The 46,563-nt window shown below is 71.6% G+C and carries 44 protein-coding genes; 32 read left to right on the top strand and 12 right to left on the bottom strand.

The window, feature by feature from the left end; all coding sequences use genetic code 11:
- The 3 genes from mtnA to KDK95_RS18790 form a co-directional block, all read right to left on the bottom strand.
- The coding region (gene mtnA / locus KDK95_RS18800) for an S-methyl-5-thioribose-1-phosphate isomerase (RefSeq protein WP_212519505.1) at positions 1-913 on the bottom strand (913 nt) is incomplete at its 3' end.
- A gap of 13 nt (positions 914-926) precedes the next feature.
- Positions 927-3,485 (bottom strand): ATP-dependent DNA helicase, encoded by a 2,559-nt coding sequence (locus KDK95_RS18795; protein WP_212519504.1) that lies wholly within the window; start codon positions 3,483-3,485, stop codon positions 927-929.
- 6 nt (positions 3,486-3,491) lie between these two features.
- Positions 3,492-4,466, bottom strand: a complete 975-nt coding sequence (locus KDK95_RS18790; protein WP_212519503.1) for an aldo/keto reductase — start codon at positions 4,464-4,466, stop codon at positions 3,492-3,494.
- 145 nt (positions 4,467-4,611) lie between these two features.
- Here KDK95_RS18790 and KDK95_RS18785 point away from each other — a divergent pair, with 145 nt between their 5' ends.
- The 7 genes from KDK95_RS18785 to mshC all read left to right on the top strand — a co-directional run bounded on the left by KDK95_RS18785 (position 4,612) and on the right by mshC (position 10,345).
- The gene (locus KDK95_RS18785; protein ID WP_212519502.1) at positions 4,612-5,652 is read left to right on the top strand and encodes an LLM class F420-dependent oxidoreductase; all 1,041 of its coding nucleotides are present in this window, start codon (positions 4,612-4,614) and stop codon (positions 5,650-5,652) included.
- A 10-nt stretch (positions 5,653-5,662) separates the two neighbouring features.
- Positions 5,663-6,352 carry an MSMEG_4193 family putative phosphomutase gene (locus KDK95_RS18780; RefSeq protein WP_212519501.1) on the top strand — a complete coding sequence of 230 codons (690 nt, stop codon included), beginning with the start codon at positions 5,663-5,665 and terminating at the stop codon, positions 6,350-6,352.
- A gap of 90 nt (positions 6,353-6,442) precedes the next feature.
- Entirely contained in the window at positions 6,443-7,015 is a 573-nt protein-coding gene (locus KDK95_RS18775; protein ID WP_212519500.1) for a DUF3090 family protein, read from the top strand.
- 8 nt (positions 7,016-7,023) lie between these two features.
- A complete protein-coding gene (locus KDK95_RS18770) occupies positions 7,024-7,827 on the top strand; it encodes an SCO1664 family protein (RefSeq protein ID WP_249161505.1) in 804 nt (267 codons plus the stop codon).
- A 128-nt stretch (positions 7,828-7,955) separates the two neighbouring features.
- Positions 7,956-8,408, top strand: coding sequence for a helix-turn-helix domain-containing protein (locus KDK95_RS18765; RefSeq protein WP_212519498.1), 453 nt, complete (start codon positions 7,956-7,958; stop codon positions 8,406-8,408).
- Entirely contained in the window at positions 8,383-9,066 is a 684-nt protein-coding gene (locus KDK95_RS18760; RefSeq protein ID WP_212519497.1) for an RNA-guided endonuclease TnpB family protein, read from the top strand. The genes KDK95_RS18765 and KDK95_RS18760 overlap by 26 nt, the downstream gene beginning before the upstream one ends.
- A gap of 28 nt (positions 9,067-9,094) precedes the next feature.
- Positions 9,095-10,345, top strand: a complete 1,251-nt coding sequence (gene mshC, locus KDK95_RS18755; RefSeq protein ID WP_212519496.1) for a cysteine--1-D-myo-inosityl 2-amino-2-deoxy-alpha-D-glucopyranoside ligase — start codon at positions 9,095-9,097, stop codon at positions 10,343-10,345.
- Between the two features lie 115 nt (positions 10,346-10,460).
- Here the strand turns inward: mshC and KDK95_RS18750 are convergent, their stop codons facing one another.
- The 4 genes from KDK95_RS18750 to KDK95_RS18735 all read right to left on the bottom strand — a co-directional run bounded on the left by KDK95_RS18750 (position 10,461) and on the right by KDK95_RS18735 (position 13,123).
- Entirely contained in the window at positions 10,461-11,225 is a 765-nt protein-coding gene (locus tag KDK95_RS18750; protein ID WP_212519495.1) for a DUF899 domain-containing protein, read from the bottom strand.
- 52 nt (positions 11,226-11,277) lie between these two features.
- A complete protein-coding gene (locus KDK95_RS18745) occupies positions 11,278-11,628 on the bottom strand; it encodes an ArsR/SmtB family transcription factor (RefSeq protein WP_212519494.1) in 351 nt (116 codons plus the stop codon).
- Positions 11,606-12,049, bottom strand: a complete 444-nt coding sequence (locus tag KDK95_RS18740; protein WP_212519493.1) for an SRPBCC family protein — start codon at positions 12,047-12,049, stop codon at positions 11,606-11,608. Before KDK95_RS18740 ends, KDK95_RS18745 begins: the two co-directional genes overlap by 23 nt.
- A gap of 141 nt (positions 12,050-12,190) precedes the next feature.
- Positions 12,191-13,123: a PAC2 family protein gene (locus KDK95_RS18735; protein ID WP_282971457.1), complete on the bottom strand. Its 933-nt coding sequence runs from the start codon at positions 13,121-13,123 to the stop codon at positions 12,191-12,193.
- A 184-nt stretch (positions 13,124-13,307) separates the two neighbouring features.
- Here KDK95_RS18735 and metH point away from each other — a divergent pair, with 184 nt between their 5' ends.
- The 3 genes from metH (at position 13,308) to KDK95_RS18720 (ending at position 18,364) form a co-directional block, all read left to right on the top strand.
- Positions 13,308-16,790 carry a methionine synthase gene (gene metH / locus KDK95_RS18730; protein ID WP_212519492.1) on the top strand — a complete coding sequence of 1,161 codons (3,483 nt, stop codon included), beginning with the start codon at positions 13,308-13,310 and terminating at the stop codon, positions 16,788-16,790.
- Positions 16,783-17,430 carry an HAD family hydrolase gene (locus KDK95_RS18725; protein WP_212519491.1) on the top strand — a complete coding sequence of 216 codons (648 nt, stop codon included), beginning with the start codon at positions 16,783-16,785 and terminating at the stop codon, positions 17,428-17,430. The genes metH and KDK95_RS18725 overlap by 8 nt, the downstream gene beginning before the upstream one ends.
- A gap of 94 nt (positions 17,431-17,524) precedes the next feature.
- On the top strand, positions 17,525-18,364 hold the full coding sequence (locus KDK95_RS18720; RefSeq protein WP_212519490.1) for an EamA family transporter: 840 nt from the start codon (positions 17,525-17,527) through the stop codon (positions 18,362-18,364).
- 65 nt (positions 18,365-18,429) lie between these two features.
- On the opposite strand, the gene KDK95_RS18715 is transcribed toward KDK95_RS18720, so the two are convergent.
- The gene (locus KDK95_RS18715) at positions 18,430-19,320 is read right to left on the bottom strand and encodes a RecB family exonuclease (protein ID WP_372463353.1); all 891 of its coding nucleotides are present in this window, start codon (positions 19,318-19,320) and stop codon (positions 18,430-18,432) included.
- Positions 19,321-19,436: 116 nt separating this feature from the next.
- On the opposite strand from KDK95_RS18715, the gene KDK95_RS18710 reads away from it, so the two are divergent.
- Both KDK95_RS18710 and KDK95_RS18705 read left to right on the top strand, forming a co-directional pair.
- Complete coding sequence (locus KDK95_RS18710; RefSeq protein ID WP_212519488.1) at positions 19,437-20,612, top strand: M50 family metallopeptidase; 1,176 nt, start codon at positions 19,437-19,439, stop codon at positions 20,610-20,612.
- Between the two features lie 89 nt (positions 20,613-20,701).
- The gene (locus tag KDK95_RS18705) at positions 20,702-21,667 is read left to right on the top strand and encodes a tRNA (adenine-N1)-methyltransferase (protein WP_212519487.1); all 966 of its coding nucleotides are present in this window, start codon (positions 20,702-20,704) and stop codon (positions 21,665-21,667) included.
- A gap of 93 nt (positions 21,668-21,760) precedes the next feature.
- On the opposite strand, the gene KDK95_RS18700 is transcribed toward KDK95_RS18705, so the two are convergent.
- Positions 21,761-22,042 carry a ferredoxin gene (locus tag KDK95_RS18700; protein WP_249161504.1) on the bottom strand — a complete coding sequence of 94 codons (282 nt, stop codon included), beginning with the start codon at positions 22,040-22,042 and terminating at the stop codon, positions 21,761-21,763.
- 365 nt (positions 22,043-22,407) lie between these two features.
- Here KDK95_RS18700 and arc point away from each other — a divergent pair, with 365 nt between their 5' ends.
- The 7 genes from arc (at position 22,408) to KDK95_RS18665 (ending at position 30,680) form a co-directional block, all read left to right on the top strand.
- Entirely contained in the window at positions 22,408-24,204 is a 1,797-nt protein-coding gene (arc, locus tag KDK95_RS18695; protein ID WP_212519485.1) for a proteasome ATPase, read from the top strand.
- 111 nt (positions 24,205-24,315) lie between these two features.
- Positions 24,316-25,830, top strand: coding sequence for a depupylase/deamidase Dop (gene dop, locus KDK95_RS18690; protein WP_212519484.1), 1,515 nt, complete (start codon positions 24,316-24,318; stop codon positions 25,828-25,830).
- Positions 25,831-26,053: 223 nt separating this feature from the next.
- Complete coding sequence (locus KDK95_RS18685) at positions 26,054-26,263, top strand: ubiquitin-like protein Pup (protein ID WP_212519483.1); 210 nt, start codon at positions 26,054-26,056, stop codon at positions 26,261-26,263.
- 231 nt (positions 26,264-26,494) lie between these two features.
- Positions 26,495-27,319 (top strand): proteasome subunit beta, encoded by an 825-nt coding sequence (prcB, locus tag KDK95_RS18680; protein WP_212519508.1) that lies wholly within the window; start codon positions 26,495-26,497, stop codon positions 27,317-27,319.
- Positions 27,320-27,367: 48 nt separating this feature from the next.
- Complete coding sequence (gene prcA, locus KDK95_RS18675) at positions 27,368-28,234, top strand: proteasome subunit alpha (protein ID WP_212519482.1); 867 nt, start codon at positions 27,368-27,370, stop codon at positions 28,232-28,234.
- 73 nt (positions 28,235-28,307) lie between these two features.
- A complete protein-coding gene (gene pafA / locus KDK95_RS18670; protein WP_212519481.1) occupies positions 28,308-29,669 on the top strand; it encodes a Pup--protein ligase in 1,362 nt (453 codons plus the stop codon).
- 27 nt (positions 29,670-29,696) lie between these two features.
- Entirely contained in the window at positions 29,697-30,680 is a 984-nt protein-coding gene (locus tag KDK95_RS18665) for an FKBP-type peptidyl-prolyl cis-trans isomerase (RefSeq protein WP_212519480.1), read from the top strand.
- Between the two features lie 114 nt (positions 30,681-30,794).
- Here the strand turns inward: KDK95_RS18665 and KDK95_RS18660 are convergent, their stop codons facing one another.
- Complete coding sequence (locus KDK95_RS18660; RefSeq protein WP_212519479.1) at positions 30,795-31,175, bottom strand: FKBP-type peptidyl-prolyl cis-trans isomerase; 381 nt, start codon at positions 31,173-31,175, stop codon at positions 30,795-30,797.
- Between the two features lie 39 nt (positions 31,176-31,214).
- Entirely contained in the window at positions 31,215-32,297 is a 1,083-nt protein-coding gene (locus tag KDK95_RS18655; RefSeq protein WP_212519478.1) for a DUF3866 family protein, read from the bottom strand.
- Between the two features lie 94 nt (positions 32,298-32,391).
- On the opposite strand from KDK95_RS18655, the gene KDK95_RS18650 reads away from it, so the two are divergent.
- From KDK95_RS18650 to KDK95_RS18600, 11 genes are all read left to right on the top strand, one after another.
- Positions 32,392-33,432, top strand: coding sequence for a helix-turn-helix transcriptional regulator (locus KDK95_RS18650; protein ID WP_212519477.1), 1,041 nt, complete (start codon positions 32,392-32,394; stop codon positions 33,430-33,432).
- Between the two features lie 61 nt (positions 33,433-33,493).
- Positions 33,494-34,459 carry a helix-turn-helix transcriptional regulator gene (locus KDK95_RS18645; protein ID WP_212519476.1) on the top strand — a complete coding sequence of 322 codons (966 nt, stop codon included), beginning with the start codon at positions 33,494-33,496 and terminating at the stop codon, positions 34,457-34,459.
- 160 nt (positions 34,460-34,619) lie between these two features.
- Complete coding sequence (locus KDK95_RS35960) at positions 34,620-35,591, top strand: carbohydrate ABC transporter permease (protein ID WP_212519475.1); 972 nt, start codon at positions 34,620-34,622, stop codon at positions 35,589-35,591.
- A gap of 71 nt (positions 35,592-35,662) precedes the next feature.
- Positions 35,663-36,991 carry an extracellular solute-binding protein gene (locus KDK95_RS18635; protein WP_212519474.1) on the top strand — a complete coding sequence of 443 codons (1,329 nt, stop codon included), beginning with the start codon at positions 35,663-35,665 and terminating at the stop codon, positions 36,989-36,991.
- Entirely contained in the window at positions 36,988-37,896 is a 909-nt protein-coding gene (locus KDK95_RS18630) for a carbohydrate ABC transporter permease (protein ID WP_307844444.1), read from the top strand. The genes KDK95_RS18635 and KDK95_RS18630 overlap by 4 nt, the downstream gene beginning before the upstream one ends.
- Positions 37,897-37,922: 26 nt before the next feature.
- Positions 37,923-38,669: an HAD family hydrolase gene (locus KDK95_RS18625; protein WP_212519473.1), complete on the top strand. Its 747-nt coding sequence runs from the start codon at positions 37,923-37,925 to the stop codon at positions 38,667-38,669.
- Between the two features lie 59 nt (positions 38,670-38,728).
- Positions 38,729-40,009, top strand: a complete 1,281-nt coding sequence (locus KDK95_RS18620) for an MBL fold metallo-hydrolase (protein ID WP_212519472.1) — start codon at positions 38,729-38,731, stop codon at positions 40,007-40,009.
- A gap of 10 nt (positions 40,010-40,019) precedes the next feature.
- Positions 40,020-40,232 carry a hypothetical protein gene (locus KDK95_RS18615; RefSeq protein WP_212519471.1) on the top strand — a complete coding sequence of 71 codons (213 nt, stop codon included), beginning with the start codon at positions 40,020-40,022 and terminating at the stop codon, positions 40,230-40,232.
- A 36-nt stretch (positions 40,233-40,268) separates the two neighbouring features.
- The gene (locus KDK95_RS18610) at positions 40,269-40,535 is read left to right on the top strand and encodes a twin-arginine translocase TatA/TatE family subunit (RefSeq protein WP_212519470.1); all 267 of its coding nucleotides are present in this window, start codon (positions 40,269-40,271) and stop codon (positions 40,533-40,535) included.
- A gap of 34 nt (positions 40,536-40,569) precedes the next feature.
- Positions 40,570-41,460 carry a twin-arginine translocase subunit TatC gene (gene tatC / locus KDK95_RS18605; RefSeq protein ID WP_212519469.1) on the top strand — a complete coding sequence of 297 codons (891 nt, stop codon included), beginning with the start codon at positions 40,570-40,572 and terminating at the stop codon, positions 41,458-41,460.
- Positions 41,461-41,705: 245 nt separating this feature from the next.
- Complete coding sequence (locus KDK95_RS18600) at positions 41,706-44,399, top strand: DEAD/DEAH box helicase (RefSeq protein ID WP_249161503.1); 2,694 nt, start codon at positions 41,706-41,708, stop codon at positions 44,397-44,399.
- 94 nt (positions 44,400-44,493) lie between these two features.
- Here KDK95_RS18600 and KDK95_RS18595 read toward each other — a convergent pair whose 3' ends face one another.
- Positions 44,494-45,258: a VOC family protein gene (locus KDK95_RS18595; RefSeq protein ID WP_212519467.1), complete on the bottom strand. Its 765-nt coding sequence runs from the start codon at positions 45,256-45,258 to the stop codon at positions 44,494-44,496.
- A gap of 117 nt (positions 45,259-45,375) precedes the next feature.
- On the opposite strand from KDK95_RS18595, the gene KDK95_RS37035 reads away from it, so the two are divergent.
- Both KDK95_RS37035 and KDK95_RS18585 read left to right on the top strand, forming a co-directional pair.
- Entirely contained in the window at positions 45,376-45,912 is a 537-nt protein-coding gene (locus KDK95_RS37035) for an NUDIX domain-containing protein (protein ID WP_212519506.1), read from the top strand.
- Positions 45,913-45,924: 12 nt separating this feature from the next.
- Complete coding sequence (locus KDK95_RS18585; protein WP_212519466.1) at positions 45,925-46,440, top strand: hypothetical protein; 516 nt, start codon at positions 45,925-45,927, stop codon at positions 46,438-46,440.
- The last annotated feature ends 123 nt before the right edge of the window (positions 46,441-46,563 follow it).

Here is a 46,563-nt window from a genome sequence, read left to right as displayed (position 1 = left end):
CGTCGAAGGCGGGGTTGTGGGCGCGGGAGGCGGCGGGGGCGCTGTGGCCGAGGATCTCCGCCTCGGCGCGCTGCTCCACCTGGATCTGGGCACCGGAGGGCGTGGCCAGGTCGACGGTGCTGGTCGGGGCGGCGACGAGGAAGGGGGCCTCGGCGTGCGCGCAGGCCAGGGCCACGCCCAGGGTGCCGATCTTGTTCGCGGTGTCGCCGTTGGCGGCGACGCGGTCGGCGCCGACGATCGCGGCGTCTACGAGCCCTGAGACGATGGTGCCGGCGGCGGCGCCGTCGGCCTGGACGAGGTGCGGGATGCCGAGGCGGTCGAGCTCCCACGCGGTCAGCCGCGTGCCCTGGAGCAGCGGGCGGGTCTCGTCGACGTAGACGACCTCGACGAGGCCGCGGTCGTGCAGGTCGCGGACTACGCCGAGCGCGGTGCCCCAGCCGGCGGTGGCGAGGGCGCCGGCGTTGCAGTGGGTGAGCAGGCGAAGGGGCCGTCGGGTGTTCAGCCTGCCGAGCAGCCAGTCGGCGCCGTAGGCGGAGAGGGTCCGATTCGCGGTCACCTCCTGGTCGAGCATCGCGTGCGCTTCCGCGAGCACGGCCTCGAAGCCCTCGTCGATCCGCGCGGACGCCCGGTCGACGCCCGCCATGAGGTTCACGGCGGTCGGCCGGGCGGCACGCAGATCGGCGATCCGGTCGCGCTCGCCGTTCTGCAGCGCGAGCGCGACGCCGTACGCGCCGGCCACGCCGAGGGCCGGGGCCCCGCGCACGGCGAGGCGTTGGATCGCTGCGATCAGCGCGTCGACCTTGTTGAGGTCGAGGTACGTCAGCCTGCCCGGCAGCGCGGTCTGGTCGATGATCCGGATCGCGCCGTCGTGCCACGTGACGGGGCGTATGTCGTCGTCGTTGTCGTCGAACACGGAAAGGGCCGCCTCAGCCGCGCAGCGCTTGGGCGAGCCGGGTGCGGCACGGCGTGTGGGGCCGCTTCTCCACGGCCTCGGCCAGCGCGCCGCCCGCGCCGTGCACCACGGACAGGTGCTGCGTCGCCGGGGCGAACGCGCCGAGCACCGCGGACCTGGTCAGCGCCGAGGCCGAGCCGCCGTCGAGCACGGCGACGACCGCGGGCCAGCGTCCGCCCTGCGCCTCGCGCAGCGTCAGTACCCATGCGTGCCGCAGTGCCCGCGCCTGTGCCGCGTCCAGACGCACCGAACCCTCCGGAACCGATGCGTCCGCGCCGCGCTCCTCGTCGGGGCCGACCCACGGTTCGTCGAAGCGCACGGTCAGCCCCTCGGCATCCGCCTCGGCGACCGTGCCGGTCTCGCCGCCGAGCAGGCCGAACTCGACCAGCCGGCCGCCCTCGCGCACGACCACCCGGTCCCCGGCGTCGAACGGCCCGCAGGCGCCGGAGCCGGGGTTCAGCCGCTCCTTGACCGCCGCGTTCAGCTCCTCGGCGCCCGCCGGGCCCTGCTCGCGCACCGCGACGGCCTGGACCTGGCCGCCGGAAAGGCCCAGCGCGCGCGGGATCGAGTCGGCGACGAGCTGCACGGTGCGCAGCCGGGTCTCCGCCGGATCGCGCACCGGGATGATCTTCACCTCGTTCGACCGGCCGTCGCCGAGGATCTCCATCGGCGGCAGCCCGCCGTAGCGCACCGCGTCGACGAGCGCGGTCAGCGGGCCGCTCGGCCGGCGCTTGAGCTCGACCCGCGGGACGGCTCCGCCGAACTCCGGGTCGTCGATCTCCAGCAGGTCGCGGAAGAGCCGGCCCGGGCCGGCGGCCGGCAGCGCGGCGGGGTCGCCGCAGAGCACGAGGTGCGCGCCGTCGGGCAGCTGCTCGAGCAGGTCCACGCCGAGCTCGAGCGGCACGAGTTGCGCGTCCGCGATCACGACGACCTCGGCCTCGGCATACCGCTCCTCCTCGTCGCTCAGCATCCTGAGGTCGACGGCGTCGAAACCGGCCGCGGCCAGCGTGCGCAGCCCGGCCGGGCTCGGGCTGGCCAGCACCGCGCCGGGGAACGCCGCGGCCAGCCGGCCAGGCAGCGCGGCCGTGGCACCGGTGACCAGCGTCAGGCCGTTGCCGGACGCCGCCTCGACCACCCGGCCGACCCGCTCGGCCTCGGCCGCGTCGGAGCCCACCGCTTCCGCGACGTCGAACGCGGGGTCCTGCTCGATCGGCGTCGCCGTGGCCAGCAGCCGCTGGACCGCCTCGGCCGCGGACTGCTCGAGGAACGCCCACTGGTCGAGTGCCAGCACGGTGTACGGGCTGGTCAGCATGCTCGCCGGATCGTCGTCGTCCGCGCTGTCCAGGGCCTCGAACTCGGCGTCGCCGTCCTGCGACTCCTCGGCGGCGGCAGCGACCGCGAGCCGATCCGCGAACACGAGGGCGGCCCCGGCCTCGACCGCGTCGGCGATCGCGCCCGCCGGATCCGGCACGCCGAGCCCGGCGAGGTCGCGCGCGACGGCATCCGCGGTCATCGCCGTGTGCCCGAGCCGGGCCGCGCGGCGAAGCAGGGCACTGACGAGGGCCCGGCTGCGCCGCGGATCCGCCGTCAGCTTGTCCCGCGCGTCGATCCCGAGAAGCCGCTGCGCCAGCTTGTCCGCCGCGGCCGGCTGCACGCCCGCGATCTCGAGCACCAGCCACGGATCCTCGACGAGCCGGGCGGTCGCCTCCTCGCCCTCGCCGAACTCCGCGCGCAACTGCTGCGCGAAGTCCGGCGGCGCGCCCTCGGCGCTCAGCCAGCCCGCCACGGCCTCGTCGAAGACCGGGGGAGCCGAGTCGACCGGAGCGCTGTACGCGGGCTTCTGCCGCCGCCTGGGCACGCGCGCGACCGGCCCCGGCGGAGCGGGGACGGGAATCTCGGCGGGGGCCGCGTACGCCGGCTCAGCCGCATGCCCGGGCTTTGGTTCGTGCGTGGTTTCAGGCACGCTCGGGGTCACCGGCTCGCCCGCGGCCATCGCCTTCGCCGCGCTCTCCGGCCGGCTCCCGCTCACCGCGTCGTCCGCGGCTTCGGCATCACGCGTTTCGACGTCACCCGTTTCGACGTCGCTTGCTTCGGCGTCACCCGCTTTGACGCCATGGCCTTCGGCGTCACCCGGCTCGCCATTACCCGCCTCGACGTCAGCCGCTCTGACCTCAGCCGCCTCAGCCTCATTTGCCTCGGCGTCACCCGCTTCCGCGTCACCCGGCTCGAGGCCGGCCGCCTCGCCCTGCGTCGCGGCGGTCTCCTCAACCGCTTCGCCCGCCTGCGCCGCGGCCTCCTCGGCCTTGAGCGCCTCACGTTCCGCGACCCGCTTGGTCTCCAGCAGCCTGGCCGACTTCGCCGCCGCGGCCGAGGCCGAGGTCATCGCGGTCAGCGCCTGCCTGCCGCCGGCCACGGCCGCGATCGCCGCGTCGGCCGCCGCGCGCTGGGCCGCGATCTTCGCCGCCCGCGCCCGCGCTGCGGCCTCCGACTCCGCGCCCTCGCCCGGCTCGGCTGCGCCCTCGTCCCGCTCCATGCCTTCTTAACCCCTGTTCCAGCCGTGATCCGGGTAGCCCATCGCGGGCGCCGACACGTCGTCGAGCGCCGACCTGATCTCCCGGGGCAACGTCAATTCCTCCGCGGCCAGCGCGCCGCGCAACTGCGCCGTGGTGCGCGCGCCCACGATCGGCGCCACGACGCCCGGCCGGTCGCGCACCCAGGCCAGCGCGACCTCCAGCGGCGCGACGCCCAGTCCGTCCGACGCGGTCGCCACCGCGTCCACGATCCGCCGCGATTCGTCGTGCAGGTACGGCTCCACGAAGCCCGCGAAGCGGTCCGAGGCCGCGCGCGAGTCCGAGGGCGTGCCCATCCGGTACTTCCCGGTCAGCACGCCGCGGCCGAGCGGCGACCAGGGCAGCAGCCCGACGCCGAGGGCCTCGGCCGCCGGGGCGACCTCGCGCTCCACACCGCGCTGCAGCAGCGAGTACTCCATCTGCACCGAGGCGATCGTCGCGCGGCCCGGCACCGACTTCTGCCAGGACGCGGCGGCGGCCAGCTGCCAGCCCGAGTAGTTCGCCACGCCGACGTACCGGGCCTTGCCCGAATGCACCGCCGTGTCCAGCGCCGCGAGAGTCTCCTCCATCGGCGTCCGGTCGTCGTACGCGTGCAGCTGCCACACGTCCACGTAGTCCGTGCCCAGCCGCTCCAGCGACGCGTCCAGCGCCGCCAGCAGGTGCCGCCGCGAGGCGTCGAAGCGCCGGTCGCTGTGCGGCACCGAGACCGCCTTCGTGGCGATCACGAGCTCGTCCCTGATGCCCTCGATCAGCCGCCCGAGCAGCGCCTCGGCCTCGCCCTCGCCGTACACGTCCGCGGTGTCCACCAGGTTGCCGCCCGCGTCGAGGTACGCCTTGAGCAGGTCGGCCGCGTCGCCCTCGTCCGTGTCCCGGCCCCAGGCCATCGTGCCCAGGCCGAGCCGGGACACGCGCAGCCCGGTGCGCCCCAGATGCCGTTGCTCCATGGGACGCAATCTACCGGGCCGTGCCGACAGGTGAAGGGGCTGTCACTCGTCCGGCGCCGGCGTCGTTCAGCGCACACCCGTTCGGCCTACAGTGGTGGTCGAACGTGCAGGGCGCACGGACCGCTGACGCGAAGGATCCCTGTCGATGAAGCTGGGTGTGAACCTCGGATACTGGGGCGCGGGCAACGATGGCGAGAACCTGGAGCTCGCCCGGGAGGCCGACCGGCTCGGCTACGCCGTCGCCTGGGCCGCCGAGGCCTACGGATCGGACGCGGCCACGGTGCTGGCCTACGTCGCGGCGCAGACCGAGCGCATCGACATCGGCTCCGCCGTCTTCCAGATCCCGGCGCGCACGCCCGCGATGACCGCGATGACGGCCGCCACCCTCGACTCCCTGTCCCACGGCCGGTTCCGGCTCGGGCTCGGCGTGTCCGGCCCGCAGGTATCCGAGGGCTGGCACGGCGTTCGCTTCGCCGCGCCGCTCGGCCGCACCCGCGAGTACGTGGACATCGTCAACCTCGCGTTCACCCGGAAGAAGCTCGAATATCAGGGCAAGCACTTCGTCCTGCCGCTGCCGGACGGACCGGGAAAGCGGATCCAGCTGACGGTGCATCCGGTGCGCCCGCACATCCCGATCTACCTCGCCGCCGTCGGCCCGAAGAACCTCGAGCTGGCCGGCGAGATCGCCGACGGCTGGCTCGCCGTGTTCTTCAGCCCGGAGCACGCCGCCGACCAGCTCGCCTCGATCGCGGCCGGCCGGCGGAAGGCGGGCAAGACGATGGAAGGGTTCGACGTCGTGCCCACCGTCCCGATCGTCGTGGACGAGGACGTCGAGCGCGCCGCCGACCAGGTCCGCTGGTACGCCGCGCTCTACATCGGCGGCATGGGCAGCCGCGAGCAGAACTTCTACAACCAGCTCGCCTGCCGCATGGGCTACGAGAAGGAGGCCGCGAAGGTCCAGGAGCTCTACCTGGCCCGCGAGCACCGCAACGCGGCCGCCGCGGTCCCGCTCGAGTTCATCGACGCGACCTCGCTGCTCGGCCCGCCCGAGCGGATCGCCGAGCGGATGGCCGCCTTCGAGGACGCGGGGGTGACCACCCTCTCGCTCACCGCCTTCGGCGCGACCCAGCAGGAGCGGCTCGCCGCGCTCGGCACGGCGGCGCGGTTGCGCGGGCTGTCGGCGTAGGCTTGATCCGATGACCACAGTTCTGCTCGTCCGACACGGCCGCAGCACGGCCAACACCGCCGGAGTGCTGGCCGGCCGCACCCCCGGGGTGAACCTCGACGAACGCGGCGAGGCGCAGGCCCTGGAGCTTGCCGCCCGGCTGATGCCGGTGCACCTCGACGCCGTCGTCTCCAGCCCCCTCGAGCGCACCAGGCAGACGGCCGAGCGGCTGGCCGCCGGGCGCGAGGGCACGCTGTTCGAGGTCGACGAGCGGTTCACCGAGTGCGACTACGGCACCTGGTCCGGGCGCCCGCTGAAGTCGCTGGCCGAGGAGCCGCTGTGGCGCACCGTGCAGGCGCACCCGGCGGCGGCCGCGTTCCCGGACGGCGAGTCGCTGGCCGCCCTCTCCGCCCGCGCGGTCTCCGCGGTGCGCGCCTGGAACGCCAAGCTGGGCGAGCAGGCCACGTACGCGGTCGTCTCGCACGGCGACGTGATCAAGGCCGTCGCGGCGGACGCGCTCGGCATGCACCTCGACCTCTTCCAGCGCATCAACGTCGACCCCTGCTCGCTCACCGTGATCCGGTACCACGGGACCCGGCCCAGCGTGCTGCGGCTCAACGACCTCGGCGGCGACGTCAGCGCCCTGATTCGTTCGGTGGAGCCCGCGGCCGGCCCCGGCGAGGCGGGGGACGCGCCGGTGGGCGGCGGAGCTGGGTCGTAACCGAAGATCTACGCGGAGATCCGTTGTACGGTAAGCCTACGAAGCCGTCCGCCGGCCTCGTCGCGAGCACCCTTGGGAGGCCCGGTACCTGTGCCTAGGCAGCTACACGTCTACGACCCGCCGGAGCGGTTCGTCGCCGGCACCGTCGGCGAGCCGGGCAACCGGACCTTCTACCTGCAGGCGCGCTCCGGATCCCGGGTCACCTCCGTGGCCATGGAGAAGGAGCAGGTCTCGCTGCTGGCCACGCGCCTCGGCGAACTGCTCGACGAGATCGTGCGGCGCACCGGCGCGGTCTCCGGCATCCCCGAGACGGTGCCGGCCGGGCTCTCCGACACGGCGCCGCTGGAGCAGCCGATCATGGAGGAGTTCCGGGTCGGCTCGCTGGCCCTGGCCTGGGACGAGGCGCACTCCCGGATCGTGATCGAGGCCGGCGCGGTGACCGACGCCGAGGACGCCGCCGAGCCGCTGTCCGACGACCTGTTCGCCGAGGCGCCGGACGCGCTGCGCGTCTACATCACCGGCGGCCAGGCCCGCGCCTTCGCCGCCCGCGCCAGCGCCGTCGTCGCCGCGGGCCGCCCGCCCTGCCCGCTGTGCGGCCTGCCGCTGGACCAGGAGGGCCACGTCTGCCCGCGGCAGAACGGCTACCGCCGCCGGACGGTATGAGCGCCGGAATGGACGGGGGAGCGGGCACGATGGACGAGGTCGGGCGGCTGCTGCTGGAGGGTGAGCTCACGGTCGAGGGCAGGCTCACCGAGGCCTCCAACGCGACGCTCTACTGCCGCGTCGAGCTGGACGGTTCCGGCCTGGCCTGCGTCTACAAGCCGGTCGCCGGAGAGCGGCCGCTGCACGACTTCCCGGACGGCACCCTCGCCGCGCGCGAGCTCGCCGCCTACGCGGTGAGCGAGGCGGCCGGCTGGCACATCGTGCCGGTCACCGTCGAGCGCGAGGGGCCGTTCGGCCGCGGCATGGTCCAGCAGTGGATCGAGGAGTCGGACCTGTCCGGCGCCGTCACCGTTCTCAAGGATCTGCGTTCCCCCGACGCCGAGGGCTGGTGCCCGATCCTGGCCGTGCAGCTGTCCGACGGCTCGGACGCCGTGCTCGCGCATCGGGACGGCCCGGCGCTGCGCCGCATCGCACTCTTCGACGCAGTGGTCAACAACGCCGACCGCAAGGGCGGCCACCTGCTGCCGCTCACCGACGGCACCGTGCTCGGCATCGACCACGGCCTGACCTTCCACACCGAGGACAAGCTGCGTACCCTCCTCTGGGGCTTCGCCGACCGCGAACTCGAGCCCGTCGAGCGCGCCGAACTCGAGAAGCTGCGCGACGACGAGCAGCTGGCCGGGCGCCTGACCGAACTGCTGAGCCCCGAGGAGCTGGACGCCTTCCGCGAGCGCATCGACGCGCTGCTGGCCGCGGGCATACTCCCGGGGCCGGACGGCCGGATGCGCCCGGTGCCCTGGCCCCCGGTATGAGCGCCACGTCACTGCCGTGACGCAATTGGCGCCGATCAGCGCAGGGGGTCGCGACCGCGTCGGCATCGCGCCAGGGTTCGCAAGGTTTGTCGTTCACCTGTTCGAGTGGCTGTGCCTTTCGGTGGCGCTTGCGCGCTGCATACCGTGGCGTTGAGTTCGACATCGGCGATTGGCATCGGGAGGATTCTGTGGTTACGCGGGCTTACCGATTCGCCCTGGATCCGACGCCGCGTCAGGCGCGTGATCTGGCACGGCATGCCGGCGCATCACGGGTCGCGTTCAACTGGGGTCTTGCCGCGGTCAAGGCTAATCTCGGTCAGCGTGAGGCAGAACGCTCCTACGGAATCGATGCCTCCGCCCTGACGCCCGCCTTCGGCTGGTCGTTGTACGCGTTGCGCAAAGCATGGAACCAGGTCAAGGGCGAGGTAGCGCCGTGGTGGCCAGAGTGCTCGAAGGAGGCGTTCAGTTCCGGTCTCGACCAGTTGGCGCGAGCGTTGAAGAACTTCGCGGAGTCGCGGGACGGCAAGCGCGCTGGAAGGCCTTTCGGACGGCACGGTGGTTGCCAATCCACACCGCTTTGATGTTGCTTACCGCAAGTTGGTCCGCACGTCCCGGATGGTCTCGCGCCGTCAGGGACCGGACCGGCGCACCGGTCAGAAGCCGTCGAACAGATGGCTCAAGGCGAACGCGACGCACAGCAAGGCTCACCGCAAGGTGGCGGCACAACGACAGGATGGCATCCACAAGCTGACTACACGGCTGGCACGCGAGCACGGCACATTGGTGGTCGAGGACCTCAACGTCGTCGGGATGGTCCGCAGGCGTCGGTTGGCCCGGCAGATCTTGGATGGCGGGTTCGGCGAGATCAGGCGTCAACTGGCCTACAAGACCGAGTGGAACGGCGGGCGCCTGGTCGTGGCCGACCGTTGGTTCCCGTCGAGCAAGACATGCAGCGGCTGTGGGGCAGTGAAACCCAAGCTCTCCCTCGCCGAGCGCACCTTCACCTGCTCCGCATGCGGTCTGGTCCTGGACCGGGACTTCAATGCCGCGATCAACCTGCGGAACCTCGTGCACCACGTCGCCGGGAGTGGCCCGGAGACGAAAAACGGGCGCGGAGCCGACCGGAAGCCCACGCGATGGGTGGTAGGTGGCCGTGAAACGCTTACCCCGCACCCGGCTGTACCCGGGATGAGACGGGGACCCGTGCCGGGTGACCGGCGCGACCTCGAGATTCACTGAATCAGACAGGGACGGTAAGTTATACGACATGGATGCGTGGCCTACTACCCACCTGCCGAAGCTGCCCGGACTCGGAGCGTCGCCGCGGGTTTTCGACACCTCGACCGGCGGCCTGGTCGCCACCCCGGCGCGTCCCGCCGCGGACGGCCCGGCCCGGATCTACGTCTGCGGGATCACGCCGTACGACGCGACCCACCTCGGCCACGCCGCGACCTATCTGGCCTTCGACCTCGTGCAGCGGGCCTGGCTGGACGCCGGGTACGACGTGCGGTACGTGCAGAACGTCACAGACGTCGACGACCCGCTGCTGGAGCGGGCCGAGCGGGACCAGGACGACTGGCAGGTGCTCGCGATGCGCGAGACCGCGCTGTTCCGCGAGGACATGACGGCGCTGCGGATCCTGCCGCCGTACCGCTACATCGGCGCGGTCGAGTCGATCGACCTGGTGGTCGCGCTGGTGCAGCGGCTGATCGAGCAGGGCGCCGCGTACCGCGTCGATGAGGATGTCTACTTCGACGTGCACGCGGAGCCGGACTTCGGCTCGGTCTCCAACCTGGACCCGGCGCTGCGGGAGAAGATCTTCGGCGAGCGCGGCGGCGACCCGGACCGGCCGGGCAAGCGGCACCCGCTGGACTGCCTGCTCTGGCAGGCCGAGCGCCCCGGCGAGCCGTCCTGGGAGACGCCGCTGGGCAGGGGGCGCCCCGGCTGGCACATCGAGTGCGCCGCGATCGCGCTGGAGTACCTCGGCGCCGGCATCGACGTGCAGGGCGGCGGCAGCGACCTGTCCTTCCCGCACCACGAGATGGGCGCCGCCGAGGCGCAGGTCGTCACCGGCGAGCGCCCCTTCGCGTACACGTACGTGCACGCGGGCATGGTCGGTCTCGACGGCGAGAAGATGTCGAAGTCGCGCGGCAACCTCGTCTTCGTCTCCAAGCTGCGCGCCGAGGGCCACGACCCGATGGCGATCCGGCTGGCGCTGCTCGCCCACCACTACCGCGCCGACTGGGAGTGGCACGCCGAGGACCTGGAGCGCGCCGAGGCGCGGCTCGCCCGCTGGCGCGAGGCCGTCAGCCGCCCGGACGCCCCGTCCGCCGACCCGCTGCTCGCCGAGCTGCGCGAGCGCCTGGCCGACGACCTCGACGCCCCCGGCGCCCTGGCGGCCATGGACAGGTGGGCCGACGCGGTGCTCGCCGGCCCCGCCGCGGACGCGGTCGCCGACCCCGGAGCGCCGGGCCTGGCGTCCCGCGCCCTCGACGCCCTGCTCGGCGTCGCGCTCTGACCCTGTTCTGACGCCGACCCTGTTCTGACGCCGTGGAGGGATCGGACTCGCCACCCCCGTGGGCGAGTCCGATCCCTCCACGTATGAGCCCCACGTATGAGCGGCTACAGACCGGCTACTTCGCGTATTCGTCGTGGCGGCGCCACCACATGCCGTCCTCGTTGCGGCCGAGCGGGGCGCGGTCGAGCCACTGGTACATGCCCCACAGGCCGTCGAGGCCGCGGGAGTACGCCGAGTACGTGTGGTAGACGGTCCCGTCCTGGAGGGCGAACGAGCTCATGCCGGGGCCCTCGCGCCGGTAGGTCTGCCAGTCGGTGTCGACGATGGACTGCGCGAAGCCGTCGAGCGAGCGCTGCTCCTCCTCCGTGCCGGGGCGCAGGTCCTGGTCGGCGAAGTTGTACCGGGCCAGGCCGGATTCCCACTCCTCCTTCGTGACCGCGACGCCGAAGTCGAAGTTGAAGTCGCTGCCGTTCGACGAGGCCCACGGGAAGGTCCAGCCCATCCGCGCCCGGTATTCGGCGAGCTGGGGGTACGGCGCCCGGGACACGGCCCAGAGCGCGACGTCGTGGTTCGCGAGGTGGACCTCGAAGCCGTTGAAGCCGTCGGCGATCGACGAGCAGGACGGGCACCCGGCCGTGTAGTCGGGGCCGAACATGAAGTGATAGATCATGAGCTGCGAGCGGCCGCCGAACAGGTCGGCGAGCGACGCGGGGCCCTCGGCGGTCTCGAAGCGGTAGTCCTTGTCCACCCTGACCCAGGGCAGCTCCTGCCGGCGCCTGGCGAGCTCGTCGGCGCGCCGGGTCAGCTCCTTCTCCGCGTCGAGCAGCTCAAGCCGCGCGGTGAGCCATTCCTCGCGCGTTCCCGTCTGGTGAGCGGTCATCTCCGTGCTCCTTCCTAGGTGTCCATTCCATCCTCGTCCCCAGCGCCGCGCATCAGTCGGCGGAGCCGTCCAGGTGGCGCTTGAGCGCGCCGAGCGGGCCGTCCCAGTCGCGCGCCAGCGCGGCCAGGAACTGCTGCGCCACCTGCATCGGGGCCGAGTGCAGCCGGTAGCGCACCCGCCGCCGCTCGCCGGGCTCCGCGGTCACCAGGCCGGCCTCGGCGAGCAGCGTCAGGTGCTTGGCGATCGCCTGGCGGGTGATCGGCAGCCGGGCGGCGAGCTCCGTCACGGTGGACGGCCCGTCCGCGGCCAGCGCGGCGAGCACCGCGCGCCGGCTCGGGTCGCCCAGCGCGACGAAGACCTGCTCGGCTATCGATTCGGCGTCAGACCGCGGCAACTGCGGCATCGAGGTACTCGACCAGCTCGCCGAGCTCGCTCGCCCAGCCCTGCCTGTTGCCCTGGAACGCCTTGGCGTGCTCGTCGTCGGGCAGCTGCGCGAAGCCCGACTCGACCACGGTGAGCCGGGTTCCGGTCGCGGTCGGTTCGAGCGTGAACTCGACGTAGGTGCGGCGCGGGTCCTCGTCCGGCAGCCCGTAGACGTGCCAGGTGTAGCCGAAGACGGTCTGCGCCTCGACCCGCTCCACCCGCATCCGGGCGGTGAAGTCCTCGCCGAAGGACATCCGCGCCTCGCCGCCCGGGCGCAGGTCGATGGCCGCCTGCTGGCCGAACCAGCCGCTGAGCCCCTCGGCGGTGGTGAGCGCCGCCCAGACCTTGGCCGGCGGGTGCTCGAGATCGATGGTCCGCTCGATGCGGTCGGGGAATCCCATGACTTCCTCCTCCACTATGGCAACCTGACAGTTGCCACACTATGGCAGCCGATCGGTTGCGTCAAGAGAAGCGGAAAGTCCGCCCTCCCGTGCCGGTCGAGCCGGCTCGGAAAAGCGGACTGAAGTGCGCGAAACCGCGGGTCAGAGGGCGGCGGGTCCGTCCTCGCCGCCGCGCCGCCTGCGCTCGTGCCGGCGCAGGTAGCGCTCGAACTCCAGGGCGATGGCCTCGCCGCTGGCCTCCGGCAGATCCGCGGTGTCCTTGGCCTCCTCGAGGCTGCGCACGTACTCCGCCACCTCCGAGTCCTCGCCGGCCAGCTCGTCCACGCCGGACTCCCAGTCCTGCGCCTCCTGCGGCAGGTCGCCGGTCGGGATCGCCAGGTCGAGCACGTCCTCCAGCCGCCGGATCAGGGCCAGGGTGGCCTTCGGGCAGGGCGCCTGGGCCACGTAGTGCGGCACCGCGGCCCAGAAGGAGATCAGCGGGATCTCCTCCTGCCTGGCCAGTTCCTGCAGCACGCCGTTGATCCCGGTCGGGCCCTGGTACGTCGGGGACTCCAGGCCGTGCGCCGAGGCCAGGTCCGGATCGCCGGAGGAGCCGCTGACCGGCACCGGCCGGGTGTGCGGCACGTCCGCGAGCAGCGCGCCGAGCACCACGACGGTGCTCACGCCGAGGTCCCTGGCCAGGTCGAACAGCTCCTCGGAGAAGGACTGCCAGCGCATGTTGGGCTCGATGCCGTGCACCAGGACCACGTCGCGCACCCTCGGCTCGCCGTCCCCGTCCCGCTCCTCGTCCTCGCCCGATCCCTGGTGCGCCGCGACCGGAACGCGGGCCACCGAGAACCGGGTGGTCGGCCACACCAGCTCGCGCTCGCCGTCCTCGGCCAGCGCGAGGGTCGGCCGGTTGACCTGGAAGTCGTAGTAGTCCTCGGCGTCCATCGCGCCGAACAGGTCGGCGTCGAGTACCTCGGCCAGATGACGCACGGCGTTCGAGGCCGCGTCAGCGGCGTCGTTCCAGCCCTCGAAGGCCGCGATCATCACCGGGTCGACCAGCTCGGGCAGTTCCTCGAGCTCGATCAACCGTGCCTCCTCGTCGTCGTCGGTCGTACGCGGGCGGCACCCGTCCGGCCCGCGCCTCTAAGCGCATGCCCAGCCTACGCCCTGTGGACACAAGACCGGCGTGTCGCGGCCGATCGGTACGCTTAGAGCGTAAGCGGGTTTCCCCCGCCTCTCCGTGCCTCCTTGCCTAGCCGAAGGGTCAGTGATGAGCAGCAGCCGCGCCGCATCGCTCCGCCGAGCTCTCTCCGAGCGTGTCGTGATCGCCGACGGAGCCATGGGCTCCATGCTCCAGGGCGTCGATCTGACCCTCGACGACTTCCAGGGACACGAGGGCTGCAACGAGATCCTCAACGTCTCACGGCCCGACGTGATCCGGTCCATCCACGACGCGTACTTCGCGGCCGGGGTGGACTGCGTGGAGACGAACACCTTCGGCACCAACCGGACCGCGCTCGGCGAGTACGGGCTCGAGGACCGCATCTTCGAGCTCGCCGAATCCGCGGTGCGCATCGCCCGCGAGTCCGCCGACTCCTTCGCCACGCCGGAGCGCCCGCGCTGGGTGCTCGGCTCGGCCGGCGGCGGCACGAAGCTGCCCTCGCTGCGGCACATCGGCTTCGGCGCGGTGCGCGACGGCTACCAGACCCAGGTCGAGGGCATGATCTCCGGCGGCGTGGACGCCGTGCTGATCGAGACCAGCCAGGACCTGCTGCAGGCCAAGGCGGCCGTGATCGGCGCCAAGCGCGCGATGGCCGTCGCCGGCACGGACCTGCCGGTGATCGTCTCAGTCACGGTCGAGACCACCGGCGTGATGCTGCTCGGCACCGAGATCGGCGCGGCGCTGACCGCGCTCGAGCCGCTCGGCATCGACGTCATCGGCCTGAACTGCGCGACCGGCCCCGAGGAGTACCCCGAGTACCTGCGGCACCTGGCCAAGTACGCGCAGATCGGCCTGTCCTGCATGCCGAACGCCGGCCTGCCGATCCTCACCAAGGACGGCTCCTACTACCCGCTGACGCCGGAGCAGTTCACCTCCTGGCAGGAGCGGTTCATCGCCGACTACGGCGTCAGCCTCATCGGCGGCTGCTGCGGCACCACGCCCGAGCACCTGCGCCAGCTCGTCGAGCGCGTGCACGGCGCGGTGCCCCCGGCCCGGAACCCGCAGCCGGAGGCCGCCGCGGCCTCGCTCTACCAGGCGGTGCCGTTCCGGCAGGACTCCTCCTACCTGGCGATCGGCGAGCGCACGAACGCGAACGGCTCCAAGGCCTTCCGCGAGGCGATGATCGCCGAGGACTGGGACAAGTGCGTGGAGATCGCGCGCGGCCAGATCCGGGACGGCGCGCACCTGCTCGACCTGTGCGTGGACTACGTCGGCCGGGACGGCGTGGCCGACATGAAGGAGCTCGCGGGCCGCTTCGCCACCGCCTCGACGCTGCCGATCGTGCTCGACTCCACCGAGCCCGCGGTGCTGCAGGCCGGGCTCGAGTGCCTCGGCGGCCGGGCCGTGCTCAACTCGGTGAACTACGAGGACGGCGACGGGCCGGACTCCCGCTTCGCCAAGATCATGCGGCTCGCGGCCGAGCACGGCGCCGGCGTGGTCGCGCTGACCATCGACGAGCAGGGCCAGGCGCGCACCGCCGAGAAGAAGGTGGAGATCGCCGAGCGGCTGATCGCGGACATCACCGGCAACTGGGGCGTGCCCGAGTCGGCGATCCTGGTCGACTGCCTGACCTTCACCATCGGCTCCGGCCTGGAGGAGTCCCGGCGCGACGGGCTGGAGACCATCGAGGGCATCCGCGAGCTCAAGCGCCGTCACCCCGACGTGCAGACCACGCTCGGCCTGTCGAACATCTCCTTCGGCCTCAACCCGGCGGCCCGGCAGGTGCTCAACTCCGTCTTCATGCACGAGTGCAGCGAGGCCGGCCTCGACTCCGCGATCGTGCACGCCTCGAAGATCCTGCCGATCAACCGGATCCCCGAGGAGCAGCGCCAGGTGGCGCTCGATCTCGTCTACGACCGGCGCACCGAGGACTACGACCCGCTCTCCCGGCTGCTCGACCTGTTCCAGGGCGTCTCGGCCGCCTCCTCCAAGGAGACCCGGGCGCAGGAGCTCGCCGCGATGCCGCTGGAGGAGCGGCTGCAGGCGCGCATCGTGGACGGCGAGCGCCAGGGCCTGGAGGCGGACCTGGACGAGGCGCTGCGCGAGCGCCCGGCGCTGGAGATCGTCAACGAGGTGCTGCTCGAGGGCATGAAGACGGTCGGCGAGCTGTTCGGCTCCGGCCAGATGCAGCTGCCTTTCGTGCTCCAGTCCGCCGAGGTGATGAAGGCCGCCGTCGCCTACCTCGAGCCGCACATGGAGAAGACCGACTCCTCGGGCAAGGCCACGATCGTGCTGGCCACGGTCAAGGGCGACGTGCACGACATCGGCAAGAACCTGGTCGACATCATCCTGACGAACAACGGCTTCAACGTCGTCAACATCGGGATCAAGCAGCCGATCGCGGCGATCCTGGAGGCGGCCGAGGAGCACAGGGCCGACGCCATCGGCATGTCGGGGCTGCTGGTGAAGTCCACGGTCGTGATGAAGGAGAACCTCGAGGAGATGAACACCCGCGGCGTGGCCGCGCGGTGGCCGGTCCTGCTCGGCGGCGCGGCGCTGACCAGGGCCTACGTGGAGCAGGACCTCGCTGAGGTGTACGAGGGCGAGGTCCGCTACGCGCGCGACGCCTTCGAGGGCCTGCGGCTGATGGACGCCGTCGCCGCGATCAAGACCGGCGTGCCGGGCGCGGCGCTGCCCGAGCGGCGGGAGCGGCGGGTGCACGCCAACGCCACCCGCCTCGAGGTCACCGAGCCGGACGAGATGCCCGAGCGCTCGGACGTCGCGCTCGACAACCCGATCCCGAGCCCGCCGTTCTGGGGCAGCCGGGTGGTCAAGGGCATCCAGCTGGGCGACTACGCGTCCTGGCTCGACGAGCGGGCCACCTTCCTCGGCCAGTGGGGCCTGCGGGCCGCCCGCGGCGGCGAGGGGCCCTCGTACGACGAACTGGTCGAGACCGAGGGCCGGCCGCGGCTGCGGATGTGGCTGGACCGGCTGCACACCGAGAACCTGCTCGAGGCGGCGGTCGTCTACGGCTTCTTCCCCGCCGTCTCCAAGGGCGACGACCTGATCGTGCTGGACGAGAACGGCGGCGAGCGCACCCGCTTCACCTTCCCGCGCCAGCGTCGCGACCGGCACCTGTGCCTGGCCGACTTCTTCCGGCCCGCCGAGAGCCCGGACGGCCCGGACGTGGTCGCCTTCCAGCTGGTCACGGTCGGCTCGCGGATCGCGGGCGAGACCGCGAAGCTGTTCGAGGCCAACGCGTACCGCGAGTACATGGAGCTGCACGGCCTCTCGGTCCAGCTGACCGAGGCGCTGGCGGAGTACTGGCACGCCCGGGTGCGCGCCGAGCTCGGCTTCGGCGCGCAGGACCCGGCCACGATCGACGGCATGCTCAAGCTGGAGTACCGCGGCGCGCGCTTCTCGCTCGGGTACGGAGCCTGCCCGAACCTCGAGGACCGCACCAAGATCGTCGAGCTTCTCGAACCCCACCGGATCGGCGTCGAGCTGTCCGAGGAGTACCAGCTGCACCCCGAGCAGTCCACCGACGCGATCGTCATCCACCACCCGGAAGCGAAGTACTTCAATGCCTGAGCCGACCGCCGTACTGTTCGACATGGACGGTACCTTGATCGACTCCGAACCCGTCTGGTTCGACACCGAGGTCAGGCTGCTGGCCGAGTTCGGCTTCGAGCTCGGCCCCGAGCACTGGGGCAACGTCCTCGGCCAGCCCAACGAGGTCTCCTGCAAGTACCTGGTCGAGGTCAGCGGCATCCCGCTGACCTGGGAGGAGCTCAACGAGAGGATCGAGGCCGCGATGGTCGAGCAGCTCGCCCAGGGCTTCGAGCTGCTGCCCGGGGCCAAGGAGCTGCTGGCCGAGCTGCAGGCCGCGGGCATGCCCACCGCCCTGGTCTCGGCCTCGTCCCGGCAGATCGTCGACGCGTGCATCGGCGCGATCGGCGCCGACTTCTTCCGGCACACGGTCTCGGGCGACGACGTGGCCCGCAGCAAGCCGCACCCGGAGCCCTACCTGCTCGCGGCCCGGCTGCTCGGCGTGGATCCGGCCGAGTGCGTGGTCATCGAGGACTCGCGGATCGGCATCACGGCCGGCTCGGCGGCGGGCTGCCGGGTGCTGGCCGTGCCGCACCCGACCGTCGAGGTGCCCGACCTGCCGCGGATCACGCAGGCGCCCTCGCTCGACGGCGTGACGCTGGCGCACCTGAGCGCGCTCTGATCCGCGGCGCCCGCCGGTCCGCGGCACCCCGCGTCCACGACTTGTACATACAAGTTGTGGACGCACCGTCAGGCGCGTTGCTAGGTTCTGGGGCATGACGCCGATGGTTGTGGCCGTGGTTCTGGGCTCAGCGCTGCTGCACGCGCTCTGGAACGCCCTCGCGCACACCGCCAAGGACCGGCTCGCCGCCATCACGCTCATCGCGACGGCCGCCGGCCTCACCTGCGCGGCCGCCCTGCCGTTCCTGCCGGCGCCGAACCGGGCCGTCTGGCCGTACATCGCGGCGTCCACGCTGCTCGAGGCGCTGTACTCGTTCGGCCTGGTGCTCGCCTACAAGCTCGGCGAGTTCGGCCGCATGTACCCGATCGCGCGCGGCACCTCGCCGCTGGTCGTCGCGCTCGTGGCCACGTTCGTCGTCGGGCAGCCGATGTCGGGTTTCGAGGCGGTCGGCATCGGCGTCGTCTCGGCCGGGCTGCTCGCCCTGGCGCTGTCCAACGGCCTGCCGACGCGCAAGGACCTGCCGGCGGTGCTCGCCGCGGTCGGCACCGGCCTCGCGATCGCGAGCTACACGGTCGTGGACGGAGTCGCCGTGCGCAGGGCGGGCACGGTGCTCGGCTACTCCTGCTGGATCTTCCTGCTGCAGTCGGTCATCGTGCTCTGCGTCACCGCCGCGATCCGCCGCCGCGCGTTCGTACCTTCGCTGCGCGTCGACACCGCGCGCGGACTCGGCGGCGGCGTCATCTCGCTGACCGCGTACACACTCGTGCTCTGGGCGCAGACCAAGGGAAATCTCGCCGCCGTCGCCACGCTGCGCGAAACCAGCATCCTGATCGGCGCGGCCATCGGCGCGCTGGTTCTGCACGAGGGCTTCGGCCGGATGCGCATCGCCGCCTCGGCGGGCGTCGTCCTCGGCATCCTGCTCATCGCGCACTGAGACAGGGCAAGACGCGCCTGGGCACCGCCGCGTGCGAGGCGCGGGGGAGAGCGCGGTGCCCGGCCTCAGGCCGTCGTCGGCACGATCCGCACCTCGGGCACCGGCGGCACCTCGCCGCCCTGCGCCGGGCACAACTCGCGGAAGCTGCACCAGCCGCACAGCTTCGACGGCTTCGGATCCCACTTCTTCGCCCCGGCCGCCGCGCGGATCGCCGACCAGATCGCGGCGATCTTGCGCTCCGCGGCGAGCAGATCGGCCTCGCTCGGGTCGTAGGTCAGCACCTCGCCGTTGCCCAGGAAAAGCAGTTGCAGCCGCTTGGGCACCACGCCGCGCACCTTCCAGAGCACCAGGGCGTAGAACTTCATCTGGAAGAGGGTCTTCTCCTCGTACCCGGGCGGCGGGGCCTTGCCGGTCTTGTAGTCGACCACGCGCAGCATGCCGTTCGGGGCGATGTCCAGCCGGTCCACGAAACCGCGCAGCAGCAGCCGGTCGTCCCCCTCGCCCATCGGGGCGCGGACGAACAGTTCCCGCTTGGCCGGCTCGAGCCGGGTCGGGTCCTCGAGGGTGAAGTAGGTGCCGAGCAGCTTCTCCGCCTCGGCGAGCCAGGCCGCGCGCTCCTGCTCGCCCGCGAACAGCCCGCCGAGCTCGGGCCGCTCGGCCAGCAGCCGCTCCCACTGCGGGCGCAGCATCTCCACCGCCTCGCCCGGCGTGCGCTGGGGCGCGGGCAGGTCGAAGAGCCGCTCGAGCACGGCGTGCACCAGCGTGCCCTTGGTCGCCGCGGCGTTCGGCGGCTCCGGCACCCTGTCCACCACGCGCAGCCGGAACAGCAGCGGGCACTGCTGGAAATCCCCGGCGCGCGAGGGCGAGAGCGCGGCGGGCAGCTTGACCACGCCGGGCCCGGCGTCGAAGAGCGCGCCGTCCGCGAACTCCAGATCCGGCCGCTCGACGGCCTCCATCTCACCCATGAGCGCCCACCTTAACGCTCCCGTCCGACAGAACCCGGCGACACCGATCCGACACCGTCCCGGGGCAGGTGACACGTGGGAGCTGAGTAACCCGTAGCATCGCCTGTGTGAGCGATGACAACCAGAACAACGGCGGGCGGCCGGACCCGAACCGCTCAGCGGGCTCGGGCGGCGGCATCCGGATGGGCGCGCCGTTCGGCATCCCGATCGTCGTCTCACCGACCTGGTTCCTGATCGCCGCGTTCATCACGTACTACTTCGGCCAGGAGATCAGCGACGCCGACTTCGGCAACTGGCGCTACGCCATCGCCTTCGGCTTCGCGGTGCTGCTCTACCTCTCCGTCCTGCTGCACGAGCTGGCCCACTCCGTCGTCGCCAAGGGCTTCGGCCTGCCGGTCCGGCGCATCGTGATCTACTTCCTCGGCGGCGTCTCGGAGATCGAGAAGGAGCCGGACACCCCGAGCCGCGAGTTCGCCGTCGCGGTGGCCGGCCCCGCGCTCTCCTTCGCGCTCGGCGGGATCTTCTTCGGCGTCTGGAAGCTGATGGACCATCCGACCTCGTCGGTGGCCTTCGCCGCCTGCCAGTACCTGGTCACCGCGCTGTGGGTGTCCAACGTCGTGGTCGGCGTGTTCAACATGCTCCCCGGACTGCCGCTGGACGGCGGACGGGTGCTGCGCTCGGCCGTCTGGGCGGTGACCCGCAAGCCGCTGGCCGGCACCGCGGCCGCCGCGTGGGCGGGCCGGCTGCTGGCGATCGGCGTGCTGATCTACGCGATGCTCACGACCCGCGACGCGACCAGCGGCTCCGGCCTCTACACGCTGGTCTGGGCCGCGTTCATCGCCTCGTTCATCTGGATCGGCGCCAGCCAGTCGCTCACCGTCGCCAGGCTGCGCGAGCGGATCCCGACCCTGCACGCCCGCACCCTCACCCGGCGGGCCATCCCGGTGACCGCGGACGTCCCGCTGTCCGAGGCGCTGCGCCGCGCGGCCGGCGTCGGCGCCCGCAGCCTGCTCATCGTGGACCACGACGGCAACCCGACCGCGATCGTGCACGAGGCCTCCGTCGCCGCCACCCCGCTCGAACGGCACCCCTGGGTGCAGGTCGGCACGCTCTCCCGCGCCCTGCGGCCCGGGATGACGCTCAGCACGACCCTGGACGGCGAGTCGCTGCTGCAGGCCCTGCGCGCCACCCCGGCGCCCGAGTACCTGGTCACCGAGCCCGACGGGGCCATCTTCGGGGTGCTGTCCGCAGCGGACGTCGAGCATGCGTTCCTGGGCCGATAGGCACGGTCCAGGTGAGCGAGACGACGATCTTCGGGGCGCTGTCCGCCGCGCACGTCGAGCTTGCCTTTCCGGGCCGCTAGACTCCCCTGGTGAGCGAAACGTACGAGGAAACCGGCAAGTCACATCGGCAGGGACCGTTCCGGCCGGGTGACCTGGTCCAACTGACGGACACCAAGGGCCGGCACCACACCTTCCCGCTCACGCCCGGCAAGCAGTTCCACACGCACAAGGGCTACTTCGACCACGACGCGCTGATCGGCGAGCCCGAGGGCAGCGTCGTGCGCTCGACCGGCGGCATGGAGTACCTCGCGCTGCGCCCGCTGCTGTCCGACTACGTCCTGTCGATGCCGCGCGGCGCCGCGGTGGTCTACCCGAAGGACGCCGCGCAGATCGTCGCCATGGCGGACCTCTACCCGGGCGCCCGCGTGCTCGAGGCGGGCGTCGGCTCCGGCGCGCTGACCTGCTCGCTGCTGCGCGCGGTGGGCGACGGCGGCCGGGTCGACTCCTACGAGCGGCGCGAGGACTTCGCCGCGATCGCCGCCAGGAACGTGGAGACCTTCTTCGGCGCCAAGCACCCGGCCTGGACGCTGACCGTGGGCGACCTGGTGGCCTCCCTGCGGCCCGACGAGGTCGACCGGGTCGTGCTGGACATGCTCGCGCCCTGGGAGTGCGTGGACGCCGTCTCCAAGGTCCTGGTGCCCGGCGGCGTGCTGATCTGCTACGTGGCCACCACCACCCAGCTCTCCCGCACGGTCGAGACGATCCGCGAGCACGGCCGCTTCGCCGAGCCGGCGCCCTTCGAGACGATGGTGCGCTCCTGGCACGTCGAGGGCCTGGCGGTGCGCCCCGACCACCGGATGGTCGGCCACACCGGCTTCCTGGTCACCGCCCGCCGGATCGCCGACGGCGTCGACCTGCCGGTCCGCCGCCGCCGTCCGGCCAAGGCCGCCGCCGAGCTCGGCGAGGCCTGGGACGGGTCGTCCCCCGACGAGGCGCCGGTGGACGAGTCCGAGGCGCGCCAGGCGCGGATCGCCCGGCGCGGCGATCTCCCGTAAGTATCGTAAGTATTCGGTAAGAGTTCGCTGAGACGCACCTGGGCGTTCGGCGAGCCTGAACCGCTGTCAGATTCGCCACACGCCAGGCGCGTTTCAGTCCTCCGCGAGCGGACCGGCGACCGGCTTGCCGTCCGAGCGCCGGTGCACGTGGATGCACTCGCCCGGGCACTCCTTCGCCGAGTCGATCACGTTCAGCACCAGGTCCGCGGGCACCGGGACGCGCTGGCCGGCCGCCAGCCGCAGCTCGCCGTCCTCGCCCTTGACGTACGCGAGCCCGTCGATGTCGAGTTCGAACACGTCCGCCGCGTACTGCACGCACAGGCCGTCCCCGGTGCACAGGTCCTGGTCGATCCAGACCTCAAGGTCCTCGCTCATTCGGCCCTTCATCCCCAATGCAGTCATCACCAATTAGGCGTCCGATCTACCGTGAACCCTAACAACCCGGCCCGCGAAGGCGACATCCAGGCCGCGACTCGCGCAATGCCCTCGACATCCACGGGGACGGCGAGTAATGATCGTGCCCCGGCACGGAGTCGACAACGGCGTTGATCCGAACGGGTTACCCGAACGTCTACATGAACGAGCGGCGAAGGGGAATCCACATGATGGCAGTGTTGGCGACACCGGAAGCCCGAGCAGCGGTTCCGCGGACGACGGACGAGATCCCGGTTTGGGCGGGGTCCGAACCAGGTAGTCACGTTCTAACGTCGCAGCAGCACTCCGCGAGGAGGTGAAGGACCGTGCCAGCCCACGAAGACGACAAGCCCCTGCGCCCCGGCTCCCGAGCGGGTCGCGGCGGACCGCTCGGTAACGAGCCGGCCGCCCAGGACGCGCTCAGCCAGGTGGCCTTCCTGGAACAGGAGGTCGCCCTGCTCCGCCGCCGTCTGGCGGAGACACCGCGCGGAAACCGCGCTCTGGAGGATCGCATCAGCGAGCTCCAGGTGACGGTCTCCGGCCTGACGGCCAAGAACGAGCGCCTGGTCGCGACCCTCCGCGACGCGCGGGACCAGATCCTCGCGCTGAAGGAGGAGATCGACCGGCTCGCCCAGCCGCCGAGCGGGTTCGGGGTGTACCTCGAGGCCCAGGAGGACGGCACCGTCGACATCTTCACCGGCGGACGCAAGCTCCGCGTCGCGGTGGCCCCGGGCGTCGAGCTCGACGACCTGCAGCCGGGCCGCGAGGTCATGCTGAACGAGGCGCTGAACATCATCGCCGTGCACGGCTACGAGAAGGTCGGCGAGATCGTCTCCTTCAAGGAGCTGCTCGAGGACGGCGAGCGGGCGCTGGTGGTCGGGCACACCGACGAGGAGCGCGTGGTGCGCCTCGCCGAGCCGCTGCTCGACGCGGTCATCCGGGCCGGCGACGCGCTGCTGCTCGAACCGCGCTCCGGCTACGTCTACGAGCGGGTGCCGAAGTCCGAGGTCGAGGAGCTGGTGCTCGAGGAGGTCCCGGACATCGACTACGCCAACATCGGCGGCCTGTCCGGCCAGATCGAGCTCATCCGCGACGCGGTCGAGCTGCCCTACCTGCACAAGGAGCTCTTCCTCGAGCACGAGCTGCGGCCGCCGAAGGGCGTGCTGCTCTACGGCCCTCCCGGCTGCGGCAAGACGCTCATCGCCAAGGCGGTGGCGAACTCGCTGGCCAAGAAGGTCGCGGAGCTCTCGGGCAAGGAGGCGGGCAAGAGCTACTTCCTGAACATCAAGGGCCCCGAGCTGCTCAACAAGTACGTCGGCGAGACCGAGCGGCACATCCGCCTGGTCTTCCAGCGGGCGCGGGAGAAGGCCAGCGAGGGCACCCCGGTCATCGTCTTCTTCGACGAGATGGACTCGCTCTTCCGCACCCGCGGCTCGGGCGTGTCCTCCGACGTGGAGAACACGATCGTGCCGCAGCTGCTGTCCGAGATCGACGGCGTCGAAGGCCTCGAGAACGTCATCGTGATCGGCGCCTCCAACCGCGAGGACATGATCGACCCGGCGATCCTGCGGCCGGGACGGCTGGACGTCAAGATCAAGATCGAGCGGCCGGACGCCGAGGCGGCGAAGGACATCTTCTCGAAGTACATCACCTCCACCCTCCCGCTGCACGAGGACGACCTGCGGGAGAACGGCGGCGACCGCGCCGCCACGGTCGCCGCGATGATCCAGAGCACCGTCGAGCGGATGTACTCGGAGACCGAGGAGAACCGCTTCCTGGAGGTCACCTACGCCAACGGGGACAAGGAGGTCCTGTACTTCAAGGACTTCAACTCCGGCGCCATGATCCAGAACATCGTGGACCGGGCGAAGAAGTCCGCGATCAAGGACTTCCTCGACCACGACGCCAAGGGCCTGCGCATCTCGCACCTGCTCGGGGCCTGCGTCGACGAGTTCAAGGAGAACGAGGACCTGCCCAACACCACCAACCCGGACGACTGGGCCCGGATCTCCGGAAAGAAGGGCGAGCGGATCGTGTTCATCCGCACGCTCGTCTCCGGCAAGAAGGGCGCCGAGACGGGTCGATCCATCGACACCGTCACCAACACCGGGCAGTACCTGTAGTCACACCCGTCTGCGAGGCGCGACACCGTCGTCGCGCCTCGTACACACTCGGGGAGAAACCGTGGTCGAAGCTGGTCCCCTCCGCTGCCCCGCGCGCCTAAGCTGGTCGCCATGAGCGTACGACGGGTCATGGGCAGTGAAACCGAATACGGCATCTCGGTGCCGGGGCATCCGAACGCCAACGCGATGCTCACCTCCTCTCAGATCGTCAACGCCTACGCCACCGCCATGCAGCGGGCCCGGCGCGCCCGGTGGGACTTCGAGGAGGAGAACCCGCTGCGCGACGCGCGCGGCTTCGACCTGGCCCGCGAGCTGGCCGATTCCAGCCAGCTGACCGACGAGGACTCGGGCCTGGCGAACGTCATCCTCACCAACGGGGCGCGGCTGTACGTCGACCACGCGCACCCGGAGTACTCCACCCCCGAGGTGACCAACCCCCGGGACGCGGTGATCTGGGACAAGGCCGGCGAGCTGATCATGGCCGAGGCGGCCCGCTACGCGGCGCTGGTCCCCGGCTCGCTGCCGATCAACCTCTACAAGAACAACACCGACAACAAGGGCGCCTCGTACGGCTCGCACGAGAACTACCTGGTCTCCCGCTCGACGCCGTTCGCCGACATCGTCCGGCACCTGACGCCGTTCTTCGTCACCCGGCAGGTGTTCGCCGGCTCCGGCCGGGTCGGCGTCGGCCAGGACGGGCGCGGGCACGGCTTCCAGCTCTCCCAGCGCGCGGACTTCTTCGAGGTGGAGGTCGGCCTCGAGACGACGCTCAAGCGCCCGATCATCAACACCCGCGACGAGCCGCACGCCGATCCGGAGAAGCACCGCCGGCTGCACGTGATCATCGGCGATGCGAACCTCGCCGAGATCTCCATCTTCCTGAAGATGGGCACGACCTCGCTGGTGCTGGCGATGATCGAGGACCGGTTCATCGGCGCGGACTTCACCGTCGACCAGCCGGTGCGCACCCTGCACGAGGTGTCCCACGACCCCTCGCTCAAGCACCTCGTGAAGCTGCGCTCCGGGCGCAAGCTGACGGCGGTTCAGCTGCAGATGGAGTACTTCGAGCAGGCCCGCAAGTACGTCGAGGACCGCTACGGCACCGACGTGGACCCGATCACCCAGGAGGTGCTCGACCGCTGGGAGTCGGTGCTCACCCGGCTCGAGGCCGACCCGATGCTGCTGCGCCGGGAGCTGGACTGGGTGGCCAAGCTGGAGCTGCTCGAGGGCTACCGGCAGCGCGACAGCCTGGACTGGGAGGAGGCCCGGCTGCACCTGGTGGACCTGCAGTACTCCGACGTGCGCCCGGAGAAGGGCCTCTACCAGCGGCTGGCCGCGCGCGGCCGGTTCGAGCGGATCGTGACCGACGAGGAGATCCTGGCCGCGGTGGACATGCCGCCGGAGGACACCAGGGCCTACTTCCGCGGCCGCTGCCTGGACAAGTACGCCGACTCGGTGGCCGCCGCGTCCTGGGACTCGGTGATCTTCGACCTGCCGGAGCGCGAGTCGCTGCAGCGGATCCCCACGCTGGACCCGCTGCGCGGCACGAAGCAGCACGTGCAGGGGCTGATCGAGCGGTGCAGAACGGCCAGCGACCTGGTCCGCGAGCTGACTTCCGGCAGCTGAGCGGGAGGTGTCAGGGCCCCGTCCGGCGAGCGCGCCGGGTCGGGGCCCGAACGGTCGGCGCCGGTCGCGGGGCCGAACGTGTGAACGCCCCGAAGGAGGGGCAGGGATGATCCAAGAGCGGTGCGGGAAATCCGCTCCCGCTGTCGGTGGACCGGCGTAGGGTCGGTACCGAGACCGGTGTGCGCGGAACTGTTCCGTGGTGCGAGAGAGGTGGGTGGTCCGGATGGCGGCCAAGGACACGGGCGGGCAGGAGCGCGCCTCCCGGCAGAGCGAAGAGGCGGACGAGGAGTTCACCGAGGACAGCAGCGATCTGAAGGAGCGTCAGGCCCGGCTGTCCGAGGACGTCGAGGACGTGCTCGACGAGATCGACGAGGTCCTCGAGTCGGACGCCGAGAGCTTTGTCAGGTCCTTTGTGCAAAAGGGTGGGCAGTAGAGGCCGCATTCGGCTCCCCGGCCCGTCCCGGCGGGCCCGGTGTGCCGTGGCGGCAGGCGGGTAAGGACGGGTTCATCGAGCGCTTCGACGATAACGTTGGGGCTGCAACGAACCAGCAGTGTCTGTGCCGGCTTTGGTGACGGAGGCGGCGTACCTGAAGAGAGGGAGCTCGTGGGAACACAAAGCACTGGTTGGTCGGGCCGGGGCGGAGCGGCCGGCGACTACGGGTTGATGCGCGCGGCGTTCGCGGGCACCGGCACCTCCTTCACCGAGTTCCTGGCCGACTACAACCCCGAGTACCTGCCCGGCCGGCGCGCCGCCTCGCTCGGCGCCTCCACCGGCACGCTGCCCTTCGACCCGCCGCACGGCACCACGATCGTCGCGCTCACCTTCCCCGGCGGCGTGGTCATGGCGGGCGACCGGCGGGCCACCGCGGGCAACGTGATCGCCTCCCGGGAGATCCAGAAGGTCTTCCCCGCGGACGACTACTCCTGCGTCGGCATCGCCGGCGTGGCCGGCCTCGCGGTCGAGATGGTCCGGCTGTTCCAGGTGGAGCTGGAGCACTACGAGAAGATCGAGGGCACCACCCTCTCGCTGGACGGCAAGGCGAACCGGCTGGCCACCATGATCCGCGGCAACCTGGGCCTGGCCATGCAGGGCCTGGCCGTGGTCCCGCTCTACGCCGGCTACGACCTGGAGTCCTGCGAGGGCCGGATCTTCAGCTACGACCCGGTCGGCGGCCAGTACGAGGAGCACGGCTTCCACAGCGTCGGCTCCGGCTCGGTCTACGCGCGCGGCGCGCTGAAGAAGATCTACCGCGCCGACTTCGACGCCACCGGCGCGGTCACCGCGGCCATCCAGGCGCTCTACGACGCCGCGGACGACGACTCGGCCACCGGCGGCCCCGACCTGACCCGGCGGATCTTCCCGGTCGTCGGCGTGGCCACCGAGGACGGCTACCGCAGGCTCTCCGAGACCGAGGTCGCCGAGCTGGTCCAGGAGGTCGTGGACGCCCGGCTGCGGCGGCCCGACGGTCCCAACGCCCCGCTGCGCTGAGCAGCCACCGCCGAAGCCTCCCCACGAGAAGACTGACGAGGAAGCCACGTGAGCACGTCGTTCTACGTCTCGCCCGAACAACTGATGAAGGACCGGGCCGACTTCGTGCGCAAGAACATCGCGCGCACGGGCTCGGTCGTGGTGCTCAACTACGACGGCGGCATCCTGTTCGTCGCGGAGAACCGCTCCCGCGTGCTGCACAAGGTGTCCGAGATCTACGACCGGATCGGCTTCGCCGCGGCCGGCAAGTACAACGAGTTCGAGAACCTGCGGCAGGCCGGCGTCCGGCTGGCCGACACCCGCGGCTACCTCTACGACCGGCGCGACGTGACCGCGCTCGGGCTGGCCAACGCGTACGCCCAGCTGCTCGGCAGCATCTTCTCCGAGGCGGGCGGCAAGCCGTACGAGGCCGAGCTGGTCATCGCCGAGGTCGGCGAGCGCGCCGAGCAGGACCAGATCTACCGCATCCCCTACGACGGCTCGGTGGTCGACCACCGCGGCTTCGTGGTGATCGGCGGCGCCGCGGACGCGGTCACCGCCGCCCTGGAGTCGACGTACACCGAGGGCCCGAGCCTCGGCGTCGCGCTGCGCACCGCGGTCGCCGCGCTCGCGCAGAGCGGCGGCAACGGCGGCGAGACCCGCGAGCTGAGCCCGGCGCAGCTCGAGGTCGCGGTGCTCGACCGGGAGCGCCAGCAGCCGCGCAAGTTCCGCCGCCTGCTCGGCGCGCACCTGACCGCGCTGCTCGAGGACGAGCCGGGCGCGGAGGAGGCGGCGTTCGAGGAGAACGGCGAGTCCGCCGAGGAGGCGGCCGGGTCGCCGGCCGCGGAGTCCGGCCCGGACGAACTCGACACCAACAGCCTGATCGACGAGGCCCTCGACGAGGGCGGCGAGGGCGAATCCACCGGCGACAACTAGCGGGAACGGCGGCGGCCGCGGGGCCGCCGCCGGCCCCACCGCACCATTGCAGCCCTACCCCAGGAGGGGCCTGATGGACCGTAGGATCTTCGGACTAGAGAACGAATACGGCGTCACCTGCACGTTCCGCGGCCAGCGGCGGCTGAGCCCGGACGAGGTGGCGCGCTACCTGTTCCGCCGGGTCGTCTCCTGGGGGCGCTCCTCGAACGTCTTCCTGCGCAACGGCGCCCGGCTCTACCTCGACGTCGGCTCGCACCCGGAGTACGCCACCCCCGAGTGCGACTCGATCGAGGAACTCGTCGTGCACGACAAGGCCGGTGAGAGGATCCTCGAGGGCCTGCTGCACGACGCCGAGCGGCGGCTGCACGAGGAGGGCATCGCCGGGGACGTCTACCTGTTCAAGAACAACACCGACTCCGCCGGAAACTCCTACGGCTGCCACGAGAACTACCTCGTCACCCGGCACGGCGAGTTCTCCCGCCTGGCCGACGTGCTGATCCCGTTCCTGGTCACCCGCCAGCTGATCTGCGGCGCCGGGAAGGTGCTGCCGACCCCGCGCGGCGCGGTCTACTGCGTGAGCCAGCGGGCCGAGCACATCTGGGAGGGCGTCTCCTCGGCGACCACCCGGTCCCGGCCGATCATCAACACCCGCGACGAGCCGCACGCCGACGCCGAGCGCTACCGGCGGCTGCACGTGATCGTGGGCGACTCCAACATGAGCGAGACCACGATGCTGCTGAAGGTCGGCGCGACCGACCTGGTGCTGCGGATGGTCGAGGTCGGCCTCGTGATGCGGGACCTGACGCTGGAGAACCCGATCCGGGCCATCCGCGAGGTCAGCCACGACCTGACCGGCCGCAAGAAGCTGCGGCTGGCCAACGGCCGGGAGGCCACCGCGCTGGAGATCCAGCGCGAGTACCTGGCCAAGGCCGTGGACTTCGCCGACCGCCGCGACCTGCGCACCGGCACCGTCGCCCGGGTGCTGGACCTGTGGGAGCGCACGCTCGACGCGATCGAGCAGCAGGACCTGTCCAAGCTGGAGCGGGAGATCGACTGGGCGATCAAGTACAAGCTGATCCAGCGCTACCAGGAGAAGTACGACCTGCCGATAGCGCACCCGCGCATCGCGCAGCTGGACCTGGCGTACCACGACATCAGCCGCAAGCGCGGGCTCTACTACCTGCTCGAGCGCCGCGGCCTGGTCGACCGCACGGCCCGCGACCTGGACATCTACACGGCCAAGTCGGTGCCGCCGCAGAACACCCGCGCCAGGCTGCGCGGCGAGTTCATCAAGCGCGCCCAGGAGCAGCGCCGCGACTTCACGGTGGACTGGGTGCACCTGAAGCTGAACGACCAGGCGCAGCGCACGGTGCTGTGTAAGGACCCGTTCCGCTCGGTGGACGAAAGGGTCGATAAGCTCATCGCGTCCATGTAGCCGCGCGCGTCCGGGTAGTCTGTGCCCGTGCAGCTACCCGGAGTGAGCCGTCGAGGCCGTCTGATCCGCCTGTTCGCCGCCTCGATGGCGGTCCCGGTCGTGGGCGCGCTGCTGGCGGCCTGCGGCGGTTCGTCCGCGCAGTCCCCGCTGCCCACGGTCACGGGCGCGGTGGGAGAGCAGGCCTCGATAACGATCCCGAGCGGCGCGGCCGCGCCGACCCAGGTCGAATCCAGCGTCCTCGAGCAGGGCAGCGGCGCCCAGCTCGCCGACGGCGACGCCGTCGTGGTCGACTACACGCTGATGGACTGGACCGGCAGCAAGCTGATCGGCAGCACCTACAGCACGGACAAGTCGCCGAACAAGACGCAGGAGTTCGTTCTCGGCTCGTCCACGGCGCTGCCGTCCTGGAACCAGGTGCTCACGCACGTCACCATCGGCAGCCGCGTCGAGATCGTCACCCCGCCCGCCGGCGCCTTCGGCGCGGGCGGCGCGACCGCCTACGGCATCAGCGGCAAGGACGACCTCGTCTACGTGCTCGACATCGTCGGCGCGTACCCCGCCACCGCCGACATCACCGGCACCATGGCCGCCCAGACGCAGTCAGGCATGCCGACCGTCACCGGCAACCCCGGCAAGGCCGCCCCCGCCATCACACTGCCCGCCGGCGCCGCCGCCCCGACCGTCGCCGAGGGCAAGGTCCTGATCTCCGGCAGCGGCGGCCAGATCGCGACCGGCCAGCGCCTGATGGTCCAGTACGTCGGCGTCGACTGGAACACCGGCAAGCAGTTCGACTCCTCCTTCGCCGACAAGCAGATCGCCAGCTTCGTCTTCGGCAGCAGCGCCGTGATCTCCGGCTGGAACACCGGCCTGGCGGGCCGCCACGTCGGCGACCGGGTCCTGCTCGTCATCCCGGCGGCGCAGGCCTACGGCAGCAAGGGCGTCGCGGCGGCGGGGATCAACGGCGGCGACACCCTGGTCTTCGTGGTCGACATCGTGGACGCACTGAGCTGACCCGGCCGCGGCCCCGGGCGAGAGTGGCTTGTCCTGCGGCCGGACCGGGCCGAAACGCAGGGCCCCGGCACGTGCGTGCCGGGGCCCTGCGGCATGGACTCGCGCCGCCGGGGTCTACTTGACCCCGAGCAGGTCGACCACGAAGATGAGGGTCTCGCCCGGCTTGATGGCCGGGGTGGGGCTCTGGTTGCCGTAGGCGAGGTGCGCGGGGATGGTCAGGCGGCGACGGCCGCCGACCTTCATTCCGGCGACGCCGAGGTCCCAGCCCTTGATGACCCGTCCGCCGCCGAGCGGGAACTGGAAGGCCTGGTTGCGGTTCCAGGAGGCGTCGAACTCCTCGCCGGTCGAGAACGCCACACCGACGTAGTGCACCGAGACCTGCTGGCCGGCCTTGGCCTCCTCGCCCTGCCCCTCCCAGATGTCGACGATCTCCAGGTCCGCCGGGGGGTTGCCCTCGGGGAAGTCGACCTCGGGCTTCTCAAGCTGAAAAGACATGCTGCCGTGATCCTCTCGTGATGCGTTGACCGGTTCAGCCTATCCGGCTTGCGCGGCAGGCGTGGCCACGGCCAGCCGGCCGGCGCAGGCGGCGGCGAGGAAGCCGGCGCGGTCCTCGCCGAGGCCGCGGCCCATGGTGGACAGGGCCACGGGGCTGGCGGCGAGGGCTTCGTCCAGGTCGGCGGCGGGGACGGTGCGCAGCCGGTGGCGCTCGGCCAGCGGTTCCGCGTGGGCGCGGACGGTGTCCCAGAACGCCCCGGGTTCATCCGGGAGGGCGAGTTCGGCGGGCGCGAGGGCGACCCTGCCGTATGCGGTGAGGCTGTGGTGGCTCAGGCCTCGATGACGGTTTCGGGCGTCCGCCTCGGAGACGCGCAGGACGCCGACGGGCCGTCCGCCCAGCGTCGCGGCCGCGTTGACCGCTTCGCCGCAGGCCACGCCGGAGAAGCCCCACTTCGTGCCGGTGCCCAGGTTTCCGGGGCCCTGGGTCACGACGGCGACGTCGGCGCCGAGGATGAGCTTCGCGGCGAGCAGGCCCGTGTGCAGGGTGACGGCCTCGAGGTCGCCGCCGAAGGCCTGGCCGACGGTCACCGATCCGCACAGCCACCCGTGGGCGCGCAGGCCGGCTACGCTGCGGGAGAACCAGAGCGGGAGGGCGCCGCCGTCGGTCATCACGTAGGCGACGCGGGTGCCTGGGCGGTCGTGCCGGATGGCGGCGCAGACCGCGGGGACCGCGGAATGCAGGTCCGCGACGACGACGGGCATACCGTCGAGCGAGTCGGCGTTCTTGAGGATGCCGTGGTGCGGCGAGTCCTGTTCGTCGGCGCCGAGGACGATCGTCTGCAGCGGCGTGTAGCGGGCCTTGACGATGTGGCCGGGACCCGGCGGGGGGTCGTCCGGGAGCCGGTCGGGCAGGGCGACGGCGAAGGCGTAGCCGCCGGTGCCGAGCCCCAGGGCCTGGGCGCCGACGTTCAGCAGGATCCGGTCGCCCACGCGCGGCTCGCCGACGAGTTCCGGATAGGCGAGAACGCGCAGGTCGGCGTCCGCTACGCGGGCGATGAGCTCGCGGGCGCCCGGCCAGGCGCGGCCGAGTGCGGTCACGCGTCCTTCGCGCCAGGCGATCACGCCGCCCACGGTAGCGCAAGTCCGTGCGAAACCCGGCAGAAAACAGGTAGCGTCGGACGGACAAGATACGGGTCACGGCGGGAAGGCGTGCAACATGGCGGCGAGCAAGTCCGAGCGCCTGGTCAACCTCGTCATCTGCTTGCTGGCCTCGCGGACCTTCGTGACCAAGGAGCGGCTGCGGCGGGTGCTCGAGCCGTACCGGAACTGTCCGTCGGACGAGGCCTTCGAGCGGATGTTCGAGCGGGACAAGGAGGAGCTGCGCGAGCTCGGCATCCCGCTCGAGGTGGGTTCGGCCGACGCGTACTTCGACGACGAGGTGGGCTACCGGATCGCGCCGGGCGAGTACGCGCTGCCGGAGCTGAGCCTCGACTCGGACGAGGCGCAGGCGCTCGGCCAGGCCGCGCGCTTCTGGCAGCAGGCGACGATGGCGCAGGCCGCCTCGTCCGCGCTGCTCAAGCTCAAGGCGGCCGGGGTGGAGATCGGGCCGGCCTCGCCGGTCGGCATCGAGCCGCGGGTGCGCGCCGAGGCCCCGGCGTTCGAGCCGCTGCTCGAAGCCGTCTACGAGCGCCAGGTGGTGCGCTTCTCCTACCGGCGCGGGGACGGCGAAGTCCGCTCGCGCGAGGTCGAGCCCTGGACCATCGACTCGTGGCGCGGCCGCTGGTACATGGCCGGATTCGATCTCGGCCGCGACGACGAGCGGATCTTCCGGCTGGACCGGATCGCCGGTCCGGTGATGCTGACCGGCCGCTCGCCGGAGCACCCGATCCCCGATCAGCTGGACGTGCGGGCGCGGGTCGCGGCCTTCGCGCTGCGGCCGGAGGGCGACCTCGGCACGGCGACGATCCGGGTGCGCAAGGGCACCTGCTTCCCCCTGCGGCGCAGCGCGAGCGCGCTGGAGGAGGGCGAGGACGGCTGGGATGTGCTCGTCCTGGCGTACCGCGACGGCTTCGAGGGCTACGTTGCGGAGTTCGGCGCGGACGCGGTCGTCGTCGAGCCGGCGAAGCTGCGGGAGGCGGTGATCCGCAACCTGCGCTCGCTGGCCATGGCCGAGGTGGACGACGTCGGCGAGGCGGCCGCCGCGGTGGCGGACGGGGATCTCGCGGAACTGCGGGCTGAGTGGGAGGCGGCGTCATGAGCACGGCGGTCGAGGCACGCCAGGCGGAGCGGCTGCCGGGTATGCGCTGGGAGGCGGCGTCATGAGCACGGCGGTCGAGCAGGTGGAGCGGCTGCTCAACCTCGTCCCCTACCTGCGCAGCCATCCCGGCGCGACGGTGGCGCAGGTCGCCGACGAGTTCGGGGTGAGCCAGAAGCAGATCGCCAAGGACCTCAACGTGCTGTGGTTCTGCGGCACGCCCGGCGGCTTCGCCGACGACCTGATGGAGCCGCACGTCGGCGAGGGCGGCGCGATCCACCTGGACAACGTCGTCGAGCAGATCACCCGGCCGCTGCGGCTCTCCACCCGCGAGGCCGTGGCGCTGCTGGTGGCGCTGCGCGGGCTCGCTCAGGTGCCGGGGCTCACCTCCGACCGGGACGCGCTGGAGCGGGCGCTCGGCAAGCTGGAGTCGGCGGTCGGCGTCGCGGCGGCGGGCACGGCCGAGCGGCTGTCGGTGGCCTTCGAGGCGCGCGACGTCGTGCTCGAGGTCGTCTCGCGCGCGCAGGCCGAGGGCCGGGCCCTGCATCTGCGCTACTACGTGCCCTCGCGCGACGAGGTGACCGAGCGGACCGTGGACCCGATGAGGATCTCGATGCTCACCGGCCGCGCGTACCTCGACGCGTGGTGCCGCTCCTCGCAGGGGCGGCGGCTGTTCCGGCTCGACCGCGTCGTGCGCATCGACGTGCTCGACGAACCCGCGAGCGTGCCCGAGCACGTGCTGAAAGCGCCCGAGCCCGCGGACACGGCGCTGCGGGTCGACTCGCACGATCCGCTGATCGAGCTCGAACTCGCCCCGAACGCGCGCTGGGTGCCCGAGTACTACCCCTGCGAGTCGGTGCGCGAGCTGCCGAACGGCGGGCTGCGCGTCGCGCTGCGGGCGCCGGACCAGGACCGCATCCGCCGCCTGGTGCTGCGGCTGGGCGAGGGTGTGAAGGTGGTCGGTCCGGCCGGCTTCGCGGCCGCGGTCCAGGGCACGGCCGCCGCGGCGCTGGCCGGATACGGGTGCTGAGCCGCGGCGGAGCAAGATCCTCAGGCGCTGACCTCGATACAATGCCCTGAGAGTGGCCAGCCTTTCAGGATTTCAGAGGCCGTTGAATTTCTCAAGACCGTTGCCTGATTGTTTTTCAGCTATTAGCCGACTCGTAACGTGGCCCGGCTTCACTCAAGGCGTGGCAGAGACAGTCGCCCCGGCCGCCGGGGTATCGCAGGACACGGGGAGCGCGGTGCGCCGGGGCCGGCGGCCGCGCAGCACGCGCGACTTCCGCAGCACCCCGCTGGGCTGGCTGTACTCCGCTCCCGCGGTGCTCGTCTTCGCGGGGTTCGTGATCGTCCCGACGTTTTACACCTTCTACGTCTCGCTCTGGCACTGGAACGTGCTCAACCCCGCGATGTCCACGTACAAGGGCCTGGGCAACTACCGGGACCTGCTCACCGACGTGGATCCGACCTTCGCCCAGACGCTGGCGAACTCGCTCTACTTCACCGTCGGCATGATCGTCTTCGGCACGGGGGCCTCGCTCGGCCTGGCGCTGCTGCTGATGCGCGGCGGCAAGGCGATGGGCGCGGCCCGGGTGATGATCTACCTCCCGCACGCCACGCCGCTGATCGCCACGTCCATCATCTGGGTCTGGATCTTCAATCCGCAGTTCGGCTTCGCGAACTACCTGCTGCACCTGCTCCACCTGCCCGCCCTGCAGTGGACGCAGTCGCAGAGCACGGCGATGCCCTCGGTGATCCTGTTCAGCGTCTGGCACGAGGTCGGCTTCACCACGCTGGTCTTCCTCGGCGGCCTGGCGGTGATCTCGGAGGAGACCGGCGAGGCGGCCCGGGTCGACGGCTGCGGGCCGTGGCGCGAGTTCTGGTACGTCACCTGGCCGCAGCTGCGCCCGGTGACCACGTTCATCGTGGTGATCACGTCGATCACCTCGCTCCAGGCCTTCACCCAGTTCTACCAGCTGACCAGCGGCGGCGGCCCGAACAACGCCACCACGACGCTGAGCTACCTGGTCTACAAGGAGGGGATCGTGCTCGGGGACACCGGCTACGGCGCCGCCCTCGCCGTCGTGCTGTTCCTGATCACCGTCCTGTTCACGCTCGTCCGGCGGCGGACCGCCGTCGGCGGCGGCGGGCTCACCGCGTGACCCGCCGCCTGTCCCGAACCGCACGCAGCATGCCGATACCCTCACCCATGCAGAAGGAGAATTCGCACATCATGCGAATCCGTGCCACCCTCTCCGCGACCCGGCCGCGCCGGGCCGCCGGGGCTGCCCTGATGGCCGCGCTCGGACTGGCCGCGTCCGCGTGCGCCGGCGGCGGGACCACCGCCGCCGCGAGCAGCGCGAGCGGTTCGCCGGCGCCGAGCGTCACCGGGCCGGTCACCATCACGATCGCCGACGCGTACACCTCGACGAGTTCGCTGGGCAAGACCTTCGCCAAGGTCATCTCGGCGTTCGAGGCGAAGTACCCGAACATCACCGTGAAGTCGGTGCCCGAGGCCAACTACGGCACCCTGGAGACCAAGCTGAAGGCCGAGGTCGCGGCCGGCCAGGCGCCGACCATCGGCCAGGGCTACGAGAGCTTCGCCGACCAGCTGGAGCAGAGCGGCAAGCTCGTGCCGATCAGCACCCTGGCCGGCACCAAGACCCCGGCCGAGCTGTCCGGCTTCTACGCGGGCGTGCAGAAGGACCTCTATCTGCCGGACGGCACCCTCGCGATGTGGCCGATCGGCAAGAGCCTGCAGGTGGTCTTCTACAACTCGAGCATGCTCTCCTCGGACGGCCTGAGCGCCGCCACCGACTGGAACACCTTCGCCACCGACCTCGAGGCCGCCTCCAAGGGCGGGGTCACCGGCATCACCATCGACCCGAGCGCGCAGACCTCGGGTGAGGAGTGGCTCGAGGAGCTCGCCGCCTCCTACGGCACCCCGGCCTACGCCGCCGACGGCACGCCGCAGTTCACCTCGTCCGCCATGGTCAAGGCGCTGGAGTACCTGCAGAACCTGAAGTCCAAGGGCGCGCTGGCCACGGGCACCAACTACCCGGGCGAGACCGCGCTCGGCGGGCAGAAGGGCCTGGCCGACATCTCCTCCTCGGCCGGCTACTACTACGAGAACGAGGCCGTCGGCGGCAAGTTCAAGCTGACGACCACGGCCGTCCCGCAGACCGACATGATGGCCGGCGGCAACTTCTTCGTCTTCAGTTCGGCGACCTCGCAGCAGCAGGCCGCGGCCTGGGACTTCCTGCAGTTCGTCACCACCCCGGCCGAGCAGGCGGCGTGGTCCTCCGGCACGGGCTACCTGCCGGTGACCGCGCAGGCGCTGACCCAGCCGGCGATGAGCTCGTACCTGGCCAAGAACCCCTGGGTGTCGCAGATCGCCGCCGGTCTGGACACCGCGATCACCGACCCGCCGCAGGAGTGGGTCGACGACTGCGGCACCCTGCTCGCCACCGCACTGCAGGCGGGGCTCTCCGGGACCGACGCCACCAGCGCCCTCAACATCGCTCAGACGGCCTGCCTCCAGAAGAAGCAGGCCGATTCGTGAGTAGCAGTACCCTGCAGGACGCTCCGTCCCCGGGCCACAAGCCCGGGGACGGGGCTCCGTCCCGCCGCGGCGGCCGGACCGCCGGCGCCTGGAGCGGTTGGACGCTCGTGCGCAAGACCGTCGCGGTGCTGCTCGGGCTGGCGTTCGTCTTCCCGTTCTACTGGACCTTCGTCATCTCCACCGCGCGGCCCGGCGGCTTCTACCGCTTCCCCCCGCAGCTGATCCCGTCCTGGAACTGGTCCAACTGGGCCCGCGCCTGGGACGAGGCGCCGTGGGTCCGGTTCTTCCTCAACACCCTGTTCATCGCCTCGGCCACCGTGCTGCTCTGCCTGGTCACCTCGGTGCTGGCCGGGTTCGCCTTCGGCGTGCTGCGCTTCCGCGGCAGGAACTTCCTGATGCTGCTGGTGCTCTCGGTGCTGATGATGCCCGGCACGGTGCTGATCATCCCGGACTACGTGCTGGCCACGGACATCCACTGGGTCGACACGTACTGGATCCAGATCGTGCCGTGGGGCGCGAGCGTGTTCGGCGTCTTCCTGGTGCGCCAGTTCTTCGTCACGATGCCGCAGGAGATCCTGGACGCCGCGTCGGTCGACGGGGCCGGGCGGCTGCGCGTGCTCTGGCACATCGGCGTGCCCGCGGTGCGCCCGGCGCTGGCGCTGATCGCCATCAACGTCTTCATGGCCTCGTGGAACTCCTTCCTGTGGCCGGAGATCATGACCAACACGACCGACGTGCAGCCGGTCGAGGTGGGCCTGTCCGCCTTCAGCAGCGACGTGGGCACGGACATCCCGGGCCTGGCCGCCGCCGCGACCTTCACCACGCTGCCGCTGATCGTCTTCTTCCTGCTGCTGCAGCGCCACTTCATCCGTGGCGCGCTCTCCGCCGCGGGGTCCGTGAAGTAACGCCAGGCACCGCCTAGAAAGCACCCATGAGCGACCTGCTCCTCGTCGTCGACTTCGACGGCACCGTCTACCGCGGCGACGAACCCGTCCGCCGCTACGCCCGGCGGATCGCCGCGGCGCTGCCCGCCCCGCGGGCGGAGCACTACCTGCGCGTCTTCGAGCGCTACCTCGCCGAGGGCGTCGCGGCCGCGAGACAGAGCACGGACACCGTCGAGGCCGCCGCGCTGCGCGAGGCCGTGGACGCCTGGGGCGCCGCGTACGGCCTGGCCCAGCGCTGCCACGGCGTGAGCCTCGACGTCACCGAGGAGGCGTTCCGCCACTCCCGGCAGGACATGCTCGACCCCGGCTGCGAGCTCGAGGTCGTCGCCCCGCTCGTCGCCGCGCTCACCGCGCTGCGCGGCACCGTGCGCGTCGTGCTCGCCACCAACAGCCCGCGGCCCGGCCTGGAGGAGCTGCTGGAGCGGATGGGCGTCGCCGGGGCCTTCGACGACTTCGTGCCCGGCGCGGGGAAGCCGGACGGACTGCGCCGGCTGCTGCGGCGCGAGCTCGGCGACGGCCTGCGCGACCGGCCCTGGCGGCTGTTCTCGCTCGGCGACCACTACTTCAACGACCTCGCCCCGGCGGTTGAGATCGGCGCGGCCGCGGGGTACATTGATCGGTTCGGTCGAGCCGACGGCCCGGCGACGGCGCAAGCCCCCGTCGTCGAGCGGTTGCTGCCCGCGATCCACGCCTGGGTCGCCGATCCGCGCTCCGCCGCCGTCGCGGCGGCCTGACCGGGGCGCTGCGGCCCGGGACGTGTCCCACGTACGAAAGACAGTGAGGAAGTGACGCGGTGTCGGCCAGTGTCGAGTTCTGGGGCGGGGTCGGGGTCATCGGCTCCAGCAAGGTGCTGATCAGGGACGGCGGCCACCGGGTGCTGCTGGACCTGGGCCTGGACATCCCGAAGGACGGGGACCTATTCCGCGTCCCGGCCGCGCCGCGGCCGGGACGCGAGCTGGCCGACCGGCTCCGGGTGGGCGCGGCCCCGGCGATCCCGGGCCTGTTCGACCCGACCGCGCTGGCCGCGGGGGACCGGCTCGCCGAAGCGGTCGAGCCCACCGCGCTGTTCGTCACCCACCCGCACATCGACCACGTCGGCCTGGTCGGGTTCGTCCGGCCCGAGGTCCCGGTGCACGCCGCGCCGGAGACGATCGCGATGATGAACGCGCTGGAGAAGGGCCGCGAGCAGCTGCCCGGCCCGCGCGCGTTCGCCGGGCAGAGCGCGTGGCGCCCGGTGGAGCTCGGCGAGGTGCTGCACGTGGGGCCGATGACCGTCGAGCGCTTCGACGTGGACCACGACGTGCCCGGCGCGAGCGGCTACCGGGTCACCACGAGCGACGGCGTGCTCGCGTTCACCGGGGACTTCCGCTTCCACGGCCACCGCCCCGAGCGCTCCTGGGGCTTCGCCGAGGCCGTCGCGGGCGCGGACGTGCTGGTCACCGAGGGGACGACGCTGAGCTGGGAGGAGATCCACCCGCTGCGCACCGAGGTGGACGTGAACGCGATGTTCGAGGCCGAGCTCGCCGGCAACCCGGACCTGGTGTTGCTCGCGATGTACCCGCGCGACTTCGACCGGGTGCGCGACTTCACCGGGATCGCCGAGGCGGCGGGCCGGCGGGTCCTGTGGCCGGGGCACACCGCGGCGTTCCTGCGCGCGGCCGGCTTCGAGGACGCGCTGTCCGTGGACGAGGTGGGCCTGGAGGCCGTGCGCGCCGCGCCCGGCGCGCACGTGGTCCAGCTCGACGCCGACGACATCCCCAGCCTGCTCGACCTGCCCCTCGGCCCGCGCAGCTCCTTCGTGCACGCGAACGGCGAGCCGCTCGGCCCCTTCGAGCCGCGCTGGCAGTTGTTCGTCGACTGGCTGGCCAAGCTCGGCGTGCCGCTGCGCCGGATCGGCTGCTCCGGCCACGCCTACCAGGACGACCTGCACGAATTCGTCCGGATGATCAACCCGAAGGTGCTCATCCCGATCCACACCTTCAGCCCGTACCGGGTGCACCCGACCGGGAGCACCGCGCGGCTGGTGGTCGACTACGCGCAGGCCTACGACTTCGCGGGCCGCCCGCTCGGGTAGTCTCGGGTGCGTGACCGTCATGTGGTGGGTGATCGTGTTCGCCGCGCTCGCGGTGCTGGCCCTGATCGCGATCGCGGTCTGCGCGTGGCCGGTGTGGAAGGCGTCCGCGGCGCTGCTGCGTCAGTTCGGCGACGCGTCCGAGGCGTTCGGCACGTCGATGGAGAAGCTCTCCGAGGCCCTTGACCAGCCCTCGATGAGAGAACCTTCATCACGTCGCCGTTGACAAAGTTTCACGGCCGCTGAGACCGTGGAGCCACGCATGGCCGCCTCCCGGCGGCCGGTCGACATCCGCCCTCCGTTGGAGCCGCAACCGATGCTGCTGCGCACCGAGTCCCTCTTCCTGATCGTGGTCGTCGGACTGCTGCTGTACGGCTGGAAGCGGCTGCCCGGGGCGATGCGCGATCTCGGCAAGGCACGCCGTATCCTCAAGGCCGAGAGCCAGGCGCTGCGCGACGACGTCCCGCTCCCGAAGCGGCGCGTGGTCGAGGCGAGCCCCGAGGACGTCGTCTCCCGGCGCGACGGCTAGCGGACCCGAAGACGGATAAGGCAGGCAACCACAGGTGGCAAGGACTGGGCGTTCGGCGGACGACGCGGAACGGATGCCGCTCGTCGAGCACATCCGGGAGTTGCGCAACCGGCTGATGAAGGCCGCGCTGGCGATCATCATCGGCGCGGCGCTCGGCTTCGTCTTCCGCAACCAGGTGCTGCACGCGCTGGAGACCCCGGTCTGCTCGATCAAGGGCGTGCACGGGGTGGGCCAGAAGACCGCCGCCTGCCCGAACGGCGCGATCGTCTACCAGGGCCCGACCGCGCAGGTCAGCCTGTCCTTCAAGATCGCGATGTACGTCGGCATCGTGGTGGCCAGCCCTGTCTGGCTCTACCAGGTGTGGGCGTTCCTGGCGCCGGGCCTGTACAAGAAGGAGAAGAAGTACAGCCTCTCCTTCATCGGCGCGGCCGTGCCGCTGTTCGCCGCCGGCGTGGTGGTCTGCTACTACCTGTTCCCCGTGATCATGCAGGTGCTGCTCACGTTCCTGAGCGGCGCGGGCGGCTCGACGCTGCTGGACGCGAGCCAGTACATGACCTTCATCCTGCAGATGATGATGGTCTTCGGCGTGTCCTTCGTGCTGCCGCTGGTGCTGGTGCTGTTCAACTTCATCGGCATCCTCAGCTCCAAGGCGATGCGCAAGCACTGGCGCGTCATCGTCCTGGTCATCTTCGTCTTCGGCGCCATCGCCGTGCCCACCGGCGACCCCTTCGGCATGACCGCCCTCGCCGCTCCCATCTGCGTGCTCTACTTCGCCGCCGTCGGCGTGTCCGAACTCAACGACCGCCGCCGCGCCCGCCGCCGCGCCGCCATGCCCGGCGCCAACCTCTCGCCCGACGAGGCCACCGACCTCGACCTGCGCCCGGCCCCGGTCGAGAAGGCGTCGTCGCTGGAGGACATTCTCTGATCCGGTAGCGATCTGCTGATCGCGGCGACGGCCGTCGTGAACCGGCTGCCGCTGTACACGCGCAATGCCGACGACTTCAAGGGCCTCGAGTCCCAACTCACCATCGTTCCCGTCTGAGGTTTCAGCCGCCCCGCGGGTACCGATAACCACGGTGATGAGACCCGCTTCCGACAGCTGCCGAGGCGCCCGAGGCCCGGCGTGAAATCGATCTCCCGTTGTCGGAGCCTTCCCCTAGGATGAGGAGCATGGCCTCGCCGTTCCCGCAGTTCTCCGCTCTGTATCCGTTCGGGCTCGACGAGTTCCAGGTCCAAGGCTGTGCCGCGCTGGACGAGGGGCACGGGGTTCTGGTGGCGGCGCCGACGGGCGCCGGCAAGACGGTGGTGGGGGAGTACGCCGTCTTCCTCGCGCTGAGCCAGGGGCGCAAGTGCTTCTACACGACGCCCATCAAGGCACTGTCGAACCAGAAGTTCGCCGACCTGGTGAAGCGGCACGGTGCCGCGAACGTCGGGCTGCTGACCGGCGACAACTCGATCAACGGCGACGCGCCGGTCGTGGTGATGACGACCGAGGTGCTGCGCAACATGCTCTACGCGGGCTCGACCGCGCTGGACGGGCTCGGCTTCGTGGTCATGGACGAGGTGCACTACCTCGCCGACCGCTTCCGGGGCGCGGTGTGGGAGGAGGTGATCATCCACCTGCCCGAGTCGGTGCAGCTGGTGTCCCTGTCCGCGACCGTGTCCAACGCCGAGGAGTTCGGCGAGTGGCTGGAGACGGTGCGCGGGGCGACGAAGATCATCGTCTCGGAGCACCGGCCGGTGCCGCTGTGGCAGCACGTGCTGGCCGGCGGGAAGATCTTCGACCTCTACAACGGCGCCGATCCGGAGACGCCGGACGCGGCGCGGGTGAACCCGGAGCTGGTCAGGTACTGCCGGCAGGAGGAGCGGCTCGGGCCGAGCGGCCGGCGCGGGCGGTCCGCGGGCGTCGGGCGCGGGGGCCGTTCCGGGCCGCCGAGCCGGGTGGACGTGGTGGACCGGCTCGACTCCGAGGGGCTGCTGCCCGCCATCACCTTCATCTTCTCGCGCGCCGGCTGCGAGGGCGCGGTCCAGCAGTTCCTGCGCTCGAACGTACGGCTGCTGACCCAGGAGGACCGGCTCAAGGTGCGCGCGCATGTCAGCGCGCGTACGGCCGACATCCCGCGCGAGGATCTCAACGTCCTGGGGTACCACGACTTCCTGGACGCGCTGGAGCGGGGCGTCGCCGCGCACCACGCGGGCATGCTGCCCACGTTCAAGGAGATCGTCGAGGAGCTGTTCGTCCAGGGACTGGTCAAGGCCGTCTTCGCCACCGAGACGCTCGCGCTCGGCATCAACATGCCGGCCCGCTCGGTCGTGCTCGAGTCGCTGGTGAAGTGGAACGGCGAGGCGCACGTCGACGTCACGCCGGGCGAGTACACGCAGCTCACCGGCCGTGCCGGGCGCCGCGGGATCGACATCGAGGGGCACGCGGTCGTGCTCTACCGGCCGGGCCTCGACCCGCGCGCGCTGGCCGGCCTCGCGTCCACCCGCACGTATCCGCTGCGCTCGTCCTTCAAGCCCTCGTACAACATGGCGGTGAACCTGGTCGGCCAGGTCGGCACCGCCCGCGCCCGCGCGCTGCTGGAGAGCTCCTTCGCGCAGTTCCAGGCGGACCGCGCGGTCGTCGGGCTGACCCGGCAGCTCAAGCGGAACAACGAGGCGCTGGCCGGATACAAGGAGTCGATGAGCTGCCACCTCGGCGACTTCGAGGAGTACGCGGCGCTGCGCCGGGCGCTCTCGGACCGCGAGGCGGAGCTGTCCCGGCAGAATTCGGCCTCCCGCCGGGCCTCGGCCGCGGCGGCGGTGGAGCAGCTCAAGCCGGGCGACGTGATCACGGTGCCGACGGGCCGCCGGGCCGGCCTCGCGCTGGTGCTCGATCCCGGGCTGGACACCGGCAAGGAGGGGCCGCGGCCGGTCGTGCTGACCGCCGAGCGGCAGGTGGTGCGGCTGTCCATGCTGGACTTCCCGGTGCCGGTGGAGCCGCAGTTCTGGATGCGCATCCCGAAGAGCTTCAACCCGAAGTCCCCGCAGTCCCGCCGCGACCTGGCCTCCGCGCTGCGCACCAAGGCGGGCGACGAGGGCGTCAAGCCGACCCGGCCGCGCCGCCAGCGGGCCGACGCGGCGGACGACGCGGAGATCATCCGGCTGCGCGCGGCCATCCGGCGGCACCCGTGCCACGGCTGCGACGACCGGGAGAACCACGCCCGCTGGGCCGAGCGGTACTGGCGGCTGCAGCGGGAGACCGAGCAGCTCGAGCGCCGGGTGCGCGGCCGGACGAACTCGATCGCCCGCACCTTCGACCGGGTCTGCTCGGTGCTCACGGTCCTCGGCTACCTGGACGGCGAGCGGGTCACCGAGCCCGGCCGCCGGCTCGCCCGGATCTACTCGGAGCTCGACCTGGTCGCCGCCGAGTGCCTGCGCGAGGGCGTGTGGGACGGGCTGAGCGCGGCCGAGCTCGCCTGTGCCGCGTCGCTGCTCGTGTACGAGGCCAGGAACAGCGACGACGCCGCGCCGCCGCGGGTGCCCAAGGGCCCGGCCAGGGAGGCGATCGAGCGCACGATGCGGATCTGGCTGGAGACGCACAACCTGGAGGGCGACTACGACCTCGACTTCCAGCGCGAGCCGGACACCGGCTTCGCCTGGGCGGCCTACCGCTGGGCCTCCGGGCACCGTCTCGAGGCGGTGCTGGACGAGGTGGGCCTGCCCGCGGGCGACTTCGTGCGCTGGTGCAAGCAGCTGATCGACCTGCTCGGCCAGATCGCCGACGCGGCCGCCGCCGACGAGGGCTCCGGCGTCCGCGCCGCGGCCCGCGAGGCGGTGGACCTGATCCGCCGCGGCGTGGTCGCCTACAGCTCGGTGACCTGAGCCGCCGCACGACGTGACGCGGGCGCGGCCGACGTGACCGGGCGCGGGTCTGACGCGACGTCGGGCCCGCACCCGCACCCTCGCCCACCCGGTGCTACGCCGGCTTGAAGACGCCGAAGACGGCGCCCTGCGGGTCGCGCAGGACGGCGATCCGCGGGCCGTGCTCCATCTGCACCGTCTCCGGCCCGTGCATCACCTCGCCGCCGAGCTCGCGCGCCTTGGCCGCCGTGGCGTCCACGTCCGCGGAGACGAAGAACGGGTTCCAGTGCGCGGGCACCTCGGGCGGGAACATCTCACCCATGTCCATCAGCCCGCCGAACATGTGCCCGGCGAGGCTCACCATCGGATAGCCCTCGGACGGCCCCATGACCTCCCAGCCGAACACGTCCTGGTAGAACCTGACCGCGGCGGGCACGTCGCGGGTGTTGCCGTCGATCCAGCCGAACGCGCCGGGCTCGTCCATCACGCCGAAGCCCTTGAAGGAGCCAGCCTGCCACAGCCCGAACGCCGCGCCGGTCGGGTCGCTCAGCAGCGCCCAGCGTCCGGAGTCCATGACGTCCATCGGGCCCATCCACACCTGCGCGCCGGCCTTCTGCGCGCGGGCGGCGGTCTCGTCGGCGTCGGGGGTGGCGAACGCCAGCTGCCAGGCCGTGGGCTGGCGCGGGTCCATGAGCGGCGACACGGCCGCGCACGGGCTGCCGTCGAGGGTGAAGACGGTGTAGCCGCCGGCCTCCGGGCGTGGGTCGGGCTCCGCGGCCCAGCCGAACAGACCGCCGTAGAAGCGCTGCGCGGCTTCCGGGTCCGAGGTGCCCAGCTGGGTCCAGCACGGCGAGCCGGGAACGATATCGGTCACTTTCATGACACTGCCTCTCCATTGAGGATATGTGCGCCGACTCCACCTAACTCTCCCGGGCCCCGCCACGCCAGCGGAACGCGCCGGTCACGTTCAGCCGATACCGTGGGCCGGGTGACGGAGATCAAGGACATCAGGACCGTGTCCAGCCGGGTGGTGTACGAGAACCCCTGGCTGAGCGTCCGGGAGGACGCCATCGAGCGGGCGGACGGCTCCCCGGGCATCTACAGCGTGGTGGACAAGGGCAACTACGCCGTCGTCGTGCCCTACGAGAACGACGGCTTCTGGCTGGTCGAGCAGTACCGCTACCCGATGGGGGAGCGCTCCTGGGAGTTCCCGATGGGCACCTACCCGGACCGCCGGACGGGCGACCCGCTGGAGCTCGCGCGGCGGGAGCTGCTCGAGGAGACCGGCCTGAGCGCCGGCCGCTGGGACCTGCTCGGCGAGCTGTGGTGCGTGCCCGGCTTCTCCTCCCAGGCCGGCCACGTCTACCTGGCCACCGAGCTCATACACGGCGAGCTCGACCGCGAGCACGAGGAGCAGGACATGCGGCACGGCTGGTTCAGCCGCGCCGACGTCGAGAAGATGCTGCGCGACGGCACGATCAAGGATGCGCAGTCGATTGCCTGCTACGGTTTCTTCCTGCTGCACGGGAAGTAGAGGAGCCACACCGTGTCTCAGGGCATTGCACCAGCAAGACCGTTCCGCCGCCGGGCCGCGGGTGCCGCGCTCGCGGCGCTGACGCTTCCGGCCGTCCTCGCGCTCGCCGGGTGCGACGACATGACGGCCGCCGCCGCACCGGCCGCCGCCTCGGCGACCGGTGCCGCCACCGACAGCGCGGCGGAGTACAGCGCCGTGTGCTCGCGGGTCGAGGCGGCCTGGGCCGAGTTCCTGCCGAACGGCTCATACGAGATCGTCGAGAAGGTGACGGCGAAGGGCAAGCCGTACAGCGTCTACAAGGTCGACTACACCGCCTACCGGCGGGTGAGCACCGGGCTGTTCGATTCGCTGACCGGCAACCGGGAGTACCGGCTGACGATCGACATCGACTCGCTCGCGGCGGCCGCGAGCGACGTGTACAACGACCCGGGCCAGAGCCTGTCCCCGAAGGCCGACCTGGCCACGCTCAAGGCGGCGGCGCCCGTCGTCGCGAAGGACTGCGGCACCACGCTCGAGGTCCCCGCCTAGTGTCCTGCGCCTAAAGTTCGTTAGCTAAGTGATACGATGGGGCATGCCTCGTACCGGACGGCCGAAGGCCGGCGAGTTGGTCCTGACCGATGACGAGCGCGCGGAGCTTGAACGCCTGGCGCG

The sequence above is a fragment of the Actinospica acidithermotolerans genome (assembly GCF_018139625.1).
Taxonomy (GTDB): Bacteria; Actinomycetota; Actinomycetes; order Streptomycetales; family Catenulisporaceae; genus Actinospica; species Actinospica acidithermotolerans.
This window is presented reverse-complemented; position numbering and strand designations above follow the sequence as displayed.

What these genes read in the sequence shown, in the direction of transcription:
- KDK95_RS18650 (WP_212519477.1), top strand. Translation starts at nt 32,392, where the DNA reads ATGGCGGCGAGCAAGTCCGAGCGCCTGGTCAACCTCGTCATCTGCTTG.
- KDK95_RS18610 (WP_212519470.1), top strand. Translation starts at nt 40,269, where the DNA reads ATGGCCGCCTCCCGGCGGCCGGTCGACATCCGCCCTCCGTTGGAGCCG.
- KDK95_RS18595 (WP_212519467.1), bottom strand. Translation starts at nt 45,258, where the DNA reads ATGAAAGTGACCGATATCGTTCCCGGCTCGCCGTGCTGGACCCAGCTG.
- KDK95_RS18745 (WP_212519494.1), bottom strand. Translation starts at nt 11,628, where the DNA reads ATGCCGCAGTTGCCGCGGTCTGACGCCGAATCGATAGCCGAGCAGGTC.
- KDK95_RS18790 (WP_212519503.1), bottom strand. Translation starts at nt 4,466, where the DNA reads ATGGAGCAACGGCATCTGGGGCGCACCGGGCTGCGCGTGTCCCGGCTC.
- KDK95_RS18700 (WP_249161504.1), bottom strand. Translation starts at nt 22,042, where the DNA reads ATGAGCGAGGACCTTGAGGTCTGGATCGACCAGGACCTGTGCACCGGG.
- KDK95_RS18785 (WP_212519502.1), top strand. Translation starts at nt 4,612, where the DNA reads ATGAAGCTGGGTGTGAACCTCGGATACTGGGGCGCGGGCAACGATGGC.
- KDK95_RS18645 (WP_212519476.1), top strand. Translation starts at nt 33,494, where the DNA reads ATGAGCACGGCGGTCGAGCAGGTGGAGCGGCTGCTCAACCTCGTCCCC.
- KDK95_RS18625 (WP_212519473.1), top strand. Translation starts at nt 37,923, where the DNA reads ATGAGCGACCTGCTCCTCGTCGTCGACTTCGACGGCACCGTCTACCGC.
- KDK95_RS18750 (WP_212519495.1), bottom strand. Translation starts at nt 11,225, where the DNA reads ATGACCGCTCACCAGACGGGAACGCGCGAGGAATGGCTCACCGCGCGG.
- KDK95_RS18635 (WP_212519474.1), top strand. Translation starts at nt 35,663, where the DNA reads ATGCGAATCCGTGCCACCCTCTCCGCGACCCGGCCGCGCCGGGCCGCC.
- KDK95_RS18725 (WP_212519491.1), top strand. Translation starts at nt 16,783, where the DNA reads ATGCCTGAGCCGACCGCCGTACTGTTCGACATGGACGGTACCTTGATC.
- KDK95_RS18795 (WP_212519504.1), bottom strand. Translation starts at nt 3,485, where the DNA reads ATGGAGCGGGACGAGGGCGCAGCCGAGCCGGGCGAGGGCGCGGAGTCG.
- pafA (WP_212519481.1), top strand. Translation starts at nt 28,308, where the DNA reads ATGGACCGTAGGATCTTCGGACTAGAGAACGAATACGGCGTCACCTGC.
- metH (WP_212519492.1), top strand. Translation starts at nt 13,308, where the DNA reads ATGAGCAGCAGCCGCGCCGCATCGCTCCGCCGAGCTCTCTCCGAGCGT.
- prcB (WP_212519508.1), top strand. Translation starts at nt 26,495, where the DNA reads ATGCGCGCGGCGTTCGCGGGCACCGGCACCTCCTTCACCGAGTTCCTG.
- KDK95_RS18720 (WP_212519490.1), top strand. Translation starts at nt 17,525, where the DNA reads ATGACGCCGATGGTTGTGGCCGTGGTTCTGGGCTCAGCGCTGCTGCAC.
- KDK95_RS18660 (WP_212519479.1), bottom strand. Translation starts at nt 31,175, where the DNA reads ATGTCTTTTCAGCTTGAGAAGCCCGAGGTCGACTTCCCCGAGGGCAAC.
- KDK95_RS18740 (WP_212519493.1), bottom strand. Translation starts at nt 12,049, where the DNA reads ATGGGATTCCCCGACCGCATCGAGCGGACCATCGATCTCGAGCACCCG.
- mshC (WP_212519496.1), top strand. Translation starts at nt 9,095, where the DNA reads ATGGATGCGTGGCCTACTACCCACCTGCCGAAGCTGCCCGGACTCGGA.
- KDK95_RS18600 (WP_249161503.1), top strand. Translation starts at nt 41,706, where the DNA reads ATGGCCTCGCCGTTCCCGCAGTTCTCCGCTCTGTATCCGTTCGGGCTC.
- KDK95_RS18780 (WP_212519501.1), top strand. Translation starts at nt 5,663, where the DNA reads ATGACCACAGTTCTGCTCGTCCGACACGGCCGCAGCACGGCCAACACC.
- KDK95_RS18685 (WP_212519483.1), top strand. Translation starts at nt 26,054, where the DNA reads ATGGCGGCCAAGGACACGGGCGGGCAGGAGCGCGCCTCCCGGCAGAGC.
- dop (WP_212519484.1), top strand. Translation starts at nt 24,316, where the DNA reads ATGAGCGTACGACGGGTCATGGGCAGTGAAACCGAATACGGCATCTCG.
- KDK95_RS18770 (WP_249161505.1), top strand. Translation starts at nt 7,024, where the DNA reads ATGGACGGGGGAGCGGGCACGATGGACGAGGTCGGGCGGCTGCTGCTG.
- KDK95_RS18715 (WP_372463353.1), bottom strand. Translation starts at nt 19,320, where the DNA reads ATGGAGGCCGTCGAGCGGCCGGATCTGGAGTTCGCGGACGGCGCGCTC.